42 protein-coding genes and 1 riboswitch are annotated in these 57,671 nt (G+C 52.3%); of the genes, 13 read left to right on the top strand and 29 right to left on the bottom strand.

From position 1 onward, the window contains the following. Window positions 1–4 precede the first annotated feature (4 nt). Window positions 5–988, top strand: coding sequence for a quinone oxidoreductase (locus tag ACTU3N_RS19075; RefSeq protein WP_443087703.1), 984 nt, complete (start codon window positions 5–7; stop codon window positions 986–988). Between the two features lie 172 nt (window positions 989–1,160). Here ACTU3N_RS19075 and pspG read toward each other — a convergent pair whose 3' ends face one another. Both pspG and dusA read right to left on the bottom strand, forming a co-directional pair. Next, window positions 1,161–1,403 carry an envelope stress response protein PspG gene (gene pspG, locus ACTU3N_RS19070; protein ID WP_443087702.1) on the bottom strand — a complete coding sequence of 81 codons (243 nt, stop codon included), beginning with the start codon at window positions 1,401–1,403 and terminating at the stop codon, window positions 1,161–1,163. Window positions 1,404–1,536: 133 nt separating this feature from the next. Beyond that, complete coding sequence (gene dusA / locus ACTU3N_RS19065) at window positions 1,537–2,556, bottom strand: tRNA dihydrouridine(20/20a) synthase DusA (RefSeq protein WP_443087701.1); 1,020 nt, start codon at window positions 2,554–2,556, stop codon at window positions 1,537–1,539. Window positions 2,557–2,803: 247 nt separating this feature from the next. On the opposite strand from dusA, the gene ycaC reads away from it, so the two are divergent. Beyond that, window positions 2,804–3,427, top strand: coding sequence for an isochorismate family cysteine hydrolase YcaC (gene ycaC, locus ACTU3N_RS19060; protein ID WP_443087700.1), 624 nt, complete (start codon window positions 2,804–2,806; stop codon window positions 3,425–3,427). Window positions 3,428–3,465: 38 nt separating this feature from the next. On the opposite strand, the gene traF is transcribed toward ycaC, so the two are convergent. Then, on the bottom strand, window positions 3,466–4,782 hold the full coding sequence (gene traF, locus ACTU3N_RS19055; RefSeq protein ID WP_443087699.1) for a conjugal transfer protein TraF: 1,317 nt from the start codon (window positions 4,780–4,782) through the stop codon (window positions 3,466–3,468). A 275-nt stretch (window positions 4,783–5,057) separates the two neighbouring features. Between traF and zur the strand changes: the two genes are divergently transcribed. Further along, window positions 5,058–5,573 carry a zinc uptake transcriptional repressor Zur gene (zur, locus tag ACTU3N_RS19050; protein ID WP_443087698.1) on the top strand — a complete coding sequence of 172 codons (516 nt, stop codon included), beginning with the start codon at window positions 5,058–5,060 and terminating at the stop codon, window positions 5,571–5,573. Between the two features lie 127 nt (window positions 5,574–5,700). Here zur and ACTU3N_RS19045 read toward each other — a convergent pair whose 3' ends face one another. The 4 genes from ACTU3N_RS19045 to ACTU3N_RS19030 form a co-directional block, all read right to left on the bottom strand. After that, the gene (locus ACTU3N_RS19045; RefSeq protein WP_443087697.1) at window positions 5,701–5,910 is read right to left on the bottom strand and encodes a CsbD family protein; all 210 of its coding nucleotides are present in this window, start codon (window positions 5,908–5,910) and stop codon (window positions 5,701–5,703) included. Window positions 5,911–6,102: 192 nt separating this feature from the next. Then, window positions 6,103–7,431 (bottom strand): MATE family efflux transporter DinF, encoded by a 1,329-nt coding sequence (gene dinF, locus ACTU3N_RS19040; RefSeq protein WP_443087696.1) that lies wholly within the window; start codon window positions 7,429–7,431, stop codon window positions 6,103–6,105. 75 nt (window positions 7,432–7,506) lie between these two features. Then, window positions 7,507–8,118 carry a transcriptional repressor LexA gene (lexA, locus tag ACTU3N_RS19035; RefSeq protein ID WP_443087695.1) on the bottom strand — a complete coding sequence of 204 codons (612 nt, stop codon included), beginning with the start codon at window positions 8,116–8,118 and terminating at the stop codon, window positions 7,507–7,509. Between the two features lie 108 nt (window positions 8,119–8,226). Next, window positions 8,227–8,595: a diacylglycerol kinase gene (locus ACTU3N_RS19030; protein WP_443087693.1), complete on the bottom strand. Its 369-nt coding sequence runs from the start codon at window positions 8,593–8,595 to the stop codon at window positions 8,227–8,229. Between the two features lie 97 nt (window positions 8,596–8,692). On the opposite strand from ACTU3N_RS19030, the gene plsB reads away from it, so the two are divergent. Then, on the top strand, window positions 8,693–11,149 hold the full coding sequence (gene plsB, locus ACTU3N_RS19025) for a glycerol-3-phosphate 1-O-acyltransferase PlsB (RefSeq protein ID WP_443087692.1): 2,457 nt from the start codon (window positions 8,693–8,695) through the stop codon (window positions 11,147–11,149). 42 nt (window positions 11,150–11,191) lie between these two features. Here the strand turns inward: plsB and ubiA are convergent, their stop codons facing one another. From ubiA to malK, 5 genes are all read right to left on the bottom strand, one after another. Beyond that, window positions 11,192–12,061 (bottom strand): 4-hydroxybenzoate octaprenyltransferase, encoded by an 870-nt coding sequence (ubiA, locus tag ACTU3N_RS19020; protein WP_443087691.1) that lies wholly within the window; start codon window positions 12,059–12,061, stop codon window positions 11,192–11,194. A 12-nt stretch (window positions 12,062–12,073) separates the two neighbouring features. Then, window positions 12,074–12,571 carry a chorismate lyase gene (ubiC, locus tag ACTU3N_RS19015; RefSeq protein WP_443087690.1) on the bottom strand — a complete coding sequence of 166 codons (498 nt, stop codon included), beginning with the start codon at window positions 12,569–12,571 and terminating at the stop codon, window positions 12,074–12,076. A gap of 169 nt (window positions 12,572–12,740) precedes the next feature. After that, a complete protein-coding gene (malM, locus tag ACTU3N_RS19010) occupies window positions 12,741–13,673 on the bottom strand; it encodes a maltose operon protein MalM (RefSeq protein WP_443087689.1) in 933 nt (310 codons plus the stop codon). A 108-nt stretch (window positions 13,674–13,781) separates the two neighbouring features. After that, the gene (locus ACTU3N_RS19005; protein ID WP_443087688.1) at window positions 13,782–15,134 is read right to left on the bottom strand and encodes a maltoporin; all 1,353 of its coding nucleotides are present in this window, start codon (window positions 15,132–15,134) and stop codon (window positions 13,782–13,784) included. A 126-nt stretch (window positions 15,135–15,260) separates the two neighbouring features. Beyond that, window positions 15,261–16,370 (bottom strand): maltose/maltodextrin ABC transporter ATP-binding protein MalK, encoded by a 1,110-nt coding sequence (gene malK, locus ACTU3N_RS19000; RefSeq protein ID WP_443087687.1) that lies wholly within the window; start codon window positions 16,368–16,370, stop codon window positions 15,261–15,263. A 370-nt stretch (window positions 16,371–16,740) separates the two neighbouring features. On the opposite strand from malK, the gene malE reads away from it, so the two are divergent. From malE to malG, 3 genes are all read left to right on the top strand, one after another. After that, entirely contained in the window at window positions 16,741–17,931 is a 1,191-nt protein-coding gene (malE, locus tag ACTU3N_RS18995) for a maltose/maltodextrin ABC transporter substrate-binding protein MalE (protein ID WP_443087686.1), read from the top strand. A 153-nt stretch (window positions 17,932–18,084) separates the two neighbouring features. Continuing rightward, a complete protein-coding gene (gene malF / locus ACTU3N_RS18990; protein ID WP_443087685.1) occupies window positions 18,085–19,629 on the top strand; it encodes a maltose ABC transporter permease MalF in 1,545 nt (514 codons plus the stop codon). Between the two features lie 12 nt (window positions 19,630–19,641). Beyond that, on the top strand, window positions 19,642–20,532 hold the full coding sequence (malG, locus tag ACTU3N_RS18985) for a maltose ABC transporter permease MalG (RefSeq protein WP_443087684.1): 891 nt from the start codon (window positions 19,642–19,644) through the stop codon (window positions 20,530–20,532). Between the two features lie 138 nt (window positions 20,533–20,670). Here malG and psiE read toward each other — a convergent pair whose 3' ends face one another. Then, the gene (gene psiE, locus ACTU3N_RS18980) at window positions 20,671–21,081 is read right to left on the bottom strand and encodes a phosphate-starvation-inducible protein PsiE (RefSeq protein WP_443087683.1); all 411 of its coding nucleotides are present in this window, start codon (window positions 21,079–21,081) and stop codon (window positions 20,671–20,673) included. Between the two features lie 347 nt (window positions 21,082–21,428). Here psiE and ACTU3N_RS18975 point away from each other — a divergent pair, with 347 nt between their 5' ends. Further along, on the top strand, window positions 21,429–30,866 hold the full coding sequence (locus ACTU3N_RS18975; RefSeq protein ID WP_443087682.1) for a hypothetical protein: 9,438 nt from the start codon (window positions 21,429–21,431) through the stop codon (window positions 30,864–30,866). A 105-nt stretch (window positions 30,867–30,971) separates the two neighbouring features. Here the strand turns inward: ACTU3N_RS18975 and ACTU3N_RS18970 are convergent, their stop codons facing one another. The 7 genes from ACTU3N_RS18970 to ACTU3N_RS18940 form a co-directional block, all read right to left on the bottom strand. After that, the gene (locus ACTU3N_RS18970; protein ID WP_443087681.1) at window positions 30,972–33,068 is read right to left on the bottom strand and encodes a YjbH domain-containing protein; all 2,097 of its coding nucleotides are present in this window, start codon (window positions 33,066–33,068) and stop codon (window positions 30,972–30,974) included. A gap of 2 nt (window positions 33,069–33,070) precedes the next feature. After that, window positions 33,071–33,808, bottom strand: a complete 738-nt coding sequence (locus tag ACTU3N_RS18965; RefSeq protein ID WP_443087680.1) for a capsule biosynthesis GfcC D2 domain-containing protein — start codon at window positions 33,806–33,808, stop codon at window positions 33,071–33,073. Further along, window positions 33,805–34,443: a YjbF family lipoprotein gene (locus tag ACTU3N_RS18960; RefSeq protein ID WP_443087679.1), complete on the bottom strand. Its 639-nt coding sequence runs from the start codon at window positions 34,441–34,443 to the stop codon at window positions 33,805–33,807. Before ACTU3N_RS18960 ends, ACTU3N_RS18965 begins: the two co-directional genes overlap by 4 nt. A 65-nt stretch (window positions 34,444–34,508) precedes the next feature. Next, window positions 34,509–34,751: an exopolysaccharide production protein YjbE gene (gene yjbE / locus ACTU3N_RS18955; RefSeq protein ID WP_443087678.1), complete on the bottom strand. Its 243-nt coding sequence runs from the start codon at window positions 34,749–34,751 to the stop codon at window positions 34,509–34,511. A 438-nt stretch (window positions 34,752–35,189) separates the two neighbouring features. Then, window positions 35,190–36,839, bottom strand: coding sequence for a glucose-6-phosphate isomerase (gene pgi, locus ACTU3N_RS18950; protein WP_443087677.1), 1,650 nt, complete (start codon window positions 36,837–36,839; stop codon window positions 35,190–35,192). An 88-nt stretch (window positions 36,840–36,927) separates the two neighbouring features. After that, window positions 36,928–37,137: a hypothetical protein gene (locus ACTU3N_RS18945; RefSeq protein ID WP_443087676.1), complete on the bottom strand. Its 210-nt coding sequence runs from the start codon at window positions 37,135–37,137 to the stop codon at window positions 36,928–36,930. 10 nt (window positions 37,138–37,147) lie between these two features. Further along, complete coding sequence (locus tag ACTU3N_RS18940; protein ID WP_443087675.1) at window positions 37,148–38,119, bottom strand: hypothetical protein; 972 nt, start codon at window positions 38,117–38,119, stop codon at window positions 37,148–37,150. A gap of 284 nt (window positions 38,120–38,403) precedes the next feature. Then, window positions 38,404–38,634, top strand: a riboswitch (Lysine riboswitch). Window positions 38,635–38,719: 85 nt separating this feature from the next. Between ACTU3N_RS18940 and lysC the strand changes: the two genes are divergently transcribed. The 4 genes from lysC to ACTU3N_RS18920 all read left to right on the top strand — a co-directional run bounded on the left by lysC (window position 38,720) and on the right by ACTU3N_RS18920 (window position 42,906). Next, window positions 38,720–40,069, top strand: coding sequence for a lysine-sensitive aspartokinase 3 (gene lysC, locus ACTU3N_RS18935; protein ID WP_443087674.1), 1,350 nt, complete (start codon window positions 38,720–38,722; stop codon window positions 40,067–40,069). A gap of 152 nt (window positions 40,070–40,221) precedes the next feature. After that, window positions 40,222–41,718 (top strand): hypothetical protein, encoded by a 1,497-nt coding sequence (locus tag ACTU3N_RS18930; protein WP_443087673.1) that lies wholly within the window; start codon window positions 40,222–40,224, stop codon window positions 41,716–41,718. A gap of 160 nt (window positions 41,719–41,878) precedes the next feature. After that, the gene (locus tag ACTU3N_RS18925) at window positions 41,879–42,430 is read left to right on the top strand and encodes a hypothetical protein (RefSeq protein WP_443087672.1); all 552 of its coding nucleotides are present in this window, start codon (window positions 41,879–41,881) and stop codon (window positions 42,428–42,430) included. Window positions 42,431–42,633: 203 nt separating this feature from the next. Further along, window positions 42,634–42,906, top strand: coding sequence for a DUF3811 domain-containing protein (locus ACTU3N_RS18920; RefSeq protein ID WP_443087671.1), 273 nt, complete (start codon window positions 42,634–42,636; stop codon window positions 42,904–42,906). 16 nt (window positions 42,907–42,922) lie between these two features. Here ACTU3N_RS18920 and ACTU3N_RS18915 read toward each other — a convergent pair whose 3' ends face one another. From ACTU3N_RS18915 to metH, 4 genes are all read right to left on the bottom strand, one after another. Beyond that, entirely contained in the window at window positions 42,923–44,554 is a 1,632-nt protein-coding gene (locus tag ACTU3N_RS18915; RefSeq protein WP_443087670.1) for a Na/Pi cotransporter family protein, read from the bottom strand. A gap of 175 nt (window positions 44,555–44,729) precedes the next feature. After that, window positions 44,730–45,197: a hypothetical protein gene (locus ACTU3N_RS18910; protein WP_443087669.1), complete on the bottom strand. Its 468-nt coding sequence runs from the start codon at window positions 45,195–45,197 to the stop codon at window positions 44,730–44,732. Continuing rightward, window positions 45,181–45,990 (bottom strand): hypothetical protein, encoded by an 810-nt coding sequence (locus ACTU3N_RS18905; RefSeq protein ID WP_443087668.1) that lies wholly within the window; start codon window positions 45,988–45,990, stop codon window positions 45,181–45,183. Before ACTU3N_RS18905 ends, ACTU3N_RS18910 begins: the two co-directional genes overlap by 17 nt. A 220-nt stretch (window positions 45,991–46,210) precedes the next feature. Continuing rightward, entirely contained in the window at window positions 46,211–49,897 is a 3,687-nt protein-coding gene (gene metH, locus ACTU3N_RS18900) for a methionine synthase (RefSeq protein WP_443087667.1), read from the bottom strand. A 194-nt stretch (window positions 49,898–50,091) separates the two neighbouring features. Between metH and iclR the strand changes: the two genes are divergently transcribed. After that, the gene (iclR, locus tag ACTU3N_RS18895; RefSeq protein WP_443087666.1) at window positions 50,092–50,916 is read left to right on the top strand and encodes a glyoxylate bypass operon transcriptional repressor IclR; all 825 of its coding nucleotides are present in this window, start codon (window positions 50,092–50,094) and stop codon (window positions 50,914–50,916) included. A 65-nt stretch (window positions 50,917–50,981) separates the two neighbouring features. Here the strand turns inward: iclR and aceK are convergent, their stop codons facing one another. From aceK to ACTU3N_RS18870, 5 genes are all read right to left on the bottom strand, one after another. Beyond that, window positions 50,982–52,730 (bottom strand): bifunctional isocitrate dehydrogenase kinase/phosphatase, encoded by a 1,749-nt coding sequence (gene aceK, locus ACTU3N_RS18890; protein WP_443087665.1) that lies wholly within the window; start codon window positions 52,728–52,730, stop codon window positions 50,982–50,984. A 75-nt stretch (window positions 52,731–52,805) separates the two neighbouring features. Next, window positions 52,806–54,125 carry an isocitrate lyase gene (gene aceA, locus ACTU3N_RS18885; protein WP_443087664.1) on the bottom strand — a complete coding sequence of 440 codons (1,320 nt, stop codon included), beginning with the start codon at window positions 54,123–54,125 and terminating at the stop codon, window positions 52,806–52,808. Window positions 54,126–54,179: 54 nt separating this feature from the next. Continuing rightward, the gene (gene aceB, locus ACTU3N_RS18880; protein WP_443087663.1) at window positions 54,180–55,781 is read right to left on the bottom strand and encodes a malate synthase A; all 1,602 of its coding nucleotides are present in this window, start codon (window positions 55,779–55,781) and stop codon (window positions 54,180–54,182) included. Window positions 55,782–56,027: 246 nt separating this feature from the next. Next, entirely contained in the window at window positions 56,028–56,957 is a 930-nt protein-coding gene (metA, locus tag ACTU3N_RS18875; RefSeq protein WP_443087662.1) for a homoserine O-succinyltransferase MetA, read from the bottom strand. 131 nt (window positions 56,958–57,088) lie between these two features. Further along, window positions 57,089–57,511 (bottom strand): YjaA family stress response protein, encoded by a 423-nt coding sequence (locus ACTU3N_RS18870; protein WP_443087661.1) that lies wholly within the window; start codon window positions 57,509–57,511, stop codon window positions 57,089–57,091. Window positions 57,512–57,671 lie beyond the last annotated feature (160 nt).

Below are 57,671 nucleotides of genomic sequence, written 5' to 3'. Positions count from 1 at the left end.
AAGCATGGCGACACGCATAGAATTTCACAAGCATGGTGGTCCTGATGTGCTGCATGCCGTGGAGTTTACCCCACCCGCCCCGGCAGAAAACGAGGTGCAGGTAGAAAATAAAGCGATAGGCATCAACTATATAGACACCTATATCCGTAGCGGATTGTACCCGCCTCCCTCGCTGCCAAGCGGCTTAGGCACCGAAGCCGCAGGTGTGGTCAGCCAGGTCGGGAGCAAGGTTACGCATATAAAAGTTGGCGATCGGGTGGTGTATGCGCAATCGGCGCTGGGCGCGTACAGCACGGTGCATAATGTCCATGCAGATAAAGTGGCTGTTCTGCCGAACGCTATCTCGTTTGAGCAGGCGGCCGCCTCTTTTCTGAAAGGGCTAACGGTTTTTTACCTGCTGCGCAAAACCTGGGAAATCAAACCGGACGAAGTGTTTCTGTTTCATGCGGCGGCAGGCGGCGTGGGGCTTATTGCCTGCCAGTGGGCAAAAGCGCTCGGCGCAAAGTTAATTGGCACCGTGGGGTCTGCGCAAAAAGCGCAGCGCGCGCTGCAAGCGGGAGCCTGGCAGGTTATCAATTACAACGAAGAGAATGTTCCTGAGCGTGTGAAGGAGCTGACGGGCGGTAAAAAAGTAGGCGTGGTGTATGACTCGGTAGGCAAAGATACCTGGGAAATATCCCTCGATTGTTTGCGCCGTCGCGGTCTGATGGTGAGCTTTGGTAACGCCTCCGGGCCAGTCACCGGGGTGAATCTTGGCATTCTGAATCAAAAAGGTTCGCTCTACGCCACGCGCCCCTCGCTCAATGGCTATGTCACTAACCGCGCGGAGCTGGAAGAAGCCAGCAATGAGCTTTTCTCGCTGATCGCCAGCGGCGTCATTAAAGTCGATGTCGCGGAAAACCAAAAATTTGCCTTAAAAGATGCGCAACGCGCGCATGAAACGCTGGAGAGCCGGGCAACACAAGGTTCCAGTTTGCTGATCCCGTAAAAGATTAGGGCTTCCCGCAGGAAGCCCGTTCTTTTTTTGTTCGGCTGCATTGTAGGGTACAGCGCGATGAATACATTACGTTGAGATAGTGCCAGATTTAATAAGCATATCCTACGTCGTTATATGCAATATACCGGGAAATGTTTCAAGGTTGTGACGAAACACGCATCCTTTAATAGCGCCAGCGGTCATTTCGCGACCAGCGCGGCACCCTCGGTTCTTTGATTGCGCGAACCACCCAGACAACAGCAACCGCCAGCAAAAGCCAGGGTAACAGTTTGATCATCAAGGCGAATAAACCGCCCACAAACATCACCACCGTGGCAACGACCAGCGCCGCCAGAATGCCAAACAGGGAAATCCCCGTCACCAACAGCATGATAAAAAAGCCGATAATAAAAAGTAGTTCCAGCATGTCTCTCTCCCCGGAAAATAGCTCTTTCTTTTCCTATACAAGAAACGTGCCAGTTAGCGTTGATTGATTTAAAACGGAAAAGTCCCGCAGCACGCAACGGGACAGAGTGAATTTGACGACTTTTTGGTGAATTTTAACGATCGCGCGCCACTAAACTCAGCGCATGCTCAACCACCGCCACATCGGCGCCGGGTTTGTGCGCGTTTTCGCTTAAGTAGCGACGCCACTGGCGCGCGCCCGGAATCCCCTGGAACAGGCCGAGCATGTGCCGGGTAATATGGCCCAGATAAGCGCCCTGGCTCAGCTCGCGCTCAATGTAGAGGTACATCGCCCGCACCACGGCGACCGGGTCGGCATCGGCAACGCTCGCGCCATAAATTTCCCTGTCGACCGAAGCCAGAATGCCAGGGTTTTGATACACCTCGCGCCCCACCATCACGCCATCCATATGCGCAAGATGCGCTTTCGCCTCATCGAGAGATTTTATGCCGCCATTAATCGACATCGTTAGCTGCGGGAAATCGCGCTTCAACTGGTAGACGCGTGGATAATCCAGCGGCGGAATCTCGCGGTTTTCTTTCGGGCTAAGGCCGGACAGCCAGGCTTTGCGCGCATGGATAATAAAAGTGTCGCACTCCCCTTTACCGGCGACAGTACCGATAAAGTCGCACAGGAATTCATAGCTGTCGCGTTCATCGATGCCGATACGCGTTTTCACCGTCACCGGAATAGAAACCACGTCACGCATCGCTTTGATACAGTCAGCCACCAGCTGAGCTTCACCCATCAGGCACGCACCAAAGCGCCCGTTTTGCACCCGGTCAGAGGGGCAACCCACGTTGAGATTTACCTCATCATAGCCACGCGCTTCGGCGAGTTTGGCGCAGTGCGCCAGCTGTGCCGGATCGCTGCCGCCAAGCTGCAACGCCACCGGATGTTCTTCTTCGCTGTAAGCCAGGTAGTCGCCTTTACCATGAATAATTGCGCCGGTCGTCACCATCTCGGTGTAGAGCAGTGTGTGGCGCGATAACAAGCGTAGAAAGTAGCGGCAATGCCGGTCCGTCCAGTCAAGCATAGGCGCAACGCTAAACCGGCCATTCCAGTAGGCGTCAGATATTACGGGTTTGGCAGGGGTTTGCTCAGCGTTCGTCATTTCAGAAATACCGTACATTTATAGAAAATGGAGTCTGCGTATCTTACCGCCCAAAGCCGCGTCGTCAGGCACCAGCACCACGATAAGACAATAAGGATTTATTGTATCACAACCGACCCGGCGCCCTGTTTAAGACATTTTTTACCTTGTTGCTCTTCCGCTCTCGTCTATATTTTGAACAAGTTGTACCTATGGAAGACGAGGAACAAGGAGTGGTCTTCCCCTTTAACAGAAACACGGAGTGAATATGTCTAAACCTTATGTTCGTCTGGATAAAAATAATGCTGCCGTTTTGTTAGTGGATCATCAGGCCGGTTTATTATCGCTGGTCAGAGATATCGATCCGGATAAGTTTAAAAATAATGTCCTGGCATTAGGGGATCTGGCTAAATATTTTAAACTTCCCACCATTTTAACCACTAGTTTCGAAACCGGCCCGAACGGTCCATTGGTGCCGGAACTTAAAGAGCAATTTCCTGACGCGCCTTATATCGCTCGCCCTGGCAATATTAATGCGTGGGACAATGAGGATTTTGTGAAGGCGGTAAAAGCAACCGGGAAGAAACAGTTGATTATTGCCGGTGTGGTGACGGAAGTTTGCGTCGCTTTCCCTGCGCTGTCGGCAATTGAAGAAGGTTTTGAGGTTTTTGTGATAACCGATGCCTCAGGCACGTTTAATGAAATCACGCGCCATTCTGCATGGGATCGCATGTCCCAGGCGGGTGTGCAATTAATGACCTGGTTCGGCGCAGCCTGCGAGCTTCACCGCGACTGGCGTAATGATATCGAAGGGTTGGGCACGCTGTTCTCCAACCATATTCCTGACTACCGCAACCTGATGACCAGTTATAATACGCTGACCCAAAAATAAGGCGAGAAACCGGAGGCTCTGCGCCCCCGGTTTATTTTTTAGAAAGTCACTTTCACCTGAGCGCCCGCCCCCCAGGTTTCGTCTTCGCCGACCAGCCCCATTAAATCAAGGTGTACGCGGTTAAAGGGCGCAAACCCCACACCGCCGGTAAAGACGTTTTTATCATCCCCTTTGACATCAGCGCGATAACCGGCACGCACGGCCAGCCAGCTCAGCGGGCGCACTTCTGCGCCAACACCCACATACTGAGAATCTTCTTCGCTCTTAAAGCCCTTCGTCGCGGTTAAATCACCGTCGGCGCTCAGCGTGACCAGATCGTTATGCCACGCCACGCCAGCCGTCACGACCGGGCTGATTTGGTAGGTATCTTTATAACTTACGATGTCGCCCGTTCTGCCGTTCTCAATGAGGATCTCTTTGCTATCGATATCGCGGGAGATCAGGTTCTGACCCGTCAGACCCACCGTAAAATTCTCACTTAAATCAGCGGCTAAACCCACATCGATGTTAAAGCCAGTGTCATCGGTACGATAGCGGCTACTGTTCCAGTCACCGCTGTCGTAATCATAAATCGAGGCGGTGTAGTTATAGACCCAGGTTTTTTGCAGCTTCGGCGTTACCCCCACTGATAATGGTACCCCGCCGACATCAAACTGGCGCGCCATCGCAATCCCGAAGTCCGTGACGATAGCCGCACGACCGGAAGCAGTAGAGTTCAGGTTTTTGGTTATCTCCCGGCTACCGTCCGGCGATAGCGCGGCGTTTAAGGCTTCACTGGCTGCAACAACCGTGCTGTTTTGAATACTCCGCAGGTAATCAATATCTTGCTGATCAACAGAGGAGCTGACGCGCGCGTGCGCATAGCCTTTCGTCACAAAAGCAACTGAGAGCATATCATTTGGAATGCTGACGGCTATCCCTGCGGCGGCTTTTGCCTGTGCTGTTTTGCCCCGCAAGAAATCCAGCTCATCCGCCAGATCCTTTGCGGCGCCCTGGAAGAGATTCACCGTGCCAATAGGATCAGCGACGATCTGGCCCGGCGTCAGGCTATCAACCACGTCACTGTAGTTATCGATCTTGTCACTGATATCGTCGATTTCATCGCGCAGATTATCCTTATCGGTAATTTGCGCCTGAATGCTCGGCAGAATAATGGTTATGTCATCTTCCGGCTGCGCTTTTGCCAGCAAGGCCGGGTTGATTAAGGCACCGCTACCATAGTCTGCCGATGCAACGCCGGTACCGCCCATCGCATCATTACGTGCTTCCGCCCAGGTATTGGTTGCTCCAGCTTCATTGACAGCGAAAAAGGAGACAGCGATAGCAACCACCGACAATCTGAATGTTTTTTTCACAGTTTGCGTCTCATAATCAAATGATTTTTAAGCCTGTTTGCCACCACAAAAACAGGAATGCTCTATTGCTGTGAATAACTCAAAAATAACTAAACGTTCTGCACACGGATGAACGGGCAGAATCATTTTTTATGGTAATGACACACATTATTTATAGAAGACGTTATAGGTTTCGTGAATAAAACCATTCAAAAGAGATCGTCAGACGCCTATTCGGTGTTTCTGACAGGGCATGATAAAGTGTATGTTTACCGTCCTTTGAATCGAGATCGCCTATGGATAAGACCACTTCGCAAGAGATGTTAGCGCAGGCTGAAAAGCTCTGTGCCCAGCGCAATGTGCGCCTGACTCCCCAGCGTCTGGAAGTTTTGCGACTGCTGAGCCTGCAACAGGGCGCAATCAGCGCATATGATCTGCTCGATTTGTTGCGCGAAAGCGAGCCGCAGGCCAAGCCGCCAACCGTTTACCGTGCGCTGGATTTTCTGCTGGAGCAGGGTTTTGTCCATAAAGTCGAGTCGACCAACAGCTATGTGCTGTGCCATCTGTTCGACCAGCCGACACACACGTCCGCCATGTTTATTTGCGACCGTTGTGGCTCGGTAAAAGAAGAGCAAGCTGAAGGGGTGGAAGATATTATGCATGCGCTGGCAGCAAAGCGCGGCTTTGCTCTGCGTCATAATGTCATTGAAGCCCACGGCTTATGCGCCGCCTGTGTAGAAGTGGAATCATGCCGCCAGCACGACCATTGCGAGCACGATCATACTATTCAGATAAAGAAAAAGGTCAGATAAAGAAAAAGGCGCGTTAGAGGTTATTACAGCAGGATAATGTATCGCGCAGAGAGATTAGCGCGGGTCTTGAGGGTGGTACATCCTTGTACCTTCGGGTAGAAATACACACATTGAGGGGGAGCGCTGATTACCAGCGGTAATCGTTCCGTGTTTCCCAGTCCCCAACTTCTTTCTCCGCCTGGTCTTTTGCGTAACCGTAACGCTCCTGGATTTTACCTACCAGCTGGTCACGTTTACCTTCGATAACGGTCATATCGTCATCGGTGAGTTTGCCCCATTTCTCTTTAACTTTACCTTTGAACTGTTTCCAGTTACCGCCGACTTCGTCTTGATTCATCGTTGACTCCTTATCGTTCGGTTAAGAAATTACGTTCTGTTTGCTGAACGTACAGATAAGTGTAGTTAAGGATTTTGCCTTTCGGTTTATATTCGGAATATATAACCATAGAAGGGAACGAAGTCAGGGGAAAGCGAGGCGTGAAACCCACCATAACGAGGCCAGATAAGGTGGATTGGCTATCAGGAAGGGTTAGTTAGCGCCTGCAAACCAGCTGCCTCTGCGCCAGTGACGCCGCCACAGCCAGGCCAGCGTTAGCCCACGCAGCGCGAGAAAAACCGCCAGAGCGAGCCATAGCCCGTGATTGCCGAGCGCAGGAAGCGTGAATAATGTCAGCGCAAAGCCAGCGGCAGCAACCGCCATGCTGTTGCGCATCTCTGCTCCCCGCGTCGCGCCGACAAACATACCGTCCAGCAGATAACACCACACGCCCACCAGCGGCAGGATAACTTGCCAGATCAAATAGTGGTCGGCCAGCAGCTGCAGCTCCGGCAGCGAGGTAAGCAGCGCAATAATACGCTTGCCTGCCAGCGCATAAACAGCGGAAAAGGCCAGCGCCACAAGCAGGGACTGACGACATGCCGCCCGCCAGACCTGCATAAGTTCGCTGCCATCCCGTGCGCCATAAGCCCGCCCGGAATGGGCTTCGACAGCATAAGCAAAACCGTCCAGCGCGTAGGCGGTGAACGTCAGGAACATCATCAGCACGGCGTTTGCAGCAACCGTATCCGCCCCCAGCCGCGCGCCAAACACGGTGATGGACGCGAAGCAGAGTTGCAGGAGCAGCGAGCGCAGCATGATGTCGCGGTTTAGCGCCAGCAAACGCCGGACTCCACCGCGCCATGCGTTTTTCAGCATAGCTACTGGGATCTTACGTAGGGACAACACGCGCCATACCATCAGCAAACCGATAGCAAAAGTGACATACTCGGCGATGGCGGTAGCAAGCGCCGCGCCCTGCACATTCATATGCAGCCCCATGACCAGCCAGACATCCAGCACAATATTGAGCACATTGCCCACCACCAGCAAAATGACCGGCGCACGCGCATACTGCACGCCCAGCAACCAGCCGAGCAGGACAAGGTTGCCCAGCGATGCCGGTGCGCTTAGCCAGCGGATATTCAGAAAGCGCCGCGCCTGCTCCAGCACAGCGTCGCTGCCGCCGGTAATATGCAGCGCCAGATCGATAAGCGGCGCGCGCAGCAGCACAATCAGTACGCCAGCGCCCAGCGCCAGCAGTAAGGGCTGCACCAGCGCACGTAAAAGCGCCGGTGCGTTATTAGCGCCGAATGCCTGCGCCGTCAGACCGGTTGTGCTCATGCGCAGGAACAGCAGCAACATAAACAGAAAGCTGGTTGCCGTTGCGCCAATGGCAACACCGCCGAGGTACACGGCGCTGTCGAGATGGCCGATCACCGCCGTATCCACCAGACCCAGTAGCGGTACGGTGATATTGGAGAAGATCATTGGCAGGGCAAGCCGCCACAGGGCTTTATCGGATGCGGTTAAAAACGCCATGGCATCACAATCAGGTCAGGGAATACGTTTTACGCTGCGGAACCTGAAACGGTGCCGCAGCAGAGAAGAGAGGCGTTACAGCCATTCGCCATTGCGGATGACGCCAACGGCCAGCCCTTCAATGGTAAAGTTTTGATCGCGCAAGTCGACGACAATCGGGGAAAACTCGGTGTTTTCCGGCAACAGTTCGATAGTGTTACCCTGCTTTTTCAGTCGCTTAACGGTGACTTCATCTTCGATGCGCGCCACGACCACCTGGCCATTACGTACATCCTGAGTTTTATGCACCGCCAGCAAATCGCCGTCCATAATACCGATGTCTTTCATCGACATACCGCTAACGCGCAAAAGGAAATCTGCGTGCGGTTTAAACAGCGCCGGATCGACCTGGTAGTGCCCTTCGATGTGCTGCTGCGCCAGCAACGGCTCACCCGCCGCAACGCGGCCAATCAGCGGCAGCCCGGCGACTTCTTCTTCCACCAGCAGGCGAAGCCCGCGTGATGCGCCGGATACAATTTCGATAACCCCTTTACGCGCAAGCGCTTTGAGGTGTTCTTCAGCCGCATTTGGGGAACGGAACCCCAATTGCTGCGCGATCTCCGCACGCGTCGGTGGCATACCTGTCTGGGAGATGCGATCGCGGATAAGATCGAACACCTCTTGCTGCCTGGCCGTTAATGCTTTCATTCCGCCCCCTGGGTGTATATACAGTTATGCTGTGAGTATATACAGTTAAAGGTGATTTTGGAATCAAATTTAAGTAAAAAACCAGGGCGTTATCTCATTCTGGAAGCATTATCGGAAATGTGACCACAAAAGCGTGACCCAGGTGAATAACGCGAGCAGGATAGACATCAGCACCGCTGCCGAACCCATATCTTTCGCGCGGCCAGAAAGTTCATGGTATTCAGCGCCAATGCGGTCGACCACCGCTTCGACGGCGCTGTTGAGAATTTCTACAATCATTACCAGCGACACGGAGCCAATCAGCAGCACGCGCGTAATAGCGTCGACATCCAGAAAGGCCGCGATAATAATGGCCAGAACGACCGCTACGCCTTCCTGGCGGAATGCCGCTTCATTGATCCACGCGGCACGGATGCCCTTCCAGGAATAACCTGCCGCTTTGATAATCCTTGTTAATCCGGTGGTATTATTGGCCATACACGAACCTTTTTTATGTAAATATGCGTCAATGTCTATGTTAGCGTGCTGAGGTACAACAGAAATCATGTGCGCTTTCTGATATTCTTGCCGCGCAATGGCACTATTAACCAGAGGCTTTACATCCTTTATGTCCGGCTGGCCACGAATTTACTACAAATTACTTAATTTACCATTAAGCGTGTTGGTAAAAAGTAAGTCGATACCTGCAGAACCTGCACAGGAACTTGGTCTCGATACATCACGCCCTATTATGTACGTACTGCCTTATAACTCTAAGGCAGACCTGCTGACATTGCGCGCGCAATGTCTGGCTCACAGTCTTCCCGATCCGCTGGAACCGCTGGAGATAGACGGCGCTTTGCTGCCGCGTTTCGTGTTTATCCACGGCGGCCCGCGCGTATTCACCTATTACACGCCGAAAGAAGAGTCCATCAAACTGTTTCACGACTACCTGGATTTACACCGTAGCCATCCGGATCTGGATGTGCAGATGGTGCCGGTATCGGTGATGTTTGGTCGATCGCCCGGGCGCGAGAAAGGCGAAGTCAATCCGCCGTTGCGTATGCTCAACGGTATTCAGAAATTCTTTGCCGTCTCCTGGCTTGGCCGCGACAGCTTTGTGCGTTTCTCACCGCCGGTGTCGCTGCGCCGCATGGCAACCGAGCACGGGACGGATAAAATCATCGCGCAGAAACTGGCTCGCGTGGCGCGTATGCATTTCGCCCGCCAGCGTCTGGCTGCCGTTGGCCCGCGCCTGCCGGCCCGTCAGGATCTCTTTAATAAGCTGCTCTCTTCCAAAGCAATCGCCCGCGCGGTGGAAGACGAAGCGCGCAGTAAGAAAATCTCCCATGACAAGGCACAGCAAAACGCAATTGCGTTGATGGAAGAGATTGCGGCCAACTTCTCCTATGAGATGATCCGCCTGACTGACCGTATCCTCGGCTTTACCTGGAACCGGCTCTATCAGGGCATCAATGTGCATAACGCTGAGCGTGTGCGCCAGCTGGCTCATGACGGGCATGAAATTGTGTATGTGCCCTGCCATCGCAGCCATATGGACTACCTGCTGCTCTCTTATGTGCTCTATCACCAGGGGCTGGTGCCGCCGCATATTGCTGCCGGTATCAACCTGAACTTCTGGCCCGCCGGGCCGATTTTCCGCCGCCTCGGCGCGTTCTTTATTCGCCGTACTTTTAAAGGCAACAAACTCTACTCCACGGTGTTCCGCGAGTACCTGGGCGAGCTATTTAGCCGTGGTTATTCGGTAGAGTACTTTGTCGAAGGCGGTCGCTCGCGCACCGGGCGTTTGCTGGACCCGAAAACCGGCACGTTGTCGATGACGATTCAGGCGATGCTGCGCGGCGGTACGCGCCCGATCACGCTGGTGCCTATTTACATCGGCTACGAGCACGTGATGGAGGTGGGGACGTACGCGAAAGAGCTGCGCGGTGCAACGAAAGAGAAAGAGAGCTTCTTGCAGATGGTGCGCGGCCTGAGCAAGTTACGTAACCTCGGCCAGGGGTATGTTAACTTTGGCGAGCCGATCCCGCTGGTTAACTACCTGAACCACCATGTACCGGAGTGGCGCGAATCCATCGATCCGATTGAAGCCATTCGCCCGGCGTGGCTGACGCCGACGGTGAATAATATCGCCGCGGATTTGATGGTGCGTATCAATAACGCCGGTGCGGCCAATGCGATGAACCTGTGCTGCACGGCGCTGCTGGCTTCCCGCCAGCGTTCACTGACTCGCGAGCAGTTGACGGAACAACTGGAGTGCTATCTCTCATTGTTGCGCAATGTACCTTATTCGCCTGATTCAACGGCTCCGGCGGTCAGCGCCAGCGCGCTTATCGACCACGCGCTGCAAATGAATAAGTTTGAAGTCGAGCAGGATACTATCGGCGAAATCATTATTCTGCCGCGCGAGCAGGCGGTACTGATGACGTACTATCGCAACAATATCGCCCATATGCTGGTGCTACCGTCGCTGATGGCGGCGATCATCACTCAGCATCGCGCTATCTCACGAAGCGAAATGCTGCGCCACGTTGAGCTGCTCTACCCGATGCTGAAAGCGGAGCTGTTCCTGCGTTGGGATAAAGCAGAGTTGGCTGAAGTGCTGGAAAACCTCAGTCAGGAGATGCTGCGCCAGGGGCTTATCACGCTGAAAGACGATCAGCTGTGCATTAACCCGGCCCGCTCGCGCACGCTGCAACTGCTGGCGGCAGGCGCGCGTGAAACGCTGCAACGCTACGCCATCACCTTCTGGCTGCTGAGCGCAAACCCGTCGATGAACCGCAGCACGCTGGAGAAAGAGAGCCGCACGCTGGCGCAGCGCCTGTCGGTGCTGCACGGCATCAACGCGCCGGAGTTTTTCGATAAGGCGGTATTCAGTACGCTGGTGTTAACGCTGCGTGATGAAGGCTATATCAGCGACAGCGGCGATGCCGAACCGTCGCAGACCCTGGCGGTTTACCAGCTGCTGGCGGAGTTGATTACCTCCGATGTGCGTTTGACGATTGAGAGCGCTACGCAGGTGGACGCGTAAAGAATCAGCCTCTCCCGCAAGGGAGAGGCTGTATTACAAAGCTCAATGCAGGTAGCTCACCGCCAGGCCTAAAAACAGCGCCAGTCCCACATAATTATTATTCAAAAACGCTTTAAAACAGGCGCCGCGCTCGCGGCCAGCAATCAGCGTTTGTTGATAGGCAAACAGCGCACCAGCAATCAGCACCGCTGCGTAATATCCCGAGCCTAACTCATTCAGCCAGCCGATAGCGGCCATCAGCACCAGCACCGCAACCTGCAAAATACCGATGATCAGCTTGTCATGGCGACCAAAGAGGATCGCCGTCGATTTGATGCCAATCTTCACATCATCATCGCGATCCACCATGGCATATTGCGTATCATAAGCCACCGCCCACAAAATATTGGCCAGGAACATAATCCAGCAGCTCAGCGGCACAGACTCGCTGACGGCGGCAAAAGCCATCGGGATAGACCAGCCGAACGCCGCCCCCAGCACGACCTGCGGCAGATGGGTGTAGCGCTTCATAAACGGATAGATCCAGGCCAGCGCCAGCGCCGCGACCGAGAGCAGAATGGTCATCGTATTAAGGGTCAGCACCAGCGCGAAGGCGACGAGCACCAGTACCACAAACAGCGCGCGCGCTTCGTTTTCCGTGACTGCGCCGCTCGGCAGCGGTCGATTCGCCGTGCGTTTCACATGTCCGTCGAATTTACGGTCGGCATAATCATTTACCACACAACCCGCTGCACGCATCAGCCAGACACCGGCAACAAACACCAGCAAAATCCACAGCGGCGGTACGCCGGGCGTGGCAACCCATAGCGCCCATAACGTTGGCCATAACAGCAGCAACGCACCGATTGGTTTGTCCGTACGCATAAGCCGGTGATAAGCCAGCAGCTTATTCTGCGTGAGACTCCACTCCATTTTATCTTCCTCTTAGTACAACGGCGACGCGGGTAAAAACAGTTCTGTCAGCATAAGCGGCTTTCCCCCCAAACGCAGGCGGGAGCGGCGCCCCCAAAGCTGCTCATAACGACCAATATCAATAAAATCTCGCGTAAGTGTAGAAGAGGTAAAGAGGTAACGCCCGAGCGGCGTTTTCCCCAGTTTTTGCAGCGCCATCTCCGGGCCGCTCAGGGTTGACTCCGGCACCACGGTGCGCCCGGCAAGCCAGGGCTCATCATCAGCACAAAGAATGATTTCCCGCAGCCAGTAGCGCGGCTCCTCGGGCAATAACGCGCGCTCTGGCGTGATAAATTCAGCCGTCACAAACCCTTCCTGAATAAGCTTAACGGTGACCTTTTTGCCTTGTTGCTCAAAGCGTTTGGTCATTGAATCTTCCAGCAACAGCCAGTCGAGTAGCTGCGGTTCCAGCGCGGGGATTGCGTCAAAATAGCGCAGCGCACGTAACTGCGTAAGCGCAGGGTGTGACATGCCTAACCTCCGGTACATAACGTAGCATTATTGTATCGCAGAACCGGCGGGCAAGTGCGGGGAAGTTTGCAACAGCGCAACAGAGATGTAACAGGGTAAATTATTGAGGTAAAAAGGGTGCGCCGACTGGCGCACCAGTTGTTGCAAAATCAGCATTGTGGGGAGACTGTCACCCCTTGCCTTTTACACTGCTGATAAACGTGGAGCGCGCGGTTTTTGAACCGAGACGCTCTGCTTCATCCAGTAATCTCAAAGCCTTATCTACATCGCCTTTGGCAACGGCTTGTTTGATGGCCTGGTTAAAATAGCTTTCCGTATCGTTGAGCATCGGCTCGCTTTTCGCGGCGGGTGCAGGAGCCGGGGCTGGCGTAGTCGTTGCTGCGACAGGCGCGGCGGTATTACCCACCACTACCGGCCCTGCGCCGGAAGAGCCAAACAGCGGGCCGACCAGCACGCTGGAGCTGGTGCTGGTTTTCACTTTCAGGTTGACTACGCCATCGATAACGTGGCGCGCGATCGGGTCAGGAATAGACGGTACGGCATTGCCGACACCTTTGGCGTAAGCTTTTGCCGGATCAAGCAGCGTGGTGGTGTTTTGCAAATCTTTGTCGGTGGTAAAGACCAGCACGTAAAGTTTTTGCTGGCCCAGCGCGGGCGTCAGACGCATCACGCCTTCCAGTCTGTCTGCCGACAGAACGCCGGGTTCCTGGTAGGTAAAGTATTCGCTGGGGAAGAAAGCAGATGGCGTCATGTTCTCATCAAGAATAAGCACATTCGGCGCAAATACACCGCTTTTTTTGTTGACATCGCTGGAGAGCGTCAGGGACAGCTCGCCTACATTGGCCGGCACGCTAAAAGCAGCGACAGGGCCTGCAATGCCCGGCACATTCACGCGTTGCCCGGCGGTCGCCAGGGAAACAGTTTGCGTTTTTGAGGTGTTTACCGGTGTCCAGCTTAACTGCTGCAAGGCATCGCGCGGAATGCTCGGCGCGGCGCTGGTATTTTGTGGAACGATATTAACATCCGCAAACGTGATACCCGGTACGCTGGCGAGCAGGCCCGCCGTCATGCACAGGGCGATGAGCGTTTTTTTCATTTTCATAGTTATCACCTTTGTTATGCGAAGCAGCGTTAGCCAGGCAATAGCGCGCTGTTCAAGGGTCGAGGGGCTTGCGCCCCTCTTTTTTGGTCACTACGCGGTAAAAATTGATTACCACCAGATTTCCATCTGGGCGCCGAAGGTCCATTCGTCGCTATCGCCACGGCCGAACTTCTCGCCGCCGGTACCATTGCGGGTTGCCAGCGAGTAGTCAACGTTGGTGCTGGGATTACCGTTGTAGTTGTAGCCCCATTTTTCATCCCATTTGGCATAGGTGGCGAACACACGAATAGCCGGGCGAGACCAGATGCTGTCGCCAGCCTGCCATTGCTGAGCAAGGGTGATTTTGTACTGATTGTTGGTGTCGTTAGTGCGCTGGGATTTCACGTTGTCATAGCCCACTTCCAACAGGGTGCTCATGATCGGTGTCCATTTGAACATCGGGCGCACACCAACAGTCCACCAGCGGGTACCGTTGTTGTTATCCCAGTCGATATCCTGATACATACCGACGTACATCAGATCCCAGCGCTCGCCCAGCGAGATAGCACCGTGGTCGAGGATACGCAGCAGGTGGCCGTTATTGTTGGCGTTATAAGCAGCAATGTTGCGAGCAACATTAGAATCAATACCGACACCAGAGCCCTGGGACAAGCCTTTACCCTGGGAAGTCAGCGCATCGGTCGCATACTGCACAACGAATTTGTTATAACCTCCGAGCATGCTCTGAACGTGCTCGGCAGTGAACATCCAGCCATCTTTGGATTTGGTGTCATTAAACAAATACTGGCCATCACGCTCGTTAGCGCGGCCATAGTCCACGCCTAATTCAAGCTTACCGTCTGGGTTAGTGTTTAATTCAGCTAAGCGCACATCGAAAACATCGTTGGCGGTTTTTTCGGTGTAATCATAGATGGAGTTGCTGGCGAAAGTCGCAGAACCACCGGCTTCTGTAGAGCGTGTCGCCGCAATAGATAGCTTACCAAAGCCCAGGTCTACGTTTTCCAGACCGGCACCAGGACCAGAAATATCCCAGTAGTAGAAGTCAATCATATGCACGTCATGACGCTGGTAGAAGCGCTTACCGGCCCACATAGTCGAACCTGGCAGCGCGTCAATCAGGTTTTTACCCTGCACGTTGGCTTCACGAAACGCCGGGTCGGTTGCTTCCCAGTCATTTTGTTGTGCTACGGAGTACGCCACGTTAGTGTCGAAGTAGAAGCTTTTATCGCCCTCTTTCCACACTTCCTGACCCAGTTTTAATTCTGCATAGGTTTCGCATTCGTTACCCAAGCGGTATTTTGCGCCCGCACCGGTGGCCTGGAAGCATTGCTGCTCGCCGCCGCTGCCGGTCCAGCCGATGCCGGAACGTGCGTAACCTTTGAAATCAACGGCACCTGCCTGAGCAGACATAACGCCCGCTGCGATGGCGATAGCCAGTGGAAGTTTGCGCAGAGTAATCATCGTTCTATCTCCTGAGATCATTGCTTTTCTTTTTACACGCCACCTTTTGCGCCGTGTCCTCGTTGGCTGCGTTTCACTTGCCGCCGTGCCACCGCACGAAGAGAGCTGTGTAAGTTTGTGGAATGCTTAAACGCCCGGCTCTTTATGTAACCGGCGGCAGGCGGAGCCATCTTCACGGAACAGATGGCAGCGCTCCGGCGGTAAACCGATAGCGAATGTGGCACCCTCTTCTACCAGCACTACGTCAGTCTGGCGGTACACCAGGTTTTGACGTATTGCGGGGATCTGGATATGGATTTGTGTTTCATGACCAAGCTGTTCTACGACCTGAACTTCGCCTTCCAGCGTGACATCCGCGATATCACACGGCAGCAGGTGCTCCGGGCGGATGCCCAAAGACATATTGGCGCCCACCTGCACCTTAGTACTCTCCACCGGCAGCCAGACGCGCTGGCGGTTCGGTAGCTCAACCTGTACCTGGTCAATGGCGGTCGCCGTCACTTTTACCGGCAGGAAATTCATCTTCGGCGAGCCGATAAAACCGGCGACAAAGCGATCCGCCGGGTAGTGATAGAGTTCGAGTGGTTTGCCGATTTGCGACACGCGCCCGGCGTTAAGCACCACGATTTTGTCGGCCAGCGTCATCGCTTCCACCTGATCGTGGGTGACGTAAATCATCGTGCGGCCCAGGCGCTTGTGCAGACGGGAGATCTCAATGCGCATCTGTACACGCAGCGCGGCATCCAGGTTGGAGAGCGGTTCATCAAGCAGGAAAACGCGCGGCTCAGCCACCAGCGTTCGGCCAATCGCCACACGCTGACGTTGCCCGCCGGACAGCGCCTTCGGTTTGCGATCCAGCAAATGCGCCAGCTGCAACACCTCTGCCACCTGCCTGACGCGAGACTGAATGGTCTCTTTTTTCGCGCCCGCCAGTTTCAGACCGAAGGACATATTCTCCGCCACCGACAGGTGCGGATAGAGGGCGTACGACTGAAACACCATGCCAACGCCACGGTCGGCCGGGGGAATATCATTCATGCGCGTGTCGCCAATCAACAGCTCGCCGCTGGTGATGTCCTCCAGTCCGGCAATCATGCGCAGCAGCGTCGATTTACCGCAGCCTGATGGACCCACGAACACCACGAATTCACCCTCGTGAATGTCGAGATTGATGTCTTTTGACACCACTACGTCGCCCCAAGCTTTCGTTACATTACGCAGCTGTACGCTCGCCATGCCCTTCTCCCTTCGTTACAACCGGTCACCAACAGAAACATTCAATGTGGGTCGACTATGCGGCATCTATTACAGGGGCGAATCCTCCACCCCCCTGGTTTTTTATGGGGGAGGAGGCGGGAGGATGAGAAGGACGCGTCTGCCCCATTGCGGGGCGCTCTGCGGGCATTTTCGTGACAGGCTTTGCAAAACACAGCGCGATTTTATGTGCGCTGACACACATAACATCAAATTATGTAACACAGGTCACACAAATCATCCCAGGGGCGTAGGGGTAAGGATGATGAGAAGCGCTTGCCAAATGGAGAGACTAATCCGGACAAACCACGCTGAGCGTATCCACGAGCACATCACCTAAAGGACGGGATATATGAAAATCAAAACAGGCGCACGCATCCTTGCACTGTCCGCAGTGGCAACGATGATGTTTTCCGCCTCTGCCCTCGCCAAAATCGAAGAAGGTAAGCTGGTTATCTGGATAAACGGCGACAAAGGCTATAACGGCCTGGCCGAAGTGGGTAAAAAATTCGAGAAAGACACCGGTATCAAAGTCACGGTGGAGCACCCGGACAAGCTGGAAGAGAAATTCCCGCAGGTTGCCGCAACCGGTGACGGCCCGGATATTATTTTCTGGGCGCATGACCGCTTCGGCGGCTACGCGCAATCAGGCCTGCTGGCAGAAATCACGCCGGAAAAAGCCTTTCAGGACAAAATTTATCCTTTCACATGGGACGCCGTGCGTTACAACGGCAAGCTGATTGCGTACCCGGTTGCGGTAGAGTCCTTGTCACTGATTTATAACAAAGACCTCGTACCCAACCCGCCGAAGACATGGGAAGAGATCCCGGCGCTGGATAAAGAACTGAAAGCGAAAGGTAAGAGCGCGCTGATGTTCAACCTGCAAGAGCCGTACTTCACCTGGCCGCTGATCGCAGCCGACGGTGGTTATGCCTTCAAGCTTGAAAACGGCAAATACGATGTGAAAGACGTCGGCGTTGATAACGACGGCGCGAAAGCAGGGCTTGGCTTCCTCGTGAAGCTGATTAAAGACAAACACATGAACGCCGACACGGATTACTCCATCGCGGAAGCCGCTTTCAATAAAGGCGAGACGGCGCTGACCATTAACGGCCCGTGGGCGTGGGGCAATATCGATAAGAGTAAAGTCAATTACGGTGTGGCACCACTGCCAACCTTTAACGGTAAGCCGTCTAAACCGTTTGTCGGCGTGCTGAGCGCAGGTATTAACGCCGCCAGCCCGAACAAAGAACTGGCGAAGGAGTTTCTTGAAAACTATCTGCTGACCGACCAGGGGCTGGAAGAGGTCAATAAAGACAAACCGCTGGGCGCTGTGGCGCTGAAATCCTACCAGGATGTGTTAGCCAAAGACCCGCGCATTGCTGCGACAATGGATAACGCGCAAAAAGGTGAAATCATGCCGAACATCCCGCAGATGTCAGCCTTCTGGTATGCCACCCGCACCGCTGTTATCAACGCAGTCAGTGGCCGCCAGACTGTGGATGCCGCACTGAAAGACGCTGAAGGTCGTATTACTAAGTAAGCCTTTTCATTCCTTATCCCCGCAAGGGGATAAGGTGAACTGAACATGTTGTATACACCGCATTCTTCGTGCTGCACCAAAGCGGCACGATGAAGTGCTCTCATCGCTCCGGCTGGGGCGCACGAAGAATGCGGTGTAGAGGAGGAATTCCCCATGGATATTGTTAGAAAGCGCCACTGGTGGCAAAGCCCGCTGTTTACATGGGCCGCTATTACCCTTCTGGGGCTGCTGGTGGCATACCTTGTTGTGTTGATGTATATCCAGGGCGAATACCTTTTTGCGATTACCACGCTGATCCTCAGCTCCGTGGGCCTGTATATTTTTGCCAACCGTAAAGCGTATGCCTGGCGCTACGTCTACCCAGGTCTTGCTGGCATGGGACTGTTTGTTCTCTTCCCGCTCATCTGTACTATCGCGATTGCGTTTACCAACTACAGCAGCACCAACCAGCTTACCCAGGAGCGCGCCGAGCAGGTGTTACTCGACCGCACTTATCAGGCGGGCAAAGCCTATAACTTCGGGTTATACCCGGCGGGCGACGCGTGGCAGCTGGCGCTGACCGACGGTGAAAGCGGTAAAAATTACCTCTCAGACGCGTTCAACCCCGGCGGTGTACAAGAAATAAAGTTAAAAGAGGTCGCGGCGCTGCCCGCAGGCGAGCGCGCAAATCTGCGCATTATTACGCAAAACCGCCAGGCGCTAAATCAGCTCACCGCGCTTTTGCCAGATGAGAGCCGCGTTGCCATGAGTTCGCTGCGCCAGTTCTCCGGCACGCGCCCGCTCTATCAACGCGAGGAAGACGGCACGCTGTTAAACAACCAGAGCGGCGTCAAGTACCGGCCAAATAACGACATCGGCTTCTATCAGGCCATCAACGCTGACGGGACATGGGGCGATGAAAAACTCAGCCCGGGTTATACCGTTACCATCGGCTGGGGGAACTTTACCCGCGTCTTTACGGACGAGGGGATCCAAAAACCGTTTGTCGCTATTTTTATCTGGACGGTGGTGTTCTCGGTGCTCACCGTGGTGCTGACGGTCGCCGTTGGCATGGTGCTGGCGTGTGTTGTGCAGTGGGAGTCGCTCAAAGGTAAAGCCATCTATCGCGTGTTGTTGATCCTGCCCTATGCCGTGCCGTCGTTTATCTCAATACTGATTTTTAAAGGTTTGTTTAACCAAAGCTTCGGTGAGATCAACTTGATGCTCGGCGCGCTGTTCGGCCTGAAACCAGCGTGGTTTAGCGATCCGACCACCGCGCGAGCGATGATCCTGATAGTCAACACCTGGCTGGGTTATCCCTACATGATGATCTTGTGCATGGGTCTGCTCAAAGCGATCCCTGACGATCTCTATGAAGCCTCAGCGATGGATGGCGCGGGGCCGATGCAGAACTTTTTCCGCATCACGCTGCCGCTGCTGATAAAACCATTAACGCCGCTGATGATTGCCAGCTTCGCCTTTAACTTTAACAACTTTGTGCTGATCCAGCTGTTGACCAACGGCGGGCCGGACCGTATCGGCACGACCACGCCAGCAGGCTATACCGACCTGCTGGTGAGTTACACCTACCGCATCGCCTTTGAGGGCGGCGGCGGTCAGGACTTCGGGCTAGCTGCCGCCATCGCCACGCTGATATTCCTGCTGGTTGGCCTGCTGGCTATCGTCAACCTGAAAGCGACACGCATGAAATTTGATTAAGGAGGACGCGTTATGGCTATGGTGCAAGCGAAGTCGCAAAAACTCAGGCTCTTTTTCACCCATTTTTTATTGCTGGTGTTTATCGCCGCAATCATGTTCCCGCTGTTGATGGTCGTCACCATATCGCTGCGTGAAGGTAACTTTGCCACCGGTAGCCTGATCCCGGAGAAAATCTCCTGGGAGCACTGGCGGCTGGCGCTGGGCTTTAGCGTGGAGCATGCCGACGGGCGCGTGACCCCGCCGCCCTTCCCGGTGCTGCTGTGGCTGTGGAACTCGGTAAAAATCGCCGGTATTACCGCCGTCGGGATTGTCGTGCTCTCCACGACCTGCGCATACGCTTTTGCCCGCATGCGCTTTCGCGGAAAATCCTCGTTACTCAAAGGGATGCTGATTTTTCAGATGTTCCCGGCGGTGCTCTCGCTGGTTGCGTTGTACGCCTTGTTTGATCGTCTGGGCCAGTACATTCCGTTTATCGGGCTGAATACCCACGGCGGAGTGATCTTTGCTTACCTGGGCGGGATCGCGCTGCATGTCTGGACGATCAAGGGCTATTTCGAAACCATCGACGGTTCGCTGGAAGAAGCGGCGGCGCTGGACGGCGCAACACCGTGGCAGGCATTTCGCCTGGTTCTGCTGCCGCTGTCGGTGCCGATTCTCGCGGTGGTGTTTATTTTGTCGTTTATCGCCGCGATCACCGAAGTGCCGGTCGCGTCGCTGCTGCTGCGGGATGTTGATAGCTATACGCTGGCGGTGGGTATGCAGCAATACCTTAACCCGCAAAACTACCTGTGGGGGGATTTTGCCGCGGCGGCCGTGCTGTCTGCTATTCCGATTACGTTAGTCTTCTTGCTCGCCCAGCGCTGGCTGGTTAACGGCCTGACGGCGGGAGGCGTAAAAGGTTAAGTTTCATCGTTATTGCGCCCTGCGTCGTTTAAGCAAGAGCAAAGGTTCTTGCCGAAAAGATAAGGGGCGTAGCCACTGCACCCTCGTTTTTCCCGACTAACTTGTGATGTACTTAGCGGTCTTTTACGACCGCTTTTTTTATTCACGCTTTAAACGCGACGAATTACAGATCCACAGCGTTATTACTAGCAAGAGGATCGCCGCAGAATAGATCAACACATCCATCGGGGAGTCATGATCGATAATGATCAGCCGCACAATGGCCGTGATGCCAATGTAGACAAAATAACGCAGCGGGAAATGTAAGCCTGACTGAAAATACTTCACGATCAGGGCAATAAACTCAAAATAGAGAAAGTAGACCACCAGGCCTTCCACCAGCTCATATTTCGTGGTCTGTACCGGCGCAAACAGCACATCAGCCAGATGCAGCGTCTCCTTGCCCAAAAAAACAATCAGAATCAGGCCCAGGCTTAGCAGACCGAGGTTAAGCACGGCCTGCAAAATGGTCGAAATAAACTCAACGCGTGGTCGTGTTAACGGCGTCATACCAGCACCTCTGTTCAGGAATTTGCAGGCTACAGTGTATAACGCGAAAACGTGATCTGGATCTACATTTTTTACTTATGTTTTCTCCTTTCCCATGATGATATGGCATGCGTTTTAACCTGCTCAGGAAGCACAAAAAGAATCCTTACACTACGGAAGGCCCATCCCGACGACGCGCCGCTTTTGAGCACAATGGGTTATGGCAGCTATACCCATCACTGTAAATAGCCGTTCGTGATAACGGTTATCTATAAACCCGGCCCAACTGTAAACTGATTGTTTTTTGTACGCACCTGGCACACAACAGCGCGTATGGTTACCCGACAGAAGGATCTGTCGGAGGCGCTATGCCAAACATGTTGCCCGTTGAGCGTGATTATATCCAGCCCGCTTCGCACCCGGAGCCGCCGCGTCGTGACTATCACCCGCTGGTGATGAAAGAGCTGAGTTCGGTCACTCACTCGGCGGTGAACCGTACACCTCAGCACTGGCTGACCCGTTTTTTCTCCCCGCGAACGCAACCGGCATTGCCGGAAAAAATGGCTTTAGCGCAATGCCTGGAGGCGCAAACGGCGGAGGCCGCACCGTCCCACTTATGGTTAAAGGCGGGCGTCGCGCTGACGCTGTTTTCCGCCGCCGGCGCACTGGCCTGGGGGATGACTCGCCGCTTAACGGCTAATGAGGAAGCGTCAAATAATAATACCGCACCCGCTTTGCCACAGCCTGCTGCGCTGGCCGATTCCCTCACCCACTCGTTTGCGGGAACACGCGCCATCGCAGCCGCTCGCCAGAGGGAACGTACCGCCATGGTCGAGGCGATACGGGACGACCTGCTGATTCGCTTTCCCGGTATCCGGGGAGTCGCGCCGGATCAGCTGCTTATCACTCCGCTGCTGGAGATGCTCATAGCCAGCGCCGGGGGGCGTGATATGGACAAAGCCGCACTGGCGCAGCAACTTACCCGGCTGGTTAATGTGACGCTTTCCACGCTGAGTATCCGCGAGCATTTGCAGCTTTACCGCCGCGAACGTACGGCAGAGGACAACGCCCCGCTCGCCTTGCGGTTTACTGCACAGGATGGGCAGGGCTACGTCCCGCTCTATCAGCACGAATATCCCTTAAAGGTCAGGCCGGATGGCACACCGTATATCACAGATGCAAAGGGGCGTTGTTTCTTCATCCGCTATAACCAGCGCACAGGCAGTTGGGAGTATGTTAATGAAGCCGACAACCAGGGGTATTCCGCCCAGGCGCGAGATTTTAATCAGCGCTATCGCCTCAGGCTAATCAACCTGCCCGACAAATTTACCATGGATTATTACCCCGAACAGGATTGTGCAGGAATCACTTCCAGTGGCTGGATACATACCCGTGGGTTATTTATCGCCGGTAACTTTCTCCCGGTCTGGTCGCCCGGTAATGTGAAGGGTGAAACCTATATCAACAGGGGTGATGAATACACGCATCAGCGGCATCTGCTGGTCAGGGGAGATTATGGCTGGGCGTTTGAGCGCCCCTCCGCGCGCATGGATGCGTACCTGAATGCCCTGCTGAGCAGCGCAGACAAGGGGAAAAATAACGACTTCGAGAAAGCTATCGGCGCTATTCACGAGGCGGACGAGCAGTGTATCGACAGGGCAGGTAGACGCTGGCTGAAAAAGGATAACCAGTACTTTCGCGCGCAGTGCGTAAAGGGTACGGGTCAAACGATAACGCTGATAGATTATGCCGGGGCGCGCGCAGAATATAAAAACGGCGTGATGCTGCTACAAAGCGCCGAGGAGATGATTTTTGCGCTGGATACTGCCAGCGTCAGCAATACCGTTATCTCATCCGGGCCGTTTATGATTGAAGCGGCAGCGCTGGATTACCTGCAAAAAAAAGCGCTCACCACGCAGGCAAAACCGCTGGAGGATCTGCGCGATTATCATCCGGGTCTGGCTGAGGACGACGATTACTCCACCATGCTGGTTATCAACGATCGGAAATATGCCGTACGGGAATATGGTGGGGGGTATATTCGCGTGGAGAATAAGCATAACCCATACCACCGACAGCAGGATATTGTTTTGTGGTTGGCGGGAAATACGCTACTGCGGGTGCGAAACACGCCGACAACTATTCCTTACACTGTACTTAACACAAAGTATTTTAATAAACCTGATAATATAGAAACCAAACTTTACCAGAAACTTAACGATTATATTGATACGGGCAGGGCGCTCTCTTTACCCGCAGAAAGAAAAAAACTCATCCAACCAGATAAACTTGCCTTACCCGCTATCTGGCTCGACGCCCAGGCTAACAAACATTACTTTTTATATAACGGCAACTATTTTCCGGCGACGTTATCAGATGCTAATGACAGAGATAATCCAACCGGGCTAAGCCGTGTGAATGTTTTCGCCTGCGAAAGTTTTTATAGCCAGCAAGAGTTAATTGCCTCGTTGGTGATGGAGAAAAAAACAGACCACGTCGAAATAAAAACCCCTGCCAGCTTATTGGCTGAAAAATTACACATCAGCAAGGGTATCGCCGCGCTGTATTGTGATCATCAGGAATGGAGCAAATTCAGCGATATGACTTCTGTGGCGCAAGCCGCCAGCGCAGTGTTAGCCACAGGCAAGTTTTCTGTCGTGCCGCCCGGTATCGTTCCACTAAAACAGGACCTTATATGGGGCAACACCGGGCACGCCGCACAGATCAAAAACAGGCTTTACCCCCCGCGAGTAAGCGAAACACGACTTGAGTTATTCAGGCTCACTGACGATCACCTTCCCCCCGGCAGGCAAAAAATACAGCGGGCAATAAATGGCACGCTGCACCTTATCAAACAGCAAATGCTACCGTTACTGATTGAATCGATCCGCTATGACACGCCTACATGGCCCGTTCTGCAACCTTATTTACACCAGGTTCTGCCTGAGGCGAATGATGAGTTATTATCGGCTATATCTGTCGAGTGGTGTGATCGCCTGCGAATGATTGACAGCTGGCTGAGAGCTGAAAATATTTATTTACTTGGCGGCGAAAACATTTATTTAAGACAAGAGGAAAAACACCATGGCAATAGCGTTTTTATGGCACCATCCTCCAGTATTTTTTATATTAATACGCATAAAATAAACCTGGAAGATAAAGCACAACTTAGACTGGCTACTGAACTCTTTTCAGCATCCATAAATATTGCAGATGTGGAATGCGCATTTAGCTCGCTCAGGCAAAATAACGGTATATTCCCGCCTGTGGGGGATACCCGGCGAGCCATGGTTGATATTCTGAAACAGAATCAGCTAACGCCGGATCAGCAGCACTCTATTCAGATGATAAGTAAAAAATACCTGCAAAGTGTCCCGCCCTATAATTCAGAAACAGAGACATTGCTGAAGCCAGAAAAGCTGGCATACCTGGCGAAATATGACCCGGCGTACAGAGCACATCTGTTTGTGAACACCCCCTCTTTGCTCTCTCTGCTCTCCCTTGATAGCTATTTCCTGTTGGCCACAAGCGGTCGGCATTTCGCTGGAGCAGAGGAGTGGCTGAAGCACTATGGCGCGCTTCGCGCCAGCGATATAACGCTGCCGGTTGCCCAAACAACATCAACAACCACTGAAACCTCCACACCTTCGGCCACAACGCTTGCTCTGGAAACACATCACCATTGGCACCTTCCCGATCATCCACACGGGCCACACAAGCAGCCCCGGCAGGAACCCGCCAATTCAGAAACCAGGCCAGCAAATACGCAGCAACAAGGGCAATCTTCTGACACCCGTTCAAATGGCGAACCCGTCTCAGGCCCCGGCGAAGGTAAGGGCACAAAAGCGGATAAACCAATAGATTCACCACAGAGTTCAGAAAATCAGACACAGGAGACGTCAGAAGAGGTGGAAGAGGAGTCGTCTGAGGAGACTGATCAAAAACGTAAAGAAGACTCCTCAGATGAATCAAAGCAGATCCGCGAAGATAATTCTCCTGACGAACAACAGAAACCTGAGGAAAAGTCCCCCGACGAGCAGAAAGTGCCTGAAGAAAACTCGCCCGATGAACCGCAGGTGCCAGAAGATAATACGCCTGACGAGCAGGAAATCCCCGAAGATAACTCGCCTGATGAGCGGCAAATACCAGAAGAAACTTCCCCGCAAAAGCCGCCGTCAAAACCAGGCAGCCCGCTTCCCGCTCCATTGCCCCTCCCCCCAGGGCCACCTCTTCTGCCTGTCCCCCCGGCTCCTCCGATCCCTGCCCCGCCGCCCGTCATTCCCGACCTGAATAGCCAAATAGCAGGTTACGGTGCGATTGCCGGTGCTGGTATCGGAATTGGCCTCGGTATTCCGGACGTGAATACGACTACGAGCACCACTATGCCACAGCAAAATACGTCCACCACATTCCCTGCGCCCTCATCGCTCACGGCCATCAGCTCTGAAACCACGCCCTTGCCAACTGATGTCCATATGCACCGGGAAGGCGCTAAGTTTTTCGTTAAGCCCGAAGCTCAGGATAAGAACAAAGGAGAGAGATTTGAGCCAGATTCTCGCGATGACGTTTTTCTTCCCGGCGCGCAGACGAGCCAGACCAGAGAGCCATCGCCCGAAACCAGAGTGTATGTGCCAGGCCGTGGCAACGTAATAAGAGTCGAGATCCCGGAGCTTAGCTGCCTGGGTGAAAAAGACCTTACACTTGCAGAAGAACTCAGATATATCGGGCAGGCGCTACAAAGTCCTATCACCGCCAGCGCCCTGGCACGACAGGAGACTGAGTATATTGATATAAGAGGAGGTGATTGTCCCACCGCCGAAGAAGCCTGGTGGCTGGAAGACAGAACGACCGCATTCGATGCAATAGTCGATTTGATAATGATGATGGCTCCCCAGTTACGACTGTTATATATTTTTAGAATGATAGTAGGCCCGTTATTATTAATGATAGCGGATGATTTAGAAGGGAAAGAAATTACACTAAAAGACAGGTTTTATTATTTCCTTAATGCCGCGATGCAAGTCATGTCTATATTCAATGTTAAAGTCCCCACGCTCAAAGGCACAGCCCGCTCCAGTATTTTTAGAAAGTCCGGCAGTAAAATAACGCGAGGAAATTCAGGCTCTGCTTCATTCGACACTCGATTCTCATATATTCGTAATAATGAAATTTATGTCAAGGTGGAAGGAGAAGAATACCCACTTCAGACCAGCTATGACGAAGAACCTATGGTGCAAAATGAAAAGGGACAAAGCCGTATAATAAAATTCAACCAGCAGGAAGACCGCTGGTATTTTGATGAGGATATCGATCAGGAAGTTCGGGACGAGAACAAAAGAAATCAAAATAAATTTAAACTGCCTCTTGCTGAGCTTCCTGATGATGTGGTGATAGAGGCGGAAAACAATGAAATGTTTACCATCAAAATCAACGGCAGAGATGATATAACAGGTGTTTTTACAGACATGGAGTTTATTCCTGCCCGGCTGGAATATATCGGTGCCGAGGCCGTCGCTTATACGACCAGTGAATTGATGCCGCAACAAGAGCAGCGGTTACTTATCCACGATGAGTCTGGCTGGGATTTTGAGCGAAAATCAGCAAAGATGGATCAATACTTTGAAATCTTGCTTACTAACAAAAAAGAGAAAAGCTTTTTCCCACAAAACAGTTTCGGTGCCATCCGTAAAATAGATGGGGTTAGTCACGATATCTTTGGTGATGCTTTTATTAAGAAAGACTATAAATATTATCGTGTCGAAAAGCTGAACAGGCAAAGTGAAGATATAATCTATAAACTGCCGGACTACGAAGGAGGCGTGGTTAGATATAAAAATGGCTATTTTATATTAGAAGGTGGAACCGATATTTTATTTCCGGCCAAAACTGAATTAATTAGAGAAAAAGAAACAGCATTTCGCATAGAGGCCGATGTACTACCGATCCTGCACAGTAAAGCGTTATTCGCCGACGCGAGTTTTCCTGAACGCATTGCGCCCGGGCTTTATTCTACGCCAGACCGGTCAGCCAGCGCGTTTATCATTAATCAAGAGCAGTTTGCGGTACGTTTTCATACCGACAGAGAGATGCATATTATTAGAAAAGACACGGATAACGCAGGCTCAGATATAAAACTCTGGCTGGATAAGAACACCTGGTTTCGTATTCGTGAAGAGGTAGAAGAGACGCTTTATAAATATGAAAACATTGCCTCTTGTCGGGTTGCAAGAACACCAGGCGGCGGGAGTTCCTGCCCTGGTGCTAATATTATGATCGAGTCAGGACTTAGCAAAAAGCTGGTTCAGGATGTACACGATGGAATGGCGCTTGACACGGTTCCTGAAAGGGAAAGGCTCGTTGAAACCCGAACCGGCGATATTCCTTTTTTATATCAGGATAAAGTAACAAAAAAATATTACTTCAAATATTCCAATAATTATTTTAACGCCAGGATAATTGAAACAAAAGACACGGGAGAAAACCCAACCGGTTTCCCCTGTATCAGAGTGACAGGCCGCAGTGATTTCTACCGTGCAGAAAAAAACGTTGCCACCATCGTTATGTACGATGATAGTAACTCAATTAAAATGGTCGATTTATCCACTTTTATTGCGGAGAAGTTAAAAGTCAGCCCGGAAGAGGCCGTTATTTATAATAAAAAGACGCTGTTTCACGATATGGAATATATTGAGCTTCTCGAAAAACTGACAAATGAAGCCCAGATATCAGAAAATACCTATGTCGAGCAGCCTATTGAGATTACAACTGTACCTGAGTTTTCTTTATCCGGGGCTGCGCTTGACGATGCCGCTAAAAAAACATTATTTTCACAGCAGGTGCTTAAAAATAACCAGTATTCGATTCACATTTATGGACTTAATACACCAGCAGCACAATCCAGCCCTTACGTTCAGGACAGCATAAGGTTTGTCAAAAGGAGCCTTGATTACTTACGCCAGACGATGCTTCCGCGCGTTATGAACTCGCTCCGCATTAGCCATTATAACCATCCCATCACCGAAGATTATTTAACAGAAATAATGAAAAAAAGTGACACAGACTTTATCAGAAAAGTCGAATTGTCATTGTTTTCACGGCTCGTCAATGCCAAAGATGAAATAAACTATCGCATCATAAAATTGATGACCGTAGTGGATGATGTTAATCATCAGCATCCTTTATACACAAGAACAACAGACTCAGCGGTTTTTATCGGCGATAAAGAACATATCTATATTAATATCGATCTATTGGATATTGGTGAAAATGCGAAATTAACTGATACACATGATTTAACCGGGGCCATCCTTACTGCCGCGCTGGGTGCAACGGGAAAAGCTTCCCATATTGTTGATATTCCCAGAAAGAACGGCATTTTTATTAATATTAAAGATGCATATCGTTCCATACAAAATACAGTAAAATCGTCAACAACCAGAGCAGAAAACATACCGCGTATGCGAGAGGTTATTTTGCGTTACCTGAAGAACTCGCCTCTGTATCGTTCCCATATCGAAAAACTCATTGATATGCCGGTAGACTGGCGAAAATTCAGTTATATGCTGCGCTTTGACCCTGGCCTGCGGGCACAGATCACGCTCAACTCTGATGAATTATTAACCTTAATGACGCAGGATATTCATTATCTTATTTCTTCAAGCGAACAGGAAATGTCCATTCTGCATCCCTGGGTTAAAAAATACGGTAAAAACCGCGGCATAGTAAAATCTACTGCCGAAAAAGTGCAGATTACCGATGCGATGACCTCTGCAACCGTAGATGTCGGCTCGCTTACCGCATTCAGCGCTGAAGAAACGATTACACGCGAGCTGCCTGGCAATAAATATATCTACAGCACCACTGAAGGTAAGATGTTATTTAAATGGCACAATAAATATTATCCTGTTGAGTTTATTGGCCCAAGCGGTATGTTAGTTTCAATAGGTTCGTTCAGCGAGATTCGCCAGGTTTACTATTACGATCCGGTTACCGGCGAGCTATCGCCGGTGCAACAGCCTTTTGCACGCAGTAATGTACTAACCTATGACAGTGATATGGATGTTTATGTCAGCACCGCCCCGGCAGCCGATTATTCAGCAATATTAAAATTTGACAAAGATAATGATCTGTTAATTCTTACGGGTGCTAACAGAATTACACATTTACCCGGCCGGATAACGCGTGTCGAATATCCGTGGTTTAATTTATATCATCCTGAAGGTGCTTCTCATGATGTCTATATCCACGGACATGGGAAAATTCTAAAAACAAAAACCACCCTGCCTGACAATATTAAAGTGCTTTATTACACGCACAAAAACGGGCAGTTAATTCCTTATAAAGGCGATATTGAAGGTCTTTTAAGTAGTCGATTCGTACCGAGAGAGGAGAATAATCCGGGTGATGAAACAGAAGACTATTTGATTACCCCGATGAGTCATGAATATGTTAACTATTATCATATGGCAAGACGCTATAATAAAAACATTATTCAACTCAGGTCAAAATCTACCCTTTCTGCAACCATCATCGAAGCGGCTGCGCGATTATTTACAGATGATGAAGTAAATATCCACCTGTATATAGGTCGTGCAACCGACGAGCAACGTATGTTACCTGTTGCGCCTGGCAGAGGTACTCCCTCCCTAAACAGTGAGTTCACGCAATACAAGCCTCCCGCCGCACATTGGGCATTCGATCAACAAGTTAACGGTGGTGCGGTGCAGCCTGACCGTGTACTTAAGGGGTTTATACCGCTCAAAGAAACCCATGTCTATTTGCACTACGGCACAGTCGATACCATGGCAAAAGGTTGTATCGATTTTTTCCTTAAACAAGAACCCTATGAGATTTTCTATGGCCTTGATATCGACGGCGAAGCCAGCATTCATACGCCAGTTTATATAAAAAATATTCGGGTACAGGCTGCAAGAAATATTGAAAAAGCCAAAAGCAGCCTTGATACAGCATGGGTTAAGTTGAATACCCCCACTTATCAACAATCAATTTATGATTACTTCACCTTTGCCTTTGATATGACTGATGAGGATGTCCTCAATCAAATCGTTGCCCGTTTTAAAACTCACACTTCTCGCGTGCGTAATTTTATTATCGAATCGTCCCAGCGGGATTATGAAAATATCGCCGTCGTATCCACTAAACAAATCGAGGACCCACGTTTTCCTGGCTTATATAAAAGTGCCATGGCAAGTTCAGAGCATCTCCAGTACGTTCCCGCCGCTTTTATTATCCCTGGCGATGCTTACCGACGGGTTTTTCTTATGGGAGACAGTTACCCGCAGATGGAGGTCAACCGTAAATCATTTGATCGCAACGAAATGATGCTGGAGCATATTTTAACGCATGAATCATCGCACATTGCCGCAGATACTTTTGATATTACCTATATCGCCCCGGAAGAAATAGATTATACCGATGGCGGACTTAATATTCAGGATGCACAACGCGGCCTGCGGCAAATTAATCATTTGCTCGAATCCAGTGATATAAAATCCTCAGTATTGTGGGGCGATTATGTCCCCACCATTTATCGCTATCTGGGGATAGAACAACCGACTGACGCAAATGAAGTGATGGACATGATTAAAAAGAGCCCGATGCTGAAAGCAAATCTTATTATGTCCAATGCGGATAGTTTTGCCGTGTTTGTTAAGCATGTCGCGAATCTTGACACCGACGGCAGGTATAAACGCGAGGTAGAAGAGAGCGTGAGAGAAGCTGATTATAAACATCTCGGGTTACTGTTTGCCGCCGCGCGGGAACACCATATTATTGATCTGGAGTAGCGCGGATCAGGCGCTACGGGCATGCAGGTACGGCAAAATGCAATGTGCGAAAGCCATCTGTTATGGCCTTCGCACATTTATCTATTTAGCCTGTTTTCAGCGTCGTTACTGGAAGTTCAGTGACTTATCACTGGTCATGCTATACAGGTCAAACTTGCGCCCCAGCTTCTGACCACCATCACGCGTCAATGGCGTCCAGCCTATTGCGGCGCGGCTGCGGGTCGGGCCTGCGCTGAACAGATCCAGTGGAATAGAGACATAGACACCTTTGGTGAAGTCGCCTTCCCCGTACTGCTCTTTCGACACGTTGGTAATAGTCGCGTAAGCGCCAACCACAATACCGCTGTCGAAATGCTTCGCCACTTCCAGCGTACCGCCTTTATCCCCCGCCAGATATTGCCCGACGCTCGCTTTAATCAATACGTCCTGAGCAAATGACGGCGTGTAGTAAGCGGTTAAATGCCCGGTCTTCACGCTATAATCGGTGAACTTCATCATGTCCTGGGCGCTGCGCCAGTCACGCTGTTTCACATAGTTAGCATCAATACCAAACGCCCAGTTACCATCCACCGGACGCCACAATACCTCTGCACCCGCCCCGCCGTACATGGTTTCCAGATAGCCTGCATACACCTGCCCATAGAAGTTATTGCCCAGATACTGGAAGTAGTTCGCCTGCAGGTTATTCACGTAAACATCGTTTTTCACATATTCACGCACCTGGGTACGCACGCGAGGCAGTGCCGAGTCTTTTGGCGGATTGGTGTAGTTAAATTTATCGTAGTTATTTGCGAGATTACCAAACAGGCTACCGGTCGTGAGCAAATGGTCGGTCCACCACCAGTCGGCGGTTGCCATCACGCCAAGCTGGTACATATAGAAGCTTTCCGGGCCGCCAAAGGACTGATTCAGTACCGGATCGATATGGAAATCGAAGGTGGATTTATCGATATACCAACCCTGCTCTGTCGTTTCCGGCACCACAGGCGTCACGCGCTTTTGCACCAGCTGCGTGTCATGACCCAAAGGCTCTCCTTCAAGGTGCCTTTGCAGGCTGGCGACATCCGTTTCGGTCGTCACCTGCGGCAAATTGAGGCGATTTTGCGTCACGCGAATGGTACGGATACCCTCCGGCAAATCATTCATAATGATACGGTTCGCGCGCTCCACACCTTCCTGGGTGTTACGGTATTTAACCTGCTCACCGGTGACATACAGCGTATCGCCTTTCGCCTGGATTTTCGGGTCCGCCAGCCCGGCGTTGTATTTCAGTAAGGTAAGTTGGTTAGACACCACCGAGTGCTGCAAAATGGCATCCTGTGGCTGCGGCTGATATTTCGGTCGCGCATTATCATTGTACGAAGGGCGTAAATCATTGAAGTTATTACGCAGGGTAAAGCCAAACATCCAGGTATTGCCGCGCTCATAACTCAGGTTGATATCCGCCCAATCGGTGACGCGATAAATTGCCCCGACGTTGACTTTACTGCGCTGCGGTAATTTACCGGCAAAATCCTGCTCGTAGGTATTGCCTTCATATTCCACTTTCAGGCGCAGCGGCTGCCAGGGTGTTTGATACTCCACGCCGCCGAACAACGCCGCCGGGCCACGAAACATCTGGCTGGTATCCGTTGAACCCGCTTGTTTATAACTGGTATCACGGTTGCAGTACTTGTTACTGTAGGTACACAGCGGGTTTTTGATGTTGCCGCTGGTACCCAGATAGCCCCAACCGATGCCGAGAGAGAAGTCGAATGGCCCCCAGGCCTTGTTCGCCACCACATATTCACCATCGAACAGGCCCGTACCGCCAATATCGCGCGCCCCAATGGCAACTTGCGGCAACCAGTAGCCCTCTTCCCACAGGCGCAATTTCAGATCAAACGCTTTGTCTTTATAAGTCTGATTACCCGAAAACGCTTCGACAGAGCTATATTTGCGCGTACGCACGTCGGTATAACGTAGCGTGGTTTCCAGCCACGGGAAAAGCTGTACTGAGCCTGAGTAGTAGCGATACTCGTTGTTGTCGCGGTAGTTAAGGCTTATCTCGCCTTCGCGCGCCATACGTGCCGTTGGTGTTTGCAGCAAACCCACGCCACCGAAGTCCCCCTGAGACGGGCCGACAGGGTCCGGGTATGATTCTGCGTGACAAGCGGCGCTGATTCCCAGCGCCAGGAAACTTAATACATACGTTTTTTTCATTATTATTCCGGTATCCGATGCGTCAGGGACTGAAGAATGTCGGCGTTCAGCTCGTCATACTTATTGCTCCACAGCCCCGGCGCAAACCCCACAAAAATCACGCTACCCGGCATTGGTTCAACATGGCGGCGGTTCCAGTAAGCAACGGGCACCTTCTGTGTTTTACCGGTGGGATAGATAACCCATGCGTAGCTGCGCTCCGCACCGCTTAGCAAGTCCATCTCATCGAGATAACTCACTACATCACGCCCCGGCGTAAAGGGCTTGTTTCCAGGGCGGCTAACCAGGCCTATTACAGAGACCGTCGAAGGCTGCGCCCCTACCCACAGGGTGTATTGCCCCAAAAGTGTGCGGTTGGCCAGTCGGTGCGTACGGACATAGTCCGGGTCGAGGTTGACTATCTGCCTGCCGGTGACCTTCACCGCCTGCAATTGCTGGCGTAACGCGTTAATCGCTGCCGCCGAACGCCCGCTTTCATCTGCGGCCAGCGCGCTCAGGCGGGCCAGTAACGCCTGGTGTCGCGCCTGCTGTTCAACGGTGGCCTGCTGCTCGCTAATCACCGCGCCAGGCCACCAGCTATTTGCCAGCCTGGGCTGCCCCACGAGATCAAGAAGGCGCTCAGCGTTGGTTAAGGTTTTGGGTTTTGCTTCGCCCGAAGCGTAGACATCAACCGTGCCGGCAGCGAAAGCCAACGGCGAGACGAGGCTTAATAGCAGCGAGATTACCGGGAGCTTGTTCATGCTTTCGCCGCCTTAATCAGGGTGGTTTTTACCGGGAACCAGTCCGCACCAAGATACTGCTCCGACTGGCGGATTATGCCTTCGTCATCCACCCAATAACGGTTGCGCCAGCTTTTCTCGTTAGTGGTAACGACTTCTTCGAGGACTCTGACGGCGGTGACATCGCCCGCCAGCGTGATGGTATCGGTGCCATTCCAGTGGAATTCTGAACGTGCGGTGGCGTAGCGCACCTGTTTATGCTCCGTCCAGCCCATCGTGCGCGTCCAGCTTGTGCCATCAATTATTTGATTGGGTTTGGCCAGCGGGTCTGATGCCAGGTTATTGACGTCTATCAGGTTATCGCCGCCGAGCTGCGTTTTCACGATGCGGTAGTGCTGCGTCACGATGGTCGCCTGATCCTGTGTCACCCATTTCTGCTGCCCGTTTTCGGCGAAAGCGAGTACCACAAATAGCTGCGGGCCATTATTGAGCTGCATGTACTGGCTGGCATAAGGCATATTCAGAATGTCATCATCCGTGAGATGCACGCCCGGTGTGCCAAACGTACTTTCCCATAAGGATGTTCCCAGGCCCTTGACATGGGCCGAACATGCCTGAAGAAGCAGGCAAATCAGTATAATTCCAGGTCGCTTCACGACTCTTCTCCGAAAGGGGGCGAAATAACCACACCGAAGTGTGGTTATAGTTAATGCACCCGTTATTACTGGGTGCTTGTGGTGGTAGTGGTTGTGGTCCCGGTGTTGGAACCATCACCGCCACCGGTTGCCGCCAGAGCGACACCCACTGCCGAACCTACGGTGCTGGCGCTCGTTGCTGCAGAACTACCTGCAGAAACAGAGGTCGCTGCTGACCCTGCTGCTTCACCGACTTGCACCGGAGCCGCATACGCAGAAGTCACCGCAAGCGCGGATATGGCGAAAATGCCACACAGTACTTTCTTCATATCAATTTCCCTTCATTGAATGAATGGAGATTTACCTGAAAAAATTCAGGCGAGATCGAGTATACACAACTAAAGCTATGGAATTACGCCACGGGAAATATGCGGTTGCGTTTTAGGAAAATTGGCAATCGAGGATTTGTTTCACTAAAGGATTTACTGAAATGTGATGTTTATCAAATAATTAAATAATGACGATAAGATGAAGCAATGAGGCTAGTCCTAAAATTTATAGCTACCGATATTCTGGCTTGCATATTTTTCAGATAAACCTGATCGGTAAAACTGGCAAGAAACAAGCCATCTCCGGGAAATTATTTGCCTGTAAATAAAATCGACGCATCGCTTATTTATTATTATTACGCTTTCTCACCTCTGAATATTTCACCGCAGCAAAAAAAAGCGCCGCAAACGCGACGCCTTAGTATAAGTCTTACTGAATTAGCCGCGCCAGGACTTGTAACGGTTAATCAGGCCGTTCGTCGAACTATCGTGGCTGGAAACCGGTTTGCTGTCGCCCAACTCCGGCAGAATACGGTTCGCCAGCTGTTTGCCCAGCTCAACGCCCCACTGGTCAAACGTGAAGATGTTGAGGATAGCGCCCTGGGTAAAGATTTTGTGCTCATAGAGCGCAATCAGCGCGCCGAGGCTAAACGGCGTAATTTCACGCACCAGAATCGAGTTGGTCGGGCGGTTGCCTTCGAACACTTTAAACGGCACCACATGGCTCAGTTGCGCCGGATCTTTACCCTGATCGCGATACTCCTGCTCAACGACATCGATAGATTTACCGAATGCCAGCGCTTCTGTCTGGGCAAAGAAGTTAGACAGCAATTTCTGGTGATGATCGGAAAGCGGGTTATGGGTAATGGCCGGAGCGATAAAGTCGCACGGTACCATTTTCGTTCCCTGGTGAATCAGCTGATAGAACGCGTGCTGACCGTTTGTTCCCGGCTCACCCCAGATAATCGGGCCGGTCTGGTAATCCACCACGTTGCCATTACGGTCAACATATTTACCGTTGGACTCCATATTCCCCTGCTGGAAGTACGCAGCAAAGCGGTGCATGTACTGGTCATACGGCAGAATGGCTTCGGTTTCAGCACCAAAGAAATTGTTATACCAGATACCAATCAGCGCCAGCAGAACCGGCAGGTTTTGCGAAAGCTCCGTGGTGGAAAAGTGTTTGTCCATCGCATGCGCGCCGGAAAGCAGCTGCACAAAGTTGTCAAAACCGACGGAAAGGATGATGGAAAGACCAATCGCTGACCACAGAGAGTAACGGCCACCGACCCAATCCCAGAACTCAAACATATTTGCGGTATCAATGCCGAACTCGCCAACCGCTTTTGCATTCGTTGACAGCGCAGCAAAGTGTTTCGCCACATGCTTCTCATCACCCGCTGTTTTCAGGAACCAGTCGCGCGCGCTGTGGGCGTTGGTCATGGTTTCCTGGGTGGTGAAGGTTTTAGAGGCAACCAGGAACAGGGTGGTTTCCGGGTTCACTTTTTTCAGCACTTCGGCGATGTGCGTACCATCAACGTTCGAAACGAAATGCATATTCAGATGGTTTTTATACGGGCGCAGCGCTTCGGTCACCATATACGGACCGAGATCTGAACCGCCAATACCAATATTCACCACGTCAGTAATTGGCTTGCCGGTATAGCCTTTCCATTCACCGGAGATTATCGCTTCGGAGAACGCCTTCATTTTTTCCAGCACGGCGTTCACTTCCGGCATCACATCTTTGCCGTCAACCAGAATAGGCGTATTGCTACGGTTACGCAGCGCCACGTGCAGCACCGCACGATCTTCGGTACGGTTGATTTTCTCACCCGAGAACATCGACTTGATAGCACCCGCTAAATCGGTCTCTTTCGCCAGCGCCAGCAGCTTGTCCAGCGTCTCTTGCGTGATGCGGTTTTTGGAATAATCCACCAGCATCAAATCATCGAACGTCGCGGAAAACTGATTAAAACGATCGCCATCTTTGCTGAATAATTCAGCGATGGTGACGTCTTTCATTTCATCATAGTGTTTCTGTAATGCCTGCCAGGCAGAGGTCTGCGTTGGATTGATGTTTTTCATAGCAATACTCTTCTGATTTGAGAATTGTGACTGTGGTCGATTGTAGCGCCTGCCGAGTCATTTGCGATGATTTTTGTGCTTTTGCCCGCTAGACTCGACCGCTCGCGCCCCAATAGAGACTCAAAAGGCTAATCGCGCAAACCGACAGCACAATCAGCTTCAGCAGGCGAAAATGGTGCACCTGCGCTCGCGCACTTTCTGGTACTTTCGACGCCATTTTGAGACTAAGACAAAACAAGATCAGCAGACCAATGCCGGGAATGCCATGCGGAGCGAATAAAGGAAAAAGCGTGTCCATTTTCGTCCCCTTAAAAATCAAACGCCAGGCAACCGCCCGTCGTGTTCACCGCCCTGGCGCCTGCATCCATCAGCGCCTCGTTAAGTGCGGCGATCCGCTCATCTATCCACGGTACATCGGCGCAGCTATAGCGGGTCAGTTCATCTGTCCCATAGTGGCGATAATATTCGAGCAGACCTTCGTTATTCACCCTGTGCAAAGCAACCGTGCCGTGATACCCGGCGCGACGCAGTGAATTCATCATTTGCTGAAGATGGGAGAAAATATAAGGAATATGCCAGGGTGTGGTGAAGAAATTTTCCAGATGCGCCGAGGGGAATATATAACTGTCCAGCTCGCGAATCTCTACATCGACCTGGTTATTATTTTTTAAATTGATATAGCAATAGGTTCGCCAGCCGGTGCGGTAATTCTCAATATGCGGATTAGTGGAGGTCAGATTATTATCACGCATATATTTCAGGCGCGACAGGATACAGTTATCACGAAATAGCAGCGCGGTGACGATTTCATTCGTATCCGGCTCGTACTCCTCTTCCGGGAAAAAGGCGCGGTGAAGCGAGGAGACTTCGGCGTCAAAAAGATGTTCCGGGCGTTTCTCCAGCACCGCTTTTAGCAGGGTATCAGCCTGCGGCGTATGGCGCGCAAACGCCGCCAGCACCGCATCGGGCAGTTGCCTGATATAATTTTCCACATCCTGTTTTATTTGCGGCGTATCAGGAAAGGCTATATCCGTGCGGATATTCGGCAGCGCCCGATGCCGCACGCCGTTCAGTAAATGCTGCCAGTCGCTATAACCGTGGTAATACGCCACCATATCTTTGGCATGGGTTCGGGTAACGCCGCACTGCTTGCGAATAAGCCTGGCATGCATTTCGAGCTGACTTATAACCGGCAGCGGGTGATATTCAGGGGATAAGAGCGAGCGCCGAAAGTGCTCTTTGAGTTGAATTGCGCTGGCTTTGAGATCGTCAATTGACATAATTTCCGCCCAGTAACTGTTTTGCGACCTGTATACACAAAACCGGATGGAAATCCGCCAAAGGTATTATTGCGAAGAAAAACACGCCGCCAGCAAGCTTCGTCTACAGGTTGACAGGTCTGCGTAAACCATTAATTCGAGGGTATAGCGAGAAATATTTCTTGTCAACCGTCGCTATTAATGACAATCCGGCCATTATTAATTCCTCTTATTTTCACCGTTTACCGTTGACAACCCACCGGCAAAAAATTAATTCTGAACAGGCTTTCTTACGCCTTCAGGCGTAAGCCAGAAGAGGCGCGTTGCCCAGGTACGGTGTTGGAGGAGCCAGTCTGAAGAAAACATCGAAGGGGGAGCAACGCCGAGGTAACGCACTGCGCTGGCCGCGTGCGTTATCGGCTACAGAGGCTGAATCCTCTGGGTTGTCACCCGAAACGTTCACAGTCGAGCGTTTTATACTCCGCTCTCACGGCGTGCCGTAAAGCGAGTAGACAAGGTGGAGCACTTCTGGGGAACCGTAGTCGTTGCTGCGCCCACCCCCGTTACCCGCTCTTTCCTTGTGCCATGGCTGAAGAGAAAATCCCCTGACACGAGGTAGTTATGTCTGATTTAGTTGTCGCCAAATTTGGCGGCACCAGCGTTGCCGATTACGATGCAATGAACCGCAGCGCCGACGTGGTGCTTGCCGATGCTCATACCCGCCTGGTGGTGCTCTCCGCCTCTGCTGGCGTCACCAATTTATTAGTCGCGCTGGCCGAAGGGCTGGAAGCCAGCGAGCGCTTCGTCAAACTCGATGCTATTCGCAAGATTCAGTTCGATATCCTGGAACGACTCTCCTCCCCGAATGTGATTCGTGAAGAGATTGAGCGCCTGCTGGAAAATATCACTACGCTTGCCGAAGCGGCTTCACTTGCGACGTCCAGCGCGCTGACGGATGAGCTGGTAAGCCACGGCGAACTGATGTCGACGCTGTTGTTTGTGGAAGTACTGCGCGAGCGCGGCGTACAGGCACAGTGGTTTGATGTGCGTAAAGTGATGCGCACCAACGATCGCTTTGGCCGCGCCGAGCCGGACGTTACCGCCCTCTCCGGTCTGGCTGAGCAGCTGCTTTCTCCGCGCCTGGCCGACGGGCTGACCATCACGCAGGGGTTTATTGGTAGCGAAGCGAAAGGCCGCACGACTACTCTGGGTCGCGGCGGCAGCGATTATACGGCGGCGCTATTGGGCGAAGCATTGCACGCCGCGCGCGTTGATATCTGGACGGACGTACCGGGCATTTACACCACCGACCCGCGCGTGGTTCCGGCAGCGAAACGTATTGATGAAATCGCCTTTGAAGAAGCGGCAGAAATGGCGACATTCGGCGCGAAAGTGCTGCATCCGGCAACGCTGCTGCCTGCGGTGCGCAGCGACATCCCGGTGTTTGTCGGCTCAAGCAAAGACCCGAAAGCTGGCGGCACGCTGGTATGCAACAAAACGCCGCATCCGCCGCTGTTTCGTGCACTGGCGCTGCGCCGCAAGCAAACGCTGCTGACGTTACATAGCCTGAATATGTTGCACTCTCGCGGGTTTCTTGCAGAAGTTTTCGGCATCCTGGCGCGGCATAATATCTCTGTCGATCTGATAACCACCTCGGAGGTGAGCGTGGCGCTCACGCTGGACACCACCGGTTCCACCTCGACGGGCGACACGTTGCTGACCCAGGCGCTGCTTACCGAGTTGTCTTCTTTGTGCCGCGTTGAAGTGGAAGAGAACCTGGCATTGGTCGCGCTTATCGGCAACGACCTGTCAAAAGCCTGCGGCGTCGGCAAAGAGGTGTTTGGCGTGCTGGAGCCATTCAACATCCGCATGATTTGCTATGGCGCATCCAGCCATAACCTCTGCTTCCTGGTTCCGGGCGCGGAAGCCGAACAAGTAGTGCAGAAACTGCATCATAATCTGTTCGAATAAGTGACGAAAATATCTCCCGGCGATAAATATTTTGCCGGGTTATTTTTCAATGACATAACCTGCCTGAAAAGTGCTTCGCCGATCTCCCTGGCGTTTTTTGAAAGATACCTCTCTAAGATTTTTCTACCCTGCCGCTTTTTTCAGAGGCTAAAATGGTTTTTGTTAAATCTTCTGCGCGTATTGACGTTAATCGCGATAACATAACGAGTGCATTGTTTAAAAAGGTAAACAATGATTCTTTATCTAAAAAAACACTCGCCGGGCTGGTAGAAATAACCAACTCAACGAGCAAGCTATCAAGAAATGAAGCACAAAACATCTTCCTTAAAGATATCAGAATCCCCTATTCTGAAGGTTCAGCAGAAGTAGTCAACCAATTAACAAATATTCTTAATTGGGTAAACAAGCCCACCTTAAAACAACAGATCGAAAAATTTATTTATAATTGCAATAGCATAACTTCAGATAAAAACACCGCTACCGATTCTTCGCCCAGGGCGTCGAAACAGGACGGTAGCGATAACATCAGTCGCGAAAATAATGCGAGCATTTCAACATCCGTTGGCAAAAAGAAAGCAGAAGATAATAATAAAACACCGCTTTCTGAGAAACGTTATACTGGATATGAGAAAGATATTTCCAGCGTATTAAAAAATATCTCACCTATGGAACCAGGTAAACTCGTTGAACTTGTTAAAAAGCGAGACGATGCCCACATCCAGTTACGGGAAAAACAAGTTCAGTCCCGCCGTGAGCATTACCGGAATGAGAAATTAAAGACCGAGTGCCGCGCACTGAAACAAAAATTAAGTGAGTATAATCCGATAATCAGAAACCAGGAGTTACTGTACGAAGCGACTCACGGAACCGGTATTCATTTTAAACAAGAGCATATTGCTCCGCGTCGCGGGGAGCATTGCAAACTGGTCAGTTTAAGCCAGCTGGATGCTTATTTTGCTGAGCGCATGGGGAAACATGCTCTGCCGCTTCTGAAGGAACATCATTATGGTGTGAGCCTGAGGCAAATGGCAAAAGAAGAGGGGTCATTGCAGGGGGAAATTTTGCAGTCGACGACCCTGAAAAAAATAGCTGAGAAAATTGGTTATAGTGTCGAAATGGTTCGTCCGGAAAATCTTATAGAATTCAAAGATTGTCTGAAGAATAATATTAATGATAAAGGCATTATCATTTTTTATGCCCTTGAGACAGATGACCTTTATGATATTTATGATGACAGGTTTTTTGCGAATCATAATAGCGTAGAAACTTTCGAGCATGCGTCAGTTATATCATGGTATGATAGCGAAAGGGAAATATGCACCCTTAACCACTGGCAAGAAAAACACCCCGGCATTCCTGTTGAATTACTGTTTAAATCCAATCAAAGCCTGAAAGCAAGCCGTATGAAGGAATTTTACTCCCCTTCAGCGCAGGAAAATCATTTATACATGGATTACAAAGATCCACAAACGGGTAAAAGGCTCTACAAATATCGTATTGAGCACACTGAACAATACTGGAATGTAAAAGAGAGAAAAAACATTGAGCACCTGCAAACAATTTCCCCGGTTCCGGGAACGGGTTTCAAAGGTCTGGTAATGCTTATTGAGCCTGACAAAAATCACCCCCGCTGGAGTCAGCAGCAATAATACGTTCTGCACATGCCGTAGCGGTGCAAAAGCGAAAAAGCGATAAAGCGCGCAGGGAAACCTGTGCGCTTTTATTCAGGACAATGCACCTTTTTTGAAAGAAAAATTTCATTCATCCTGCGAATATACAGGCAATTCTGTATCAAGAATCTTTACTTCTATGCATAACATTATCCGCTATCGAAACCGACCCTATCTCCCTTTTGAAGCGAGAAAGCAGCAAAGCGAAACGTCCGACAGCGCGGATACTCCCTCCGGCCCCCTTCACCACGTCAAAAATTACCATACCGACTACCGTCTAAAATCCAGGGAGCTGCACTTATATAACGCCACACGCAACGATGCTGCGCTCTCGGTCATTGCCAGTATTGACGCTGTGAAATCCTGGGATGAAAGGCTCCAGGCGCTGGGTATGGCTATCACTATCCTCAATAATAGGGGTGAAGAGGGGAAAGCCAAAACATACGCCACAGCGATTTGTAAAAATTTTCCTAAGCATCAATCAATAAAAATCGACGCCGATCCGGCGCTAAACCTGCGCGGCCTGGCGTTTATCCTGCAATGCCAGGACAAGGAAACGCTTTATGATGCCACAATCTATGCGCTCGGCCTGAGGCTGGGCAGCGATGCGAAACAACAGATCCTGGATAGCCATTATATCAATGGTTTTGGCGCCAGCTGGAGCGCGCGCCTCGCATTAACGGGCCACTGAATCAGTACGACCGCTGCGGGCAAATAACACCGCTGACTACCAGCCGGAATATTACCGCGAGCACCGCGGATGTCACTCGAATAAAAGCCGTCTTGCGAGGCATTTTCCAGAATTGCGTTTCTGTGGCGGATTAATCGCAAACGGGGCATGCACAACAGCCATTCGTCGCGTACACTCGATACACTTCCTCAGGAGACAATCCCATGGCCCAGACCAGACTGACGCAAAAAGAGATGACGGAAAGTGAGCAGCGAGAACTGAAAACGCTGCTCGATCGCGCCCGCATCGCGCACGGACGCCCGCTCAGCAATTCTGAAGCGAACCATGTGAAGAAAGAGTTTATCGATAAGCTGATGGCCGAGCGCGAGCTTACGGCAAAAAAAGCCCGCCAGCTTCGTAAGCAACAGGCTTATAAACCCGACAGCGAGGCAACATTCTCCTGGTCTGCCAGCACCTCAACACGCGGCAGGCGTTAACTCACCCAGGTTCGCCTCAATAGTCATCGCGTTCGCCGTCTTCATCCGGCTGCTCAAGCACGCTATAAGCGACCGAACAGAACAGCGAGTTGAGGCGCTTCATATCGCCAAGCAGACCCAGATGTAACGAACTGGTTTCAATACTTTGCACGTTTTGCTGGTGCAGGCGATCCACGTGCGCGTGCGCGTAGCGGCGGTTCATAATGCGAAAACGGTGTTTGCTGCGACGCAAACGCCGGGCGCTGGTGACATCACCAGAGAAAAATACCGACATCGCCAGTTTAAGATTACCGAGCAGGCGCTCATGCAGCGCATCGAGTTCCTGCAACCCTTCTTGCGAAAATGCGCGGCGGGCGGCCAGAGATTTATCGGCAATCTCACTGCCCATACGCTCGACAATGTCAGAGGCTTGTTCCAGGTTGAGCGACATCTCAATGATCTCCGCCCAGCGCTTTGATTCCTCTTCCGCCAGTTCATCTTTTGGCATGCGCGCCAGGTAAAGCTTAATGGCCGTATACAGTACATTGATATCATCAGCCTGTTTGCGCAGCTCTTTTTCCTGGCGCGGCTCGCCATGTATGACTTTATGCAGGCCTTCGAGCATCAGTTCCATCGCATCGCCCATCCGCAGCGTTTCCCTCGCTGCATTCGCCAGCGCAAGCGTTGGCGTATCCAGCGCCGAGCTATCAAGATGTTTTGGCTTCAGCCGCGCATCCAGCTCCGGCTCCTCGCGAATCATTCGCTTACATAACCGCGCCATCGGCCCGGCAAAAGGCACCATCACCAGGCAACGAATCAGGTTATAGAAGACGTGAAAATAGATAACCAGTTCGGCTTCGGGCAGCGGCAATCTCTGCATAGAAGTAGCCAGAAGATGGACAAACGGCAGAATAATTAAGCTGCCCACCAGCTTAAACAGCAGGCTACCGAGCGCCACGCGACGCGCAGCGGCATTCGCGGCACTGTTATTGAGCATCGCCAGCAGGCCGGAACCCAGGTTAGCGCCAATCACCAGGCACAGCGCGACCGGGAACGAGATAATGCCTGCCGCGGCAAGGGTGGCGGTCAGCAACACGGCCGCCAGACTGGAGTAGCTGATAATGGCAAACACGGCGCCAATCAGCGCATCCAGCAAAATATCGCCGGTCAGCGACGCAAAAATAACCTGTACGCCGTTTGCCTGAGTGATAGGCGTGACCGCCTGCACGATAAGCTCCAGCGCCAGCAGAATAAGCCCAAGACCGATGCTAACGCGGCCCAGTTGCCCGGCGCGCGTTTGTTTTCGCCCAAGAAAGAAGATAACGCCAACAAAAATCAGCAGCGGCGATAGCCATGAGAGATCGAAGGTCAGGACGCGCGCCATCAGCGCTGTCCCGACGTCGGCCCCCAGCACAATCACTAAGGCCGGGGTGAGTGCGACCAGATCCTGCGCCACAAAGGATGTGACCAGCATCGTCGTGGCGTTACTGCTCTGCACCAGCGCGGTCACGCCAATGCCAGCGCAGAAGGCGAGCGGTTTTTTTTCAACGCTGCGGCTCAGTACGGTACGCAGACGCGCGCCAAAAACACGCATCACGCCAGTACGCACAATATGCGTTCCCCATACCAGCAAAGCGACTGCCGAAAGCAGATGAAGCAATGTCAACACAGACTACATTCCTCCTTTTTGTTGTTATGCGTTGCCAGTTATCCCTGGGACAACGTCAACTTTAATAACGTAAGTATAAGGTGTTAAAACAAGAAAGGGCGCAGGACGCAGCTTAAGCGCCCCGGGAGTTGTAAGGAAAAATGACGGTTTTGTGACCGCAACGAGGCTTTCGCGATTAGCGGGAGAGAGCGGCATCCGTTTGCGGGCTATTTTTACGTTTTGCCCAGCTGACAGAAGCGATTTTTAACACTTCAGAAAGTAAAAACAGCGTAATCGCCACCCACGCCACGCTAAAACCGGTGAAATGCAGAAACAACGGAATCAACGTCAATGAGCATTTTAGTGAAAGCAGCCGCGCAATTTCCTGCACAATAAAGAAGACATTATTGATCTCTTTTTTTACCGTCATCATCCATGCAGAAAAAACAAGCGACACAATCAGTGCGATATTGATAAGAAACAGGAACTGGAGGAATCCGCCCGTCAGCCCGCTCACCCCTAATTGCGGGTAAGTATTATAAAAACCTTTAATATCGGAGTAGAAAGGTATATTTCCACTCTGCAAAGAAAAGACAAAATAACTGGCTAACGCCAGCACATCCATTATTCCCCAGAAAACGAATATTTTATTTTTTAAATTCATAATCTTCATCTCTTACGCCAGGAATCCAGTACCATGACTTACCCGACACGGCCCAGGCATCATCGCCTTCCTGGTATTTTTGGTAAATAGAACGTTTTTCGCCATAGCGCCTGATAACCGAACGATTATAGATTATCTCCCGACTGTCCGGCGAAACGCTTTCGGGTACCGGCGTCCACTGCTGGATTTTATCGCGCGAGGTGTTCATATAATCCTTACCGTCTGACCCAAACACGCGCCCTTCATCCCCCATGCTGGTTGCCCGATTGAGCAGCATCACCGCCGCATTTTTCACCCCGTGGAAGTCGTTTTCGCTGGTTTTCCAGAAACCAGGACCATACTCCGGCGTCACCGGCACAAAGGTGCTGCGGGTCGGAGCCGGGCGGCCATGCCTTGCTACGCTGTCTTTAAAACCGTGCAAAATAGTTCTGATATACACTGCATTAAACGACATGCTTTGCACACAAAACAGTTCGGCATTTTCGGCGATAAAGAAAGGATAATAGAAGCGACTGCGCGCGCTTACATTCGGGCGCACCACGACGACCACGCCTTTATCCACCAGGCTTTCAATGTATTTTTCTTTTTGATGGCCTAACGGATCGTGCGGTAAACCGTATTTGAAGCCATGATGACGCTTTATCGTATATCCATCAATACTGCCCAGTACATTATTGGGGCTATTTTCAATGAAATACTCTTTTTTAATAAAATTTTTAGCGATATCTGGCGCCAGGATGTTTTCAAAATCCTTCGGCAAAAGATTTCTTTTTCTTATATCATAAATATCCATTTCAGAAGACCCTGGTTAAATTTACGAAAAGTAAATGGGCAACAAAAAAGTAAGCAATTTTGCCTTAAGGCAGCGACCATCATACGCATGAAGCGGAAAAAGCGCCTAAGAAAATATCTTACTTTAAGAATCATCTTAGTTTCAATTTGTATTATGTTTGCTTAGGAATTTTTTGGTGAGGGCTATACAAAAAGGGGGCATATGAAATGCCCCCGTAATATTAATCTGCATCGTAGCCTAAATTCGGTGCCAGCCAACGCTCAACATCTGTCACCGGCATACCTTTACGACGAGCATAATCCTCCACTTGATCACGCTGAATCTGCGCCACGGCGAAATACTTGCTGTCCGGGTGGCTGAAATACCAGCCGGAAACAGACGCGCCCGGCCACATGGCAAAAGATTCCGTCAGTTGCATACCGGTGTGCTTTTCTACATCCAGTAGCTGCCAGATGGTGCCCTTCTCGGTGTGTTCCGGGCAGGCCGGGTAGCCTGGCGCCGGGCGAATGCCCTGGTAGTTTTCGCGGATGAGCTCTTCATTGCTAAGGTTCTCGTAGGGCGCGTAGCCCCAGTAAACTTTGCGCACCCGCTCGTGCAGATATTCCGCAAAAGCTTCCGCCAGGCGGTCGGCCACCGCTTTGACCATAATTTTGTTGTAATCATCATGCGCCGCATCGTATGCCTGCGCCAGCGCGTCCTCTTCCAGACCGCCGGTCACGGCAAATGCGCCGATATAATCCGCTTTGCCGCTGTGTTTCGGCGCAACAAAATCAGCCAGGCAGTAGTTGGCAAAGCCCACTTTTTCCGTTTGCTGGCGCAAATGATGCGCGACCGTCAGCACATGCGTGCGGGTTTCATCACGATAAATTTCGACATCATCCCCCACGCGATTCGCCGGGAACAGCCCCACCACACCGCGTGGATTGAGCAGCTTTTCCGCACCCAGCTTATCGAGCATATCGTTAGCGTCTTTAAACAGGCGCTGCGCCTCTTCTCCTACCACCTCGTCTTGCAGAATACGCGGGTATTTGCCCGCCAGCGACCAGGTCATAAAGAACGGCGTCCAGTCAATATAGTTGCGCAGCGTCTCGATGCTGGCCTCAACGTCCTGCACGCCTAAACGATGCGCCACCGGCGGCGTATAGCTTTGCCAGTCAAAGGCCAGATCGTTTTCGCGCGCAGCCTGCAAGCTTACCGGCGGCGTGCGCGGTTTTTTACGCGCGTGCTGGATGCGCACAGTTTCATACTCTTTGCGCGTACGGGCGACAAATTCATCATGCTGCGTTGCAGAAAGCAGCGCCGAAACCACGCCCACGGTGCGTGAGGCGTTTTGCACATAGACCGTCGGCCCGCTGTAGTTCTGCTCAATCTTCACCGCCGTATGCGCTTTCGACGTTGTCGCGCCGCCAATCAGCAGCGGAACGGTAAAGCCCTGGCGCTCCATCTCTTTCGCCACGTTGACCATTTCATCCAGCGAAGGGGTGATAAGCCCGGAGAGGCCGATTAAATCTGCGTTCACTTCGCGAGCGGTTTTCAGGATTTTATCCGCTGGCACCATCACGCCAAGATCGATAATTTCGTAGTTGTTACATTGCAGCACAACGCCAACAATGTTCTTGCCGATATCATGCACATCGCCTTTCACGGTAGCGATCACCATCTTGCCGTTACTGCTGCCCTTCTCTTTGCTGGCTTCAATAAACGGTTCGAGATACGCCACTGCTTGTTTCATCACGCGCGCCGATTTCACCACCTGCGGCAGGAACATTTTACCTTCGCCAAACAGATCGCCGACCACGTTCATGCCGTCCATCAGCGGCCCTTCGATAACCTCAATAGGCCGTGCGGCCTGCTGGCGCGCTTCTTCGGTATCCTGCTCGATAAACTCGGTAATACCTTTGACCAGCGCGTATTCCAGGCGTTTTTTGACATCCCAGTTGCGCCACTCCGCCAGCTGCGCGCTTGCGCCGTCATCGGCGGCCTTACTGCCCCGGTATTTTTCTGCCAAATCCAGCAACCGCTCGGTCGCATCGTCGCGGCGATTGAGGATCACGTCCTCTACCGCATCGCGCAGTTCCGCTGGCAGGTCGTCGTAAATCGCCAGCTGCCCGGCGTTGACGATACCCATATCCATACCGTTACGGATGGCGTAATAAAGGAACACGGCGTGAATCGCTTCGCGCACCGGATCGTTGCCACGGAACGAGAACGACACGTTTGAGACGCCACCGGAGATCAGCGCGTGGGGCAGCTCGCGTTTGATATCTTCACACGCGCCAATAAAATCCTGGGCATAGTTGTTGTGCTCTTCTATCCCGGTCGCAACGGCGAAAATATTCGGGTCGAAAATAATATCTTCCGCCGGGAAACCCACCTCTTCGGTGAGAATTTTATAGGCGCGGCGACAGATTTCGATTTTGCGCGCGCGGGTATCCGCCTGGCCTTCTTCATCAAACGCCATCACCACTACGGCGGCACCATAGCGGCGCACCAGCTTCGCGTGATGAATAAACGCCTCCACTCCCTCTTTCATTGAGATAGAGTTGACGATGCCTTTGCCCTGGATGCACTTCAGCCCTTTTTCGATGACGTCCCATTTCGAGGAATCAATCATGATCGGCACGCGGGCAATGTCCGGCTCACCGGCAATCAGGTTGAGGAAGCGCACCATCGCCGCTTCGGCGTCCAGCATCCCCTCATCCATATTGATATCAATAATTTGTGCGCCGCTTTCAACCTGCTGCCGCGCCACATCCAGCGCCTCGCTGTATTTTTCTTCTTTTATAAGCCGCTTGAATTTAGCCGAACCGGTGACGTTGGTGCGCTCGCCAACGTTCACAAACAGGCTGTCGTCGCCAATATTCAGCGGCTCAAGGCCCGCCAGGCGACATGCCACCGGAATCTTCGGAAGCTGACGAGGCGCCAGCCCCTCTACCGCCCGGCTCATCGCAGCAATATGCTCCGGCGTGGTTCCACAGCAGCCGCCGACAATATTCAGGAAACCGGCCTGCGCCCACTCGCGGATTTGCGCGGCCATGGTGTCGGCATCAAGATCGTATTCACCAAACGCATTGGGCAGGCCAGCGTTCGGGTGTGCGGTGACGTAGCACTGGGCAATGCGCGAAAGCTCCTGTACATACTGGCGCAGCTCGTCCGGCCCCAGCGCACAGTTAAGGCCAAACGTGAGCGCATCCGCGTGGCGTAACGAGTTATAAAACGCCTCCGTCGTCTGCCCGGAGAGCGTGCGCCCGGATGCGTCGGTAATGGTGCCGGAAATCATGATCGGCAGCGCCACGCCCAGCGCGTCAAACTCTGCTTTGACAGCAAAAATCGCCGCTTTGGCGTTAAGCGTATCGAACACCGTTTCGATAAGGATCAGGTCCGCGCCGCCGTCCACCAGCGCTTTGGTTGATTGGCGATAGGCGCTAACCAGTTGATCAAAGGAGATATTACGAAATGCCGGGTCGTTCACATCCGGCGAAATAGAAGCTGTACGGTTCGTCGGGCCAAGCACCCCGGCAACATAGCGCGGTTTTTCTGGTGTCTGCGCCGTCCATTTATCCGCACAGGCGCGCGCGAGCCTGGCAGCGGCAAAGTTGATTTCCGCCGATAGCGATTCCATTTGGTAATCAGCCATAGCGATAGTTGTGGAGTTAAAGGTGTTGGTTTCGATGATATCCGCGCCGGCGGCAAAATAGGCGTCGTGAATTTCTGCTATCACCTGCGATTTGCTGAGAACCAGCAAATCATTGTTCCCTTTCAGATCGCAGGGCCAGTCGGCGAAACGCTCGCCGCGAAAATCCTGCTCACTCAATCGATAGCTCTGAATCATGGTTCCCATTCCGCCATCCAGAACCAGGATTCGCTTATTTAACTGCTGCTTCAGTTGTTCAACTTTGCTGCTCACACGTGCTCCCGACAAGGCTCAATCAGGCCAAAAGGCCAGCAAGCCATACTGGCACAAAGTGGCGAGAGGGAAAAGTCACACTGCTTTAACATGAGAGATGTTCAGCATCACTCATCCGATCAGTCTGTTAAAGAGTTAGGTTATACTCAGTTAAAACGAAAACGATTTCCACGATACAGAAAAAGGAGCCCGCAATGGTCGCTACCGTTCCCGCGAAACGAGGCAGAAAAGCAACCACCCCCGCCGCTCCGGCCGGTGGACAAGTCCAGTCGCTGACCCGTGGTCTGAAACTACTGGAATGGATTGCCGAATCCAACGGCAGCGTAGCGCTCACGGAGCTGGCGCAGCAGGCTGGTTTACCCAATTCCACCACCCATCGTCTGCTCACCACTATGCAACAACAAGGGTTTGTTCGCCAGGTTGGCGAGCTGGGCCACTGGGCTATTGGCGCACATGCTTTTATTGTCGGCAGCAGTTTTTTGCAAAGCCGCAACCTGATGGCGATTGTTCATCCTATCCTGCGTGACCTGATGGAAGAGTCCGGTGAGACGGTCAATCTGGCGGTACTTGATCAGAGCGATCATCAGGCCATCATTATCGATCAGGTGCAATGTACACAGTTGATGCGTATGTCTGCGCCGATTGGTGGCAAACTCCCGATGCACGCCTCCGGCGCCGGAAAAGCCTTTTTGGCCCGGCTAAATGAAGACCAGGTCAGCCATCTGCTGCATCGCCAGGGTTTACACGCCTACACCCATGCGACGTTGGTTTCGCCGGTGCATCTCAAAGAAGATCTCGCCCAGACGCGTAAGCGCGGCTACTCCTTTGATGATGAGGAACATGCGCTCGGTCTGCGCTGCGTCGCTGCCTGTATTTATGATGAGCACGGCGAGCCGTTCGCCGCGCTGTCAATCTCCGGCCCCATTTCGCGCATTACGGACGATCGTGTGACGGAGTTAGGCGCGATGGTTATCCGTGGCGCCAGGAAAGTGACGCGCGAATATGGCGGAATGCTCTGAATTCAGGCGAGCGCGCAACGGACAACGGGCAGCGATCGCTGCCCGTTACGTTCTTCTCAGCTATCTCACCCGGCCTTGCTCAGCGCGCCCGCGCCGAAGCGCACGCTAAAGCGCTGGCGTCTGCGGTAGGCAAAGACATCTTCCACATGCCCCTGTCGGATGCGCGCCTGCAAGCCGCGCCAGTAATCCGCGCGCAAGAGATCCGCGTGCATCTCTTCAAACAAGGGGCCAATCGCCGGGTCAGCGCACAGCCAGTGGCGAAACTCCTCCGGGAACACATCGCCTGGCGCAACGCTATACCACGGCTCGGCGCTCAGCTCGTCTTCCGGGTAACGCGGCGGCGGAATATCGCGGAAATTCACCTCGGTCATATAACAAATTTCGTCATAGTCATAAAACACCACGCGCCCGTGGCGGGTCACGCCGAAGTTTTTAAATAGCATGTCGCCGGGAAAAATATTAGCAGCGGCCAGCTGACGTATGGCATTGCCATACTCTTCTACCGCATCGCGAAGTTGCGGGCCGCTCACCTGCTCGAACCAGATGTTGAGCGGCACCATCCGGCGCTCAATATAGAGATGGCTGATAGCGATGCGCTCGCCAAGGTCAGTGATTTTGCCCGGCGCTTGCTCCAGCAGCAGCGCCATCAGCGAGTCGGAAATCTGCCGCTTTTCCAGCACGAAGTTTTCGAACTCTTGCGTGTCGGCCATGCGCCCGACGCGATCGTGTTCCTTAACCAGCTGATAGCAGGCGCGCACATGCGCTGCGCTCATCTCTTTTTGTGGCGGAAAAACGTCTTTGATGACTTTGAAAACCCTGTCGAAACCGGGCAGGGTAAAGACCAGCATCACCATGCCGCGAATGCCTGGCGCTTCAATAAACTGTTCGTTGCTGGCGGTCACATAGTGCAGATATTCACGGTAACTTTCTGTTTTGCCGTGCTTCTGGCAGCCAATCGCCATATACAGCTCGGCGGTGGTTTTCCCCGGCAGGATCTCGCGCAGCCACTCAACGGTTGCCGCAGGCAGCGGTGCATACACCATAAAATAGGAGCGGGCGAAACCAAAAACGATACTGGCTTCCGCCGGGGTCGTCAGGCAGGCATCAACAAACAGTTCTCCATCATCAGTGCGGTGAATCGGCAACAAAAAGGGCAGCGTCGCGCCAGGCGTAACCAGCTTGCCCACCAGCCAGGCGGCTTTGTTGCGATAAAAGAGTTCGTTCGCCACCTGCAGATGAGACTGGCTAAGCGTGTCGCTACCGAAGGCTTCCGTCAGATGCGCGGCGATATACCCCACGTCGCGCGCCTTATCCTGCCAGGGCAAACGCAGGGGTAAATCAGACAGCAGCTTAGTGAGCAGCGCCTCCCAGCCGCGTTCTGGCCAGAAGGTTTTGGCCAGCGGGCGAGGAATGGTGCGAAAGCGCCGCTCAGGCTGCGAGCTAAAAATAAATAATCGCTCCGGGGCTAACGAGCGGTGATCGAACAGGCGGCAATAGACAGAGTTAAAGAAACTTTCGGCAATTTCAAAACGTGGGTATTCCGGTAATAGCTGCGTGTAGTGCTCTTTCACGCGCTGTAAGAACGCCGCGTCAGGGGTTTGGCTATCAGTGATGCACCGCAGTTGTTCCACTACCAGACCGACGTGGTGATCGTAGAGGTGGATACGCTGTTTCATCGCTTGCTGGACGGCATGCCAGTCAGCCTGCTCAAAGCGTTGCTGCGCGCCGGAGGTCACTTCCAGAAAACGCCCGTACTGGGCGTCGAACCCCTGCAAAATTGTTTGGGCAATCAACAACTCCAGGCCACGCGACATAGCTTTCCCTCATAGCAGGCGGTTAGTGTTCTCTTCCCAAAGGGGAAAACCCTCTCCTGCGAGAGGGTCTGAGGCTCAGAACTGTGCTTCTTCGGTCGAACCGGTCAGCGCGGTCACGGAGGAGGCGCCGCCCTGAATAATCGTGGTGACGTTATCGAAGTAGCCAGTACCCACTTCCTGCTGGTGAGAGACGAAGGTATAGCCCTCTTTACCCGCCGCGAATTCAGGTTGCTGCACTTTCTCAACGTAGTGCTTCATGCCTTCTCCCTGCGCATAAGCGTGGGCTAAATCAAACATGTTGAACCACATGCTGTGGATACCGGCGAGGGTAATAAACTGGAACTTATAGCCCATATCTGACAACTCTTGCTGGAAACGGGAAATGGTGTCGTCGTCGAGATTCTTTTTCCAGTTAAATGATGGCGAGCAGTTATAGGCAAGCAGCTTGCCAGGGTATTTCGCATGAATAGCTTCAGCAAAACGGCGCGCCTGGTCGAGATCGGGTTTTGACGTTTCACACCACACCAGGTCTGCATAGGGTGCGTAAGCCAGGCCACGGCTAATCGCCTGCTCGACGCCCGCCTGGGTGCGATAAAACCCTTCACTGGTGCGCTCGCCGGTGATAAATGCGCTGTCATACGGGTCGCAATCGGAGGTTATCAGATCGGCGGCATCCGCATCGGTGCGCGCCACGAGCAGGGTCGGAACGCCCAGGACATCTGCCGCCAGGCGTGCCGCAACCAGTTTCTGCACCGCTTCCTGGGTTGGCACCAGCACTTTCCCGCCCATATGACCACACTTCTTCACTGACGCCAGCTGATCTTCGAAGTGAACAGCCGCTGCACCGGCTTCAATCATCGATTTCATCAGTTCAAACGCGTTCAGTACGCCGCCAAAACCGGCTTCCGCGTCAGCCACGATCGGCAGAAAATAGTCCACATAGCGCGCGTCGCCCGGCTCAATACCTGCCGCCCACTGGATCTGATCCGCACGGCGAAAAGTATTATTGATGCGCTCAACCACCGACGGCACTGAGTTTGCCGGGTAGAGCGACTGGTCCGGGTACATACTTCCCGCGAGGTTAGCATCTGCCGCGACCTGCCAGCCGGAAAGATACACCGCCTCAATCCCTGCTTTCGCTTGCTGCAACGCCTGCCCACCGGTAAGCGCGCCCAGGCTGTTGATATAGCCCTTTTTCGACTCGCCATGCAGCAGACGCCACATTTTCGCGGCACCAAGCTCTGCCAGCGTGCACGCCGGGTTCACCGAACCGCGCAATTTCACCACCTCCTCCGCGCTGTAAGGGCGACGGATACCTTCCCAGCGCGGCTGAGTCCATTCATTCTGTAATTCTTCGATTTGTTGGGTACGGGTTTTCATGTGCAGATGCTCCATATTGTTCACTCCTGGAAACCCAGGCGTTATTGGTGAAGTTGTGTCGTCAGCGTGTTAAGCCAGCAGGCGATAGCCGGGCAGCGTCAAGAAATCAATCAGTTCATCGGAGGTGGTGATTTGCTCCATCAGCCGCGCGGCATCGTCAAAACGCCCGCTGCTAAAACGCGCCTCGCCCAGCTCTTGCTCAATAACCTGCATCTCTTCGCCCAGCATCTGGCGGAACAGCGCTTTGGTCACTGGCTTACCGTTACTGAGCGTTTTTTGGTGATGGATCCATTGCCAGATGGAGGTGCGGGAGATTTCTGCGGTGGCCGCGTCTTCCATCAAACCATAGATAGGCACGCAGCCGTTGCCGGAGATCCACGCCTCGATGTATTGCACCGCGACGCGAATATTGGCGCGCATCCCCTCTTCGGTACGCTCGCCTTCGCAAGGTGCCAGCAGTTGCTCTGCGGTGATTGGCGCATCATCTTCGCGGCTGACCGCCAGCTGGTTTTTACGATTGCCCAGCGCGGCGTTAAAGACCTCCATCACCGTGTCGCCAAGCCCAGGGTGCGCAATCCAGGTGCCGTCGTGACCGTTTTTCGCTTCGAGTTCTTTATCGGCTTGCACTTTGTTCAGTACCCAGTTGTTGCGCTCGGCGTCTTTGCTGGGAATAAAGGCCGCCATGCCGCCCATGGCGAATGCGCCGCGCCGGTGACATGTTTTAATCAGCAGGCGTGAATAAGCACTCAGGAAGGGTTTATCCATCGTCACCACCTGGCGGTCAGGCAGCACGCGATCCGGGTAATTTTTCAGTGTTTTGATATAGCTGAAGATGTAATCCCAGCGGCCACAATTCAGGCCGACAATGTGATCACGCAGTGCATGGAGGATCTCATCCATCTGAAACACGGCGGGCAAGGTTTCAATCAGCAGCGTCGCTTTGATGGTGCCGCGCGGCAGGTTGAAGCGATCCTCCGTGTAGCTGAACACCTTGCTCCACCATGCCGCTTCTTGCCAGGCCTGGGTTTTAGGTAAGTAGAAATAGGGGCCGCTGCCTTTGGCGAGCAGGTTTTTATAGTTGTGGAAAAAGTAAAGGGCGAAATCAAACAAGCTGCCGGGGATAGCATCGCCGCGCCAGGTCACGTGTTTTTCCGGCAGATGCAGGCCACGCACCCGGCAAACCAGAACCGCCGGATTGGGTTTTAATTGATAGATTTTTCCCGCTTCATTGGTGTAACTGATGGTGCCATTTACCGCATCACGCAGATTGATTTGCCCGTCGATGACCTTTCCCCAGTTCGGTGCCAGGGAGTCTTCAAAGTCAGCCATAAACACTTTTACGTTTGCATTTAAGGCGTTGATCACCATTTTGCGTTCGACCGGCCCGGTGATTTCTACACGACGATCCAGTAAATCCTCAGGAATGCCGCGGATTGTCCATTCACCTTCACGAATGGAAGCGGTTTCCGAAATAAAATCAGGCAAGGTTCCGGCATCGATCTGCTGTTGCTGGTGCTGGCGTGCCGTCAATAGCTGATTACGCTCAGGCGTAAAGCGCGCCACCAGTTCGCTCAGGAATTCCACCGCTTCCGGAGTAAGTATTTGTTTTTCTTGTTCGCCATACGGCTGAGTGAAAGCCAGTTCATTGGACGTGGTCGCCTGTTGTGTCATAGTCCGGTTCCTCTTTATTTGCAGCGAAGACTGTTTCCCGTGCGAACGAAGTCGGCTGTGCAATTTTCGTTCAGCAAGATCAATCCTGGACCCTATCTTTTCTAAAATCAAAAACAATTTCCATTTTCAATTTAAAATAAAGTTAATTTATTGATAACATAGATATTATTTTTTATTCTGATTAAGAAGCGATTTTTGGAAACAAAAAAGGCGCCAGAAGGCGCCCGGGATGGGAGGCTGAAACGCTTAATCGAGCGTTGGATTCATATGGCGAAGATCGTATGGCGTGATCTGGTAAACGTAATAGTTTAGCCAGTTGATAAACAGCAAATTGCCGTGGCTGCGCCAGGATGCACGCGGTTTGTTCTGCGGATCGTTATGCAAAAAGTAGTTATAGGGCAATTCAGGACTCAGACCAGCGTCGACATCGCGGAAGTACTCATTCGCCAGCGTGTTAGCATCGTACTCCGGATGACCGGTCACGAAAGCGATACGTTTATCTTTGCTGGCGAACAGGTAGGCGTCGCCCCCTTCCGTTTCAGCAAAGATTTCTAAATCCGTGTAGTCGCGGATAAGTGCGGCCGGGAAGTCGGCGTAGCGCGAATGGGGTGCGAGGAAAACGTCATCAAAACCACGGGTCAACAGCGCGTGAGGATGGAGAATATGGTGTTCGTATACGCCGGAAAGCTTTTCATTGCGGGTTTGTTTAGGGATGCCGTAGAGGATATTTAACGCTGCCTGGACAGCCCAACAGACGAAGAGGGTCGACGTGACGTGATCTTTGGCCCAGTCCAGCACCTGTTTTATCTGGGGCCAGTATGCAACATCGTTGAACTCCACCAACCCTAACGGCGCACCGGTAACAATCAACCCATCGTAGTTTTCGTGACAAATTTCGTCGAAATTACAGTAAAAGGTGTCGAGATGCTCAGCTGGCGTGTTGCGCGACTCGCGACAATCGATGCGCAACAAGCGAACATCGACCTGCAGCGGTGAGTTCGATAACAGGCGCAGAAACTGATTTTCCGTCTCAATTTTCTTCGGCATCAGGTTAAGGATCAGCACCTTAAGGGGGCGAATTTCCTGAACTGTCGCGCGTGAGGTCGTCATGACAAAGACGTTCTCATTGCGCAAGAAATTGACGGCTGGCAGCTCGTCCTGCACCCGAATCGGCATAACTTATTTCCTCACCGCATACGTTTAAACGTTTAGACATCCAGATAGCCGAAGATACCCAGGAATGACTAAAAAGTCGAGCATGGAAATGCAAGGTGAGAAAGTTTCACGACTCCAGGATGCGTGAGAAGCTAGCTAACGATCGTCGGCTTGTTATCATCTCTGGCGTTGTTTGCAAACCCCAGCGCTGCCAGCACTTGCTGGTCGCTGAGCGCTGTCGGGCCAGCAACAACTCTCGGTTCACGGCATTTTCTCCGGGCGGCGTGAAAGGTCATCTCAAGAATAGCGCGCTCTTCGACCGGTGATAAGCCGCCTTCATTCATCTCCAGCGCATGGGAAAGGATGGCCAGACGCCCTATGCCAGGCAGTGAATGCCAGAGGGTTCGTGGTGCGACTTGTTGAATCAATCCGTGGAGCAATTTTTCCGCCGGGAAGAAGTCGGCGATAAGTATGCGTTGGTTGCTGAAGGTCTGGTTACCGGAGGCCTGCTGCTGAGTGCTGAGATTGCGCACAACCATGCGGTTTTTATACAGCCGGGCGTAAAGGATCACCATGACGACCTCCTTGATGGATAAAGTAAACCAATAAGTTTACCGCATCCGCAGAAGGCGCGCCCGGACTGTTTCTGCGCGACAGAAAGCAAAAAACCCCGGCCTTGCGGTCGGGGTTCTTCGTTATCTGATGCCTGGCAGTTCCCTACTCTCGCATGGGGAG

Source organism: Vagococcus sp. WN89Y, from assembly GCF_052220145.1.
Taxonomy (GTDB): domain Bacteria; phylum Pseudomonadota; class Gammaproteobacteria; order Enterobacterales; family Enterobacteriaceae; genus Kosakonia.
The sequence above is the reverse complement of the archived record's forward strand: the minus strand, read 5'-3'. Positions and strand labels throughout refer to the sequence as shown.

Excerpts from the sequence above, each read along its gene's own strand:
- aceA (WP_443087664.1), bottom strand. The coding sequence starts at position 54,125 with ATGGAGCATCTGCACATGAAAACCCGTACCCAACAAATCGAAGAATTA.
- ACTU3N_RS18870 (WP_443087661.1), bottom strand. The coding sequence starts at position 57,511 with ATGGTGATCCTTTACGCCCGGCTGTATAAAAACCGCATGGTTGTGCGC.
- dinF (WP_443087696.1), bottom strand. The coding sequence starts at position 7,431 with ATGGCGTTTTTAACCGCATCCGATAAAGCCCTGTGGCGGCTTGCCCTG.
- yjbE (WP_443087678.1), bottom strand. The coding sequence starts at position 34,751 with ATGAAGAAAGTACTGTGTGGCATTTTCGCCATATCCGCGCTTGCGGTG.
- malE (WP_443087686.1), top strand. The coding sequence starts at position 16,741 with ATGAAAATCAAAACAGGCGCACGCATCCTTGCACTGTCCGCAGTGGCA.
- ACTU3N_RS18910 (WP_443087669.1), bottom strand. The coding sequence starts at position 45,197 with ATGAATTTAAAAAATAAAATATTCGTTTTCTGGGGAATAATGGATGTG.
- aceK (WP_443087665.1), bottom strand. The coding sequence starts at position 52,730 with ATGTCGCGTGGCCTGGAGTTGTTGATTGCCCAAACAATTTTGCAGGGG.
- iclR (WP_443087666.1), top strand. The coding sequence starts at position 50,092 with ATGGTCGCTACCGTTCCCGCGAAACGAGGCAGAAAAGCAACCACCCCC.
- ACTU3N_RS18920 (WP_443087671.1), top strand. The coding sequence starts at position 42,634 with ATGGCCCAGACCAGACTGACGCAAAAAGAGATGACGGAAAGTGAGCAG.
- ACTU3N_RS18940 (WP_443087675.1), bottom strand. The coding sequence starts at position 38,119 with ATGTCAATTGACGATCTCAAAGCCAGCGCAATTCAACTCAAAGAGCAC.
- malG (WP_443087684.1), top strand. The coding sequence starts at position 19,642 with ATGGCTATGGTGCAAGCGAAGTCGCAAAAACTCAGGCTCTTTTTCACC.
- ACTU3N_RS19075 (WP_443087703.1), top strand. The coding sequence starts at position 5 with ATGGCGACACGCATAGAATTTCACAAGCATGGTGGTCCTGATGTGCTG.
- aceB (WP_443087663.1), bottom strand. The coding sequence starts at position 55,781 with ATGACACAACAGGCGACCACGTCCAATGAACTGGCTTTCACTCAGCCG.
- ACTU3N_RS18925 (WP_443087672.1), top strand. The coding sequence starts at position 41,879 with ATGCATAACATTATCCGCTATCGAAACCGACCCTATCTCCCTTTTGAA.
- metA (WP_443087662.1), bottom strand. The coding sequence starts at position 56,957 with ATGCCGATTCGGGTGCAGGACGAGCTGCCAGCCGTCAATTTCTTGCGC.
- zur (WP_443087698.1), top strand. The coding sequence starts at position 5,058 with ATGGATAAGACCACTTCGCAAGAGATGTTAGCGCAGGCTGAAAAGCTC.
- malK (WP_443087687.1), bottom strand. The coding sequence starts at position 16,370 with ATGGCGAGCGTACAGCTGCGTAATGTAACGAAAGCTTGGGGCGACGTA.
- ACTU3N_RS19045 (WP_443087697.1), bottom strand. The coding sequence starts at position 5,910 with ATGAATCAAGACGAAGTCGGCGGTAACTGGAAACAGTTCAAAGGTAAA.
- ACTU3N_RS18970 (WP_443087681.1), bottom strand. The coding sequence starts at position 33,068 with ATGAAAAAAACGTATGTATTAAGTTTCCTGGCGCTGGGAATCAGCGCC.
- ubiA (WP_443087691.1), bottom strand. The coding sequence starts at position 12,061 with ATGGAGTGGAGTCTCACGCAGAATAAGCTGCTGGCTTATCACCGGCTT.
- dusA (WP_443087701.1), bottom strand. The coding sequence starts at position 2,556 with ATGACGAACGCTGAGCAAACCCCTGCCAAACCCGTAATATCTGACGCC.
- ACTU3N_RS18945 (WP_443087676.1), bottom strand. The coding sequence starts at position 37,137 with ATGGACACGCTTTTTCCTTTATTCGCTCCGCATGGCATTCCCGGCATT.
- malF (WP_443087685.1), top strand. The coding sequence starts at position 18,085 with ATGGATATTGTTAGAAAGCGCCACTGGTGGCAAAGCCCGCTGTTTACA.
- ycaC (WP_443087700.1), top strand. The coding sequence starts at position 2,804 with ATGTCTAAACCTTATGTTCGTCTGGATAAAAATAATGCTGCCGTTTTG.
- lysC (WP_443087674.1), top strand. The coding sequence starts at position 38,720 with ATGTCTGATTTAGTTGTCGCCAAATTTGGCGGCACCAGCGTTGCCGAT.
- pgi (WP_443087677.1), bottom strand. The coding sequence starts at position 36,839 with ATGAAAAACATCAATCCAACGCAGACCTCTGCCTGGCAGGCATTACAG.
- pspG (WP_443087702.1), bottom strand. The coding sequence starts at position 1,403 with ATGCTGGAACTACTTTTTATTATCGGCTTTTTTATCATGCTGTTGGTG.
- psiE (WP_443087683.1), bottom strand. The coding sequence starts at position 21,081 with ATGACGCCGTTAACACGACCACGCGTTGAGTTTATTTCGACCATTTTG.
- malM (WP_443087689.1), bottom strand. The coding sequence starts at position 13,673 with ATGAAAATGAAAAAAACGCTCATCGCCCTGTGCATGACGGCGGGCCTG.
- ACTU3N_RS18905 (WP_443087668.1), bottom strand. The coding sequence starts at position 45,990 with ATGGATATTTATGATATAAGAAAAAGAAATCTTTTGCCGAAGGATTTT.
- plsB (WP_443087692.1), top strand. The coding sequence starts at position 8,693 with ATGGCACTATTAACCAGAGGCTTTACATCCTTTATGTCCGGCTGGCCA.
- ubiC (WP_443087690.1), bottom strand. The coding sequence starts at position 12,571 with ATGTCACACCCTGCGCTTACGCAGTTACGTGCGCTGCGCTATTTTGAC.
- ACTU3N_RS19005 (WP_443087688.1), bottom strand. The coding sequence starts at position 15,134 with ATGATTACTCTGCGCAAACTTCCACTGGCTATCGCCATCGCAGCGGGC.
- ACTU3N_RS18975 (WP_443087682.1), top strand. The coding sequence starts at position 21,429 with ATGCCAAACATGTTGCCCGTTGAGCGTGATTATATCCAGCCCGCTTCG.
- ACTU3N_RS18930 (WP_443087673.1), top strand. The coding sequence starts at position 40,222 with ATGGTTTTTGTTAAATCTTCTGCGCGTATTGACGTTAATCGCGATAAC.
- lexA (WP_443087695.1), bottom strand. The coding sequence starts at position 8,118 with ATGAAAGCATTAACGGCCAGGCAGCAAGAGGTGTTCGATCTTATCCGC.
- ACTU3N_RS19030 (WP_443087693.1), bottom strand. The coding sequence starts at position 8,595 with ATGGCCAATAATACCACCGGATTAACAAGGATTATCAAAGCGGCAGGT.
- ACTU3N_RS18965 (WP_443087680.1), bottom strand. The coding sequence starts at position 33,808 with ATGAACAAGCTCCCGGTAATCTCGCTGCTATTAAGCCTCGTCTCGCCG.